This window comes from Bradyrhizobium sp. IAR9, from assembly GCF_013408065.1.
Classification (GTDB): Bacteria; Pseudomonadota; Alphaproteobacteria; order Rhizobiales; family Xanthobacteraceae; genus Bradyrhizobium.
In genome coordinates, this window is sequence record NZ_JACBZW010000002.1 from 56,780 (window position 1) to 109,299 (window position 52,520).

Annotated in this window: 65 protein-coding genes and 1 riboswitch (2 of these 66 running past the window's edge); of the genes, 38 read left to right on the forward strand and 27 right to left on the reverse strand. The window is 65.1% G+C overall.

The window, feature by feature from the left end:
• From GGD67_RS05760 to GGD67_RS05770, 3 genes are all read right to left on the reverse strand, one after another.
• Window positions 1-423 carry the 5' portion of an elongation factor G gene (locus tag GGD67_RS05760; protein ID WP_179731550.1) on the reverse strand. The gene continues 1,626 nt to the left of window position 1, outside the view, so only the first 423 of its 2,049 coding nucleotides appear in the window; its start codon is at window positions 421-423; the stop codon falls past the left edge of the window.
• Window positions 424-632: 209 nt separating this feature from the next.
• On the reverse strand, window positions 633-1,112 hold the full coding sequence (locus tag GGD67_RS05765; protein ID WP_179731552.1) for a DUF992 domain-containing protein: 480 nt from the start codon (window positions 1,110-1,112) through the stop codon (window positions 633-635).
• Window positions 1,113-1,420: 308 nt separating this feature from the next.
• Window positions 1,421-2,623 (reverse strand): pyridoxal phosphate-dependent aminotransferase, encoded by a 1,203-nt coding sequence (locus GGD67_RS05770; RefSeq protein ID WP_026201996.1) that lies wholly within the window; start codon window positions 2,621-2,623, stop codon window positions 1,421-1,423.
• Window positions 2,624-3,230: 607 nt separating this feature from the next.
• Between GGD67_RS05770 and GGD67_RS05775 the strand changes: the two genes are divergently transcribed.
• From GGD67_RS05775 to GGD67_RS05800, 6 genes are all read left to right on the forward strand, one after another.
• Window positions 3,231-3,881, forward strand: a complete 651-nt coding sequence (locus GGD67_RS05775) for a glutathione S-transferase family protein (RefSeq protein ID WP_018318298.1) — start codon at window positions 3,231-3,233, stop codon at window positions 3,879-3,881.
• 156 nt (window positions 3,882-4,037) lie between these two features.
• Window positions 4,038-4,214, forward strand: a complete 177-nt coding sequence (locus tag GGD67_RS05780) for a hypothetical protein (protein ID WP_018318299.1) — start codon at window positions 4,038-4,040, stop codon at window positions 4,212-4,214.
• Between the two features lie 73 nt (window positions 4,215-4,287).
• Entirely contained in the window at window positions 4,288-4,443 is a 156-nt protein-coding gene (locus GGD67_RS05785) for a hypothetical protein (RefSeq protein WP_092255007.1), read from the forward strand.
• Between the two features lie 129 nt (window positions 4,444-4,572).
• The gene (locus GGD67_RS05790; protein ID WP_179731554.1) at window positions 4,573-5,379 is read left to right on the forward strand and encodes a PAS-domain containing protein; all 807 of its coding nucleotides are present in this window, start codon (window positions 4,573-4,575) and stop codon (window positions 5,377-5,379) included.
• Window positions 5,380-5,450: 71 nt separating this feature from the next.
• Window positions 5,451-5,906, forward strand: coding sequence for a GNAT family N-acetyltransferase (locus GGD67_RS05795; protein WP_179731556.1), 456 nt, complete (start codon window positions 5,451-5,453; stop codon window positions 5,904-5,906).
• Between the two features lie 252 nt (window positions 5,907-6,158).
• Window positions 6,159-7,100, forward strand: a complete 942-nt coding sequence (locus tag GGD67_RS05800; RefSeq protein ID WP_179731558.1) for an aldo/keto reductase — start codon at window positions 6,159-6,161, stop codon at window positions 7,098-7,100.
• 74 nt (window positions 7,101-7,174) lie between these two features.
• On the opposite strand, the gene GGD67_RS05805 is transcribed toward GGD67_RS05800, so the two are convergent.
• From GGD67_RS05805 to GGD67_RS05815, 3 genes are all read right to left on the reverse strand, one after another.
• Window positions 7,175-7,498: an antibiotic biosynthesis monooxygenase family protein gene (locus GGD67_RS05805; protein ID WP_018318304.1), complete on the reverse strand. Its 324-nt coding sequence runs from the start codon at window positions 7,496-7,498 to the stop codon at window positions 7,175-7,177.
• A gap of 85 nt (window positions 7,499-7,583) precedes the next feature.
• The gene (locus tag GGD67_RS05810) at window positions 7,584-8,798 is read right to left on the reverse strand and encodes a DUF1501 domain-containing protein (RefSeq protein ID WP_179731560.1); all 1,215 of its coding nucleotides are present in this window, start codon (window positions 8,796-8,798) and stop codon (window positions 7,584-7,586) included.
• 2 nt (window positions 8,799-8,800) lie between these two features.
• Window positions 8,801-10,357, reverse strand: coding sequence for a DUF1800 family protein (locus GGD67_RS05815; RefSeq protein ID WP_018318306.1), 1,557 nt, complete (start codon window positions 10,355-10,357; stop codon window positions 8,801-8,803).
• A gap of 114 nt (window positions 10,358-10,471) precedes the next feature.
• On the opposite strand from GGD67_RS05815, the gene GGD67_RS05820 reads away from it, so the two are divergent.
• Window positions 10,472-10,675 (forward strand): cysteine-rich CWC family protein, encoded by a 204-nt coding sequence (locus GGD67_RS05820; protein ID WP_018318307.1) that lies wholly within the window; start codon window positions 10,472-10,474, stop codon window positions 10,673-10,675.
• Window positions 10,676-10,846: 171 nt separating this feature from the next.
• Here the strand turns inward: GGD67_RS05820 and GGD67_RS05825 are convergent, their stop codons facing one another.
• The 3 genes from GGD67_RS05825 to GGD67_RS05835 form a co-directional block, all read right to left on the reverse strand.
• Window positions 10,847-11,545, reverse strand: coding sequence for a glutathione S-transferase family protein (locus tag GGD67_RS05825; protein ID WP_179731562.1), 699 nt, complete (start codon window positions 11,543-11,545; stop codon window positions 10,847-10,849).
• A gap of 117 nt (window positions 11,546-11,662) precedes the next feature.
• Window positions 11,663-11,893 carry a hypothetical protein gene (locus GGD67_RS05830; protein WP_179731564.1) on the reverse strand — a complete coding sequence of 77 codons (231 nt, stop codon included), beginning with the start codon at window positions 11,891-11,893 and terminating at the stop codon, window positions 11,663-11,665.
• Complete coding sequence (locus GGD67_RS05835; protein ID WP_179731566.1) at window positions 11,890-12,669, reverse strand: sulfite exporter TauE/SafE family protein; 780 nt, start codon at window positions 12,667-12,669, stop codon at window positions 11,890-11,892. Before GGD67_RS05835 ends, GGD67_RS05830 begins: the two co-directional genes overlap by 4 nt.
• 315 nt (window positions 12,670-12,984) lie before the next feature.
• On the opposite strand from GGD67_RS05835, the gene GGD67_RS05840 reads away from it, so the two are divergent.
• The 4 genes from GGD67_RS05840 (at window position 12,985) to uvrB (ending at window position 17,577) form a co-directional block, all read left to right on the forward strand.
• Window positions 12,985-13,902 carry a LysR substrate-binding domain-containing protein gene (locus GGD67_RS05840; protein WP_177237057.1) on the forward strand — a complete coding sequence of 306 codons (918 nt, stop codon included), beginning with the start codon at window positions 12,985-12,987 and terminating at the stop codon, window positions 13,900-13,902.
• 102 nt (window positions 13,903-14,004) lie between these two features.
• Complete coding sequence (locus tag GGD67_RS05845) at window positions 14,005-14,229, forward strand: hypothetical protein (protein WP_018318312.1); 225 nt, start codon at window positions 14,005-14,007, stop codon at window positions 14,227-14,229.
• 58 nt (window positions 14,230-14,287) lie between these two features.
• Window positions 14,288-14,509, forward strand: coding sequence for a hypothetical protein (locus GGD67_RS05850; RefSeq protein WP_018318313.1), 222 nt, complete (start codon window positions 14,288-14,290; stop codon window positions 14,507-14,509).
• Between the two features lie 92 nt (window positions 14,510-14,601).
• Window positions 14,602-17,577, forward strand: a complete 2,976-nt coding sequence (gene uvrB / locus GGD67_RS05855; protein ID WP_179731568.1) for an excinuclease ABC subunit UvrB — start codon at window positions 14,602-14,604, stop codon at window positions 17,575-17,577.
• A gap of 108 nt (window positions 17,578-17,685) precedes the next feature.
• On the opposite strand, the gene GGD67_RS05860 is transcribed toward uvrB, so the two are convergent.
• Both GGD67_RS05860 and GGD67_RS05865 read right to left on the reverse strand, forming a co-directional pair.
• Window positions 17,686-18,072 carry a hypothetical protein gene (locus GGD67_RS05860; protein ID WP_179731570.1) on the reverse strand — a complete coding sequence of 129 codons (387 nt, stop codon included), beginning with the start codon at window positions 18,070-18,072 and terminating at the stop codon, window positions 17,686-17,688.
• 244 nt (window positions 18,073-18,316) lie between these two features.
• Window positions 18,317-18,550 carry a hypothetical protein gene (locus GGD67_RS05865; RefSeq protein ID WP_020508682.1) on the reverse strand — a complete coding sequence of 78 codons (234 nt, stop codon included), beginning with the start codon at window positions 18,548-18,550 and terminating at the stop codon, window positions 18,317-18,319.
• A gap of 300 nt (window positions 18,551-18,850) precedes the next feature.
• On the opposite strand from GGD67_RS05865, the gene GGD67_RS05870 reads away from it, so the two are divergent.
• From GGD67_RS05870 to GGD67_RS05890, 5 genes are all read left to right on the forward strand, one after another.
• Entirely contained in the window at window positions 18,851-19,297 is a 447-nt protein-coding gene (locus GGD67_RS05870) for a nuclear transport factor 2 family protein (protein WP_026202000.1), read from the forward strand.
• Between the two features lie 225 nt (window positions 19,298-19,522).
• Window positions 19,523-19,963: a nuclear transport factor 2 family protein gene (locus GGD67_RS05875; protein ID WP_018318318.1), complete on the forward strand. Its 441-nt coding sequence runs from the start codon at window positions 19,523-19,525 to the stop codon at window positions 19,961-19,963.
• Between the two features lie 271 nt (window positions 19,964-20,234).
• The gene (locus GGD67_RS05880) at window positions 20,235-21,152 is read left to right on the forward strand and encodes a hypothetical protein (RefSeq protein ID WP_179731572.1); all 918 of its coding nucleotides are present in this window, start codon (window positions 20,235-20,237) and stop codon (window positions 21,150-21,152) included.
• Window positions 21,153-21,457: 305 nt separating this feature from the next.
• Entirely contained in the window at window positions 21,458-21,880 is a 423-nt protein-coding gene (locus GGD67_RS05885; protein WP_092255060.1) for a hypothetical protein, read from the forward strand.
• Between the two features lie 343 nt (window positions 21,881-22,223).
• A complete protein-coding gene (locus tag GGD67_RS05890) occupies window positions 22,224-22,361 on the forward strand; it encodes a hypothetical protein (RefSeq protein WP_164936752.1) in 138 nt (45 codons plus the stop codon).
• A gap of 39 nt (window positions 22,362-22,400) precedes the next feature.
• Here GGD67_RS05890 and GGD67_RS05895 read toward each other — a convergent pair whose 3' ends face one another.
• From GGD67_RS05895 to GGD67_RS05905, 3 genes are all read right to left on the reverse strand, one after another.
• Window positions 22,401-22,547: a hypothetical protein gene (locus GGD67_RS05895; RefSeq protein WP_018318322.1), complete on the reverse strand. Its 147-nt coding sequence runs from the start codon at window positions 22,545-22,547 to the stop codon at window positions 22,401-22,403.
• Between the two features lie 197 nt (window positions 22,548-22,744).
• Entirely contained in the window at window positions 22,745-23,224 is a 480-nt protein-coding gene (locus GGD67_RS05900; protein ID WP_179731574.1) for a MaoC family dehydratase, read from the reverse strand.
• On the reverse strand, window positions 23,224-23,676 hold the full coding sequence (locus GGD67_RS05905) for a MaoC family dehydratase (RefSeq protein ID WP_162407025.1): 453 nt from the start codon (window positions 23,674-23,676) through the stop codon (window positions 23,224-23,226). Before GGD67_RS05905 ends, GGD67_RS05900 begins: the two co-directional genes overlap by 1 nt.
• A 167-nt stretch (window positions 23,677-23,843) precedes the next feature.
• Between GGD67_RS05905 and GGD67_RS05910 the strand changes: the two genes are divergently transcribed.
• Window positions 23,844-24,140, forward strand: coding sequence for a DUF4282 domain-containing protein (locus GGD67_RS05910; RefSeq protein WP_018318325.1), 297 nt, complete (start codon window positions 23,844-23,846; stop codon window positions 24,138-24,140).
• 126 nt (window positions 24,141-24,266) lie between these two features.
• Here GGD67_RS05910 and ychF read toward each other — a convergent pair whose 3' ends face one another.
• From ychF to GGD67_RS05930, 4 genes are all read right to left on the reverse strand, one after another.
• Entirely contained in the window at window positions 24,267-25,364 is a 1,098-nt protein-coding gene (ychF, locus tag GGD67_RS05915; RefSeq protein WP_018318326.1) for a redox-regulated ATPase YchF, read from the reverse strand.
• Window positions 25,365-25,369: 5 nt separating this feature from the next.
• Window positions 25,370-25,975, reverse strand: a complete 606-nt coding sequence (gene pth, locus GGD67_RS05920) for an aminoacyl-tRNA hydrolase (RefSeq protein WP_179731575.1) — start codon at window positions 25,973-25,975, stop codon at window positions 25,370-25,372.
• 58 nt (window positions 25,976-26,033) lie between these two features.
• Entirely contained in the window at window positions 26,034-26,744 is a 711-nt protein-coding gene (locus tag GGD67_RS05925) for a 50S ribosomal protein L25/general stress protein Ctc (protein ID WP_018318328.1), read from the reverse strand.
• Between the two features lie 316 nt (window positions 26,745-27,060).
• Window positions 27,061-27,312 carry an accessory factor UbiK family protein gene (locus tag GGD67_RS05930; RefSeq protein ID WP_157328420.1) on the reverse strand — a complete coding sequence of 84 codons (252 nt, stop codon included), beginning with the start codon at window positions 27,310-27,312 and terminating at the stop codon, window positions 27,061-27,063.
• Window positions 27,313-27,478: 166 nt separating this feature from the next.
• On the opposite strand from GGD67_RS05930, the gene GGD67_RS05935 reads away from it, so the two are divergent.
• The 6 genes from GGD67_RS05935 to GGD67_RS05960 all read left to right on the forward strand — a co-directional run bounded on the left by GGD67_RS05935 (window position 27,479) and on the right by GGD67_RS05960 (window position 32,846).
• Entirely contained in the window at window positions 27,479-28,216 is a 738-nt protein-coding gene (locus tag GGD67_RS05935; RefSeq protein ID WP_092255905.1) for a dienelactone hydrolase family protein, read from the forward strand.
• An 8-nt stretch (window positions 28,217-28,224) separates the two neighbouring features.
• Window positions 28,225-29,070, forward strand: a complete 846-nt coding sequence (gene lgt, locus GGD67_RS05940; protein WP_179731577.1) for a prolipoprotein diacylglyceryl transferase — start codon at window positions 28,225-28,227, stop codon at window positions 29,068-29,070.
• Window positions 29,071-29,090: 20 nt separating this feature from the next.
• Window positions 29,091-30,209, forward strand: a complete 1,119-nt coding sequence (locus tag GGD67_RS05945; protein WP_179731579.1) for an SAM-dependent methyltransferase — start codon at window positions 29,091-29,093, stop codon at window positions 30,207-30,209.
• Window positions 30,206-30,973 (forward strand): peptidoglycan editing factor PgeF, encoded by a 768-nt coding sequence (gene pgeF, locus GGD67_RS05950; RefSeq protein WP_179731581.1) that lies wholly within the window; start codon window positions 30,206-30,208, stop codon window positions 30,971-30,973. Before GGD67_RS05945 ends, pgeF begins: the two co-directional genes overlap by 4 nt.
• A 113-nt stretch (window positions 30,974-31,086) precedes the next feature.
• Window positions 31,087-31,701 (forward strand): hypothetical protein, encoded by a 615-nt coding sequence (locus GGD67_RS05955; protein ID WP_179731583.1) that lies wholly within the window; start codon window positions 31,087-31,089, stop codon window positions 31,699-31,701.
• A gap of 191 nt (window positions 31,702-31,892) precedes the next feature.
• Window positions 31,893-32,846: a ribose-phosphate pyrophosphokinase gene (locus GGD67_RS05960; protein ID WP_026202002.1), complete on the forward strand. Its 954-nt coding sequence runs from the start codon at window positions 31,893-31,895 to the stop codon at window positions 32,844-32,846.
• A gap of 118 nt (window positions 32,847-32,964) precedes the next feature.
• Here the strand turns inward: GGD67_RS05960 and GGD67_RS05965 are convergent, their stop codons facing one another.
• Window positions 32,965-33,525: a 6,7-dimethyl-8-ribityllumazine synthase gene (locus tag GGD67_RS05965; RefSeq protein WP_179731585.1), complete on the reverse strand. Its 561-nt coding sequence runs from the start codon at window positions 33,523-33,525 to the stop codon at window positions 32,965-32,967.
• 75 nt (window positions 33,526-33,600) lie between these two features.
• Window positions 33,601-33,762, reverse strand: a riboswitch (FMN riboswitch).
• 434 nt (window positions 33,763-34,196) lie between these two features.
• On the opposite strand from GGD67_RS05965, the gene GGD67_RS05970 reads away from it, so the two are divergent.
• Window positions 34,197-34,697: a YbjN domain-containing protein gene (locus tag GGD67_RS05970; RefSeq protein ID WP_179731586.1), complete on the forward strand. Its 501-nt coding sequence runs from the start codon at window positions 34,197-34,199 to the stop codon at window positions 34,695-34,697.
• A gap of 212 nt (window positions 34,698-34,909) precedes the next feature.
• Window positions 34,910-35,737 (forward strand): pyrroline-5-carboxylate reductase, encoded by an 828-nt coding sequence (gene proC / locus GGD67_RS05975; RefSeq protein WP_312009979.1) that lies wholly within the window; start codon window positions 34,910-34,912, stop codon window positions 35,735-35,737.
• A 96-nt stretch (window positions 35,738-35,833) separates the two neighbouring features.
• Here the strand turns inward: proC and GGD67_RS05980 are convergent, their stop codons facing one another.
• The 5 genes from GGD67_RS05980 to GGD67_RS06000 all read right to left on the reverse strand — a co-directional run bounded on the left by GGD67_RS05980 (window position 35,834) and on the right by GGD67_RS06000 (window position 40,011).
• The gene (locus tag GGD67_RS05980; RefSeq protein ID WP_095424817.1) at window positions 35,834-36,238 is read right to left on the reverse strand and encodes a thioesterase family protein; all 405 of its coding nucleotides are present in this window, start codon (window positions 36,236-36,238) and stop codon (window positions 35,834-35,836) included.
• Between the two features lie 91 nt (window positions 36,239-36,329).
• Window positions 36,330-36,596: a tautomerase family protein gene (locus GGD67_RS05985; protein ID WP_179731590.1), complete on the reverse strand. Its 267-nt coding sequence runs from the start codon at window positions 36,594-36,596 to the stop codon at window positions 36,330-36,332.
• Window positions 36,597-36,651: 55 nt separating this feature from the next.
• The gene (gene hisS / locus GGD67_RS05990; protein ID WP_179731592.1) at window positions 36,652-38,172 is read right to left on the reverse strand and encodes a histidine--tRNA ligase; all 1,521 of its coding nucleotides are present in this window, start codon (window positions 38,170-38,172) and stop codon (window positions 36,652-36,654) included.
• Window positions 38,173-38,263: 91 nt separating this feature from the next.
• On the reverse strand, window positions 38,264-38,788 hold the full coding sequence (locus GGD67_RS05995) for a YegJ family protein (protein ID WP_179731594.1): 525 nt from the start codon (window positions 38,786-38,788) through the stop codon (window positions 38,264-38,266).
• 140 nt (window positions 38,789-38,928) lie between these two features.
• On the reverse strand, window positions 38,929-40,011 hold the full coding sequence (locus tag GGD67_RS06000) for a branched-chain amino acid aminotransferase (RefSeq protein ID WP_179731596.1): 1,083 nt from the start codon (window positions 40,009-40,011) through the stop codon (window positions 38,929-38,931).
• Between the two features lie 336 nt (window positions 40,012-40,347).
• Between GGD67_RS06000 and GGD67_RS06005 the strand changes: the two genes are divergently transcribed.
• From GGD67_RS06005 to GGD67_RS06015, 3 genes are read left to right on the forward strand one after another with little or no spacing between them, the layout of a single operon-like run.
• Entirely contained in the window at window positions 40,348-40,890 is a 543-nt protein-coding gene (locus GGD67_RS06005; RefSeq protein ID WP_018318344.1) for a MarR family winged helix-turn-helix transcriptional regulator, read from the forward strand.
• Complete coding sequence (locus tag GGD67_RS06010) at window positions 40,887-41,618, forward strand: response regulator (RefSeq protein ID WP_018318345.1); 732 nt, start codon at window positions 40,887-40,889, stop codon at window positions 41,616-41,618. The genes GGD67_RS06005 and GGD67_RS06010 overlap by 4 nt, the downstream gene beginning before the upstream one ends.
• An 18-nt stretch (window positions 41,619-41,636) precedes the next feature.
• Window positions 41,637-43,025, forward strand: a complete 1,389-nt coding sequence (locus tag GGD67_RS06015; RefSeq protein ID WP_018318346.1) for an ATP-binding protein — start codon at window positions 41,637-41,639, stop codon at window positions 43,023-43,025.
• 11 nt (window positions 43,026-43,036) lie between these two features.
• On the opposite strand, the gene GGD67_RS06020 is transcribed toward GGD67_RS06015, so the two are convergent.
• Together GGD67_RS06020 and GGD67_RS06025 are read right to left on the reverse strand one after the other, a co-directional pair.
• Window positions 43,037-43,567: a DUF3617 family protein gene (locus tag GGD67_RS06020; RefSeq protein WP_179731598.1), complete on the reverse strand. Its 531-nt coding sequence runs from the start codon at window positions 43,565-43,567 to the stop codon at window positions 43,037-43,039.
• A gap of 44 nt (window positions 43,568-43,611) precedes the next feature.
• On the reverse strand, window positions 43,612-43,911 hold the full coding sequence (locus GGD67_RS06025) for a hypothetical protein (protein ID WP_038947472.1): 300 nt from the start codon (window positions 43,909-43,911) through the stop codon (window positions 43,612-43,614).
• A gap of 185 nt (window positions 43,912-44,096) precedes the next feature.
• On the opposite strand from GGD67_RS06025, the gene GGD67_RS06030 reads away from it, so the two are divergent.
• The 4 genes from GGD67_RS06030 to GGD67_RS06045 all read left to right on the forward strand — a co-directional run bounded on the left by GGD67_RS06030 (window position 44,097) and on the right by GGD67_RS06045 (window position 46,887).
• Window positions 44,097-44,558 (forward strand): hypothetical protein, encoded by a 462-nt coding sequence (locus GGD67_RS06030; RefSeq protein WP_179731600.1) that lies wholly within the window; start codon window positions 44,097-44,099, stop codon window positions 44,556-44,558.
• Between the two features lie 120 nt (window positions 44,559-44,678).
• Window positions 44,679-45,371, forward strand: coding sequence for a ribonuclease T2 family protein (locus GGD67_RS06035; RefSeq protein WP_018318349.1), 693 nt, complete (start codon window positions 44,679-44,681; stop codon window positions 45,369-45,371).
• A gap of 174 nt (window positions 45,372-45,545) precedes the next feature.
• Entirely contained in the window at window positions 45,546-46,406 is an 861-nt protein-coding gene (locus tag GGD67_RS06040; protein ID WP_018318351.1) for a 23S rRNA (adenine(2030)-N(6))-methyltransferase RlmJ, read from the forward strand.
• 265 nt (window positions 46,407-46,671) lie between these two features.
• Window positions 46,672-46,887, forward strand: coding sequence for a cold-shock protein (locus tag GGD67_RS06045; RefSeq protein WP_008544396.1), 216 nt, complete (start codon window positions 46,672-46,674; stop codon window positions 46,885-46,887).
• A gap of 111 nt (window positions 46,888-46,998) precedes the next feature.
• On the opposite strand, the gene GGD67_RS06050 is transcribed toward GGD67_RS06045, so the two are convergent.
• On the reverse strand, window positions 46,999-47,622 hold the full coding sequence (locus GGD67_RS06050) for an outer membrane protein (protein ID WP_020508683.1): 624 nt from the start codon (window positions 47,620-47,622) through the stop codon (window positions 46,999-47,001).
• A 250-nt stretch (window positions 47,623-47,872) separates the two neighbouring features.
• On the opposite strand from GGD67_RS06050, the gene uvrC reads away from it, so the two are divergent.
• The 6 genes from uvrC to GGD67_RS06080 form a co-directional block, all read left to right on the forward strand.
• A complete protein-coding gene (gene uvrC, locus GGD67_RS06055; RefSeq protein WP_179731602.1) occupies window positions 47,873-49,927 on the forward strand; it encodes an excinuclease ABC subunit UvrC in 2,055 nt (684 codons plus the stop codon).
• Between the two features lie 97 nt (window positions 49,928-50,024).
• Window positions 50,025-50,642: a CDP-diacylglycerol--glycerol-3-phosphate 3-phosphatidyltransferase gene (gene pgsA, locus GGD67_RS06060; RefSeq protein ID WP_018318354.1), complete on the forward strand. Its 618-nt coding sequence runs from the start codon at window positions 50,025-50,027 to the stop codon at window positions 50,640-50,642.
• Window positions 50,639-50,890 (forward strand): molybdopterin converting factor subunit 1, encoded by a 252-nt coding sequence (gene moaD / locus GGD67_RS06065; RefSeq protein WP_018318355.1) that lies wholly within the window; start codon window positions 50,639-50,641, stop codon window positions 50,888-50,890. Before pgsA ends, moaD begins: the two co-directional genes overlap by 4 nt.
• A gap of 3 nt (window positions 50,891-50,893) precedes the next feature.
• Window positions 50,894-51,376, forward strand: coding sequence for a molybdenum cofactor biosynthesis protein MoaE (locus GGD67_RS06070; RefSeq protein WP_179731604.1), 483 nt, complete (start codon window positions 50,894-50,896; stop codon window positions 51,374-51,376).
• Complete coding sequence (gene prmB, locus GGD67_RS06075) at window positions 51,376-52,335, forward strand: 50S ribosomal protein L3 N(5)-glutamine methyltransferase (RefSeq protein ID WP_018318357.1); 960 nt, start codon at window positions 51,376-51,378, stop codon at window positions 52,333-52,335. The genes GGD67_RS06070 and prmB overlap by 1 nt, the downstream gene beginning before the upstream one ends.
• Before the next feature lie 92 nt (window positions 52,336-52,427).
• Window positions 52,428-52,520: the beginning of a phage holin family protein gene (locus GGD67_RS06080; protein ID WP_179731606.1), read on the forward strand. The gene runs 495 nt beyond the window's last position; 93 of the gene's 588 nt are visible here — the first part of the coding sequence; its start codon is at window positions 52,428-52,430; its stop codon lies beyond the right edge, outside the window.

A 52,520-nucleotide genomic window follows, 5' to 3' on the forward strand; every position in this document is an offset into this window, starting at 1 on the left:
CGCGCGGTCGATCTTGTTGAGGAACAGGAAACGCGGGATCTTCAGCTCCTCCAGCTCGCGCAGGATGATCTGAAGCTGCGGCAGCTTCTTCTCGTCGGCCTCGCAGACCACGATCGCGGCATCGACCGCGGGCAGCGCGGCGCGCATGTCGTGGGCAAACTCGACGGAACCGGGACAATCCAGGAAGGTGTAGCTGTCGCCCATGAAACTCGTGGTGGCGGCAGTGAGCCCGACGGTCATCTTGTGATGACGGGCCTCGGGCGCAGCGTCGCCGACGGAAGTTCCGGCGTCGACACTGCCGGCACGCGGGATTGCGCCCGTTCGCGCCAGTATTGCTTCGAGAAGTGTGGTTTTACCGCTTTGGAAAGGGCCCACCAGCGCGATGCACCGTGGACCTCGGGGACTTCTGACGTCTTGTCCCATTCGCCGCCTCCTTGGTGTGGAGCTCGGCCCATGATTGGGTCGGCAACCGCAGATGCTCTGCCCGTCCCCGAGATTTGGCAAGCATCAAACGTCGCTGCGGTGCGTCGTCGGCTGGATTAGGTCTTAACGCGGCGAGTACGGCTGTCGGCCGCGTGTTCCACCTCTCCCCGGCGGGGAGAGGTAAAAGCAGCAAACACCGTCGTCGGGCGTCAACGGCCCGGACGAAGTTCCAGGCTCTCGAGGCCGGCGGCAATGTTGAGGCCGACCTGTCCCTGCACGCTGAGCGGTTGGAGCGCGATCGAATTGTTGGAGCCGCCGACCAGCACGTTGCCGCCCAAGCCGACACCGACCGAGGCGCTGCCCTGCGCACCTGCATAATTGCCGGAGAGGTCGCCGGGGCCGAGCCGGTCGACGGGTGCGAACACGCCCCACGCCAAAGCCGTCTCCTGGGTGATGCCGATGTCGAGACCGACTTTGCGGATGGTTGCGACGTAACGATCGTCGGGCAGACCGTCGGCGCGCAGCACGCAGCCGAGATGGGTCACCGATCCCACGATGAAGCCGACGCTGGCGCCGCCGCGGCATTCGAGCACGCCCACCCGCGCCATCCGCTGCTGTGCACTGCCGCCCACGCTAAAGGCAACGAGACTGGCGGCGGCGAGCCCGGCGAAGATGAACGAACGGCGCATGAAATATCTCCGGCGATGAAGGGATGCGAGCAGAGAGAGCGCCACCCGCGTTGCGCGTCTATGCCACAAGAGTGCTGGAGGTGCCAGATCGGGCGCGGCGATAAGCGTGCAAACAATCCCGCCAATGGCGGACCTTTTCGCAGATATCGTAGGGTGGGCAAAGCGAAGCGTGCCCACGCATTTCTTGCGATCGAGAGAGATGGTGGGCACGGCGCAAGTGCGCCTTTGCCCACCCTACGATTCCAGACTCGCGGAGAGAACTCCCAACCCACAAGCGCGAGAAGAGAACACCGCTTGCCGCAACAATCTCAGCGCAAATTACCGCAGAAGCGCTGGATGCGCTTGCAGGCGTCTTCGAGATCCGAGGTCTTGGTCGCGTAGGAGATGCGGAAGGCCGGGCCAAGGCCGAAGGCTGAACCCTGCACCACCGCGACGCCTTCGGTCTCAAGGAGCTCGGTGACGAAGGTCTCGTCATTGTCGATCACCTTGCCGGATGGCGCGGTCTTGCCGATCGTGCCGGCGCAGGACGGATAGACGTAGAAGGCGCCTTCGGGACGCGGGCATTCGATCCCCTTGGCCTGGTTGAGCATGGAGACGACGAGGTCGCGCCGCTCCTTGAACACCTTGTTGTTGGCGGGGATGAAGTCCTGCGGACCGTTCAGAGCTTCCACCGCGGCCCATTGCGCAATCGAGGACGGGTTCGAGGTCGACTGCGACTGGATCGTCGACATCGCCTTGATCAGCTGCGCGGGGCCACCGGCATAGCCGATGCGCCAGCCGGTCATGCAATAGGCCTTCGACACGCCGTTCACGGTGAGCGTGCGATCGTAAAGTTTCGGCTCGACCTGCGCGACCGTGGTGAACTGGAAGTCGTCATAGACGAGATGCTCGTACATATCGTCGGTCATCACCCACACATGGGGATGCTTCACCAGCACGTCCGTGAGGGCCTTCAGTTCCGAACGCGTGTAGGCGGCTCCCGTCGGGTTCGACGGCGAGCACAGGATCACCCATTTGGTCTTCGGCGTGATCGCGCGCTCGAGCGCCTCGGCCTGGAGCTTGAAGCCGGTCGCAGCGGTGCAGACCACCGGCACCGGCTCGCCGCCGGCGAGCGCCACCATCTCAGGGTAGCTGACCCAGTACGGCGCGGGAATGATCACCTCGTCGCCCGGATTGATGGTCGCCATCAGCGCGTTGTACAGCACCTGCTTGCCGCCGGTACCGACGATGATCTGGTTCGGCTTGTAGGCAACGCCGTTCTCGCGCTGGAATTTGGCGATGATCGCGTCCTTCAGCTCGGGAATGCCGTCGACCGCGGTGTACTTGGTCTTGCCGGCCTCGATGGCGCGGATCGCAGCCAGCTTGATGTTGGCGGGCGTGTCGAAGTCGGGCTCGCCGGCACCGAGACCGATGACGTTGCGGCCCGCCGCTTTCAGCGCGCGTGCTTTATCCGTGACCGCGATGGTCGCGGACGGCTTCACACGGTCGAGCGCAGCGGCAAGGAAGGACATCGTCATCTCCTGACAAGCGTCGAAAAGCCCTAGGCCTCACGACTCTGATTGTGGGAATGAGATACCCTAAAACGTGTGCCGCTGCGCCGCAAGAAACTTCGGCCCGATCTCGGAAAAACTTACGGATTTGGAGCGGTTCAAGCCGCGATTTCCAGCAATTTTCCGCAACTTTACCGCGCGAATCGCTCATATCCCGGAAGGCTTGTCCTCGGAGCAATTTTTGCGTGTTGCGTGCTGAAGCGCCGTCATGGCCGGGCATAGCCGTCCGAACGACGGCGTCGCTTCTGCTCGCCTGTTTCCCGGCCATCCACGCCTCGCCCGCGGCACGAAGAACGTCGATGCCCGGCGCACTGGATTGATGACGGCGCTCTCCCCAATCGCTCACCCTGCGCACAATCGCGCGAGCCAAGCGCGCGCATGCTGACGCAAGCGTGATCTGATTTGCATCGTCGCGCGGAAATGATCTTCCGCAGCGCTGCAGTGCGGTAGGGATTTCGAGTTTTTCTATTGGCCGGCCCTTGCGGCGGATTCGCATCGGCATCATTGTTTAGCCGCCTCGCGTGGCGACGAGCGCAGTGCCTCCCCGTCTTCCGGAATCATTCTCAGAATGTACAAGCTCTATTCGATGCAACGCTCGGGCAACAGCTACAAGGTCCGCCTTGCGCTGGCGCTGCTCAACGTGCCCTACGAAGCGATCGAGGTGGACATTCTGCGCGGCGAGAGCCGCACGCCGGACTTTCTGACCAAGAACCCGTCGGGACAGGTGCCGCTGCTCGAGGTCGGCGACGACCGCTTTCTCGCCGAGTCCAACGCCATCCTCTGGTACGTCGCAGTCGGCACCCCGCTCGCGCCCGAGAACCGCATCGACCGCGCCGAGGCGCTGCAATGGATGTTCTTCGAGCAGCACGCGCTGGAGCCGAACATCGGCGCCGCCTATTTCTGGCTGTCGCTGGTCAAGGGCGGGCGCGACCTCCAGACCCATTCGCTGGAGGACTGGATGGAGCGCGGCTATGGCGCGCTCCAGGTGATGGAGAACCACCTCAAGACCAACGCCTATTTCGCCGCGCGCCAGCTCACGGTCGCCGACATCGCGTTGTACGGCTACACCCACCTCGCCGACCGCTGCGACTTCGACCTCCAGGCCTTCCCGGCGATCCGCGACTGGCTGAAGCGGGTGGAAGCTGCGCCGGGCTTCGTGTCGATGGACTGGCGGCCGGCCGACGTCGACGACCCCGCCAGCATTGCAGCCGGTGCCTGAGCGCGCCCCTGCCCTCCGGCGAATAGCGGGTACAAAGGTGACGTTCGCCGCAATCCCGCCATTTTCCGCGCGATAGCCGCCGCAATATTGCCGGTTGAAACTGGGAAATTGTGGAAAGTCGCGGGTGATTCGCTCGCGCGTTGAAGGATTTAGACCATGATACGGGCGTCCGGCACGGCAGGCTTTCAGGGCCATCCCGCTACCGTAGCGTCTTCCCGGCTGACCAACGCGGTCGCGGCCTCGCTCGCCGTCGCCGCGCTCTCGCTGTGCCTGATCGTCACCCTGACGGTGCTGTCGACCAAGGCGACCATGGCGATGGGCCTGCCGGTCTGATTCCCGTTTCATCCTGGTCCAGCCTTCAAGGCGCCGTGTGCCCCGCGCCTTCAGGCATCGCGACGGGACGTCGATGAAATCACCTGTGGTAGTCGTTGCAATCACACTGACTGCGGCCATTTTGGTCGCGGCGTCGCTGTTGATTGTCGTCACGCGCAAGGGCCCGGGGATTTCGACGCTGAATGCGCCGGCGCTGCAACAGCCTCTTAAGCACGCCCACTTGGTCTAAAATCATCCGAAAACCTGAAGCTTGCACGCAAGCGGACCTTAAACACACCGCAGGAAAACGTATCGCGGTGGCGCAACGATCAGCCAGTGTTGCGACGTTACCTCGGTTCGGGAGGAGCGAGACGGGTCCATGCGGTTCGGATGGCGTGCGATCTCCGGTCCGGCGCTGACGGCAGCAGCCCTGCTGCTGACGATACACTTCGATCGCTTCATCCCCTCGCCCGCGCCGCTGCTCGTGGGCATCGTGGCGCTCGCCGGCGCACTGTCGGGTCTCGCCTCCGCCATCGCCAGCGCGGCCGTCGCGGTGATCGGTGCGACGCTGCTCCTCCTCGGCCGCCACGGCGTTTCCGGCGCCACCAGTGCCGATCTGATCCCGCTCGGCCTCATGGCGATCACGGCTGCCGCCACCGCCGGCATCACCGGCCTGATGCGCGAGCGGCTGCTCGGTACGGTCGCGGCCGAACGGCAGAGCCACGCCACGGCCGCGCGGCTGTCGGCCGCGCTCGATCAGGTCGATATCGGCATCGTGCTGCTCGATGCCGAGACGCGGGCCGAGTTCATCAACCGCGCCTTCCGCGACTATTTTGCGGTGCCGGACGAGATCGCCGACGGCAAGCCGCCCTTCATCGCGCTGATGTATCACAGCCGCGACACCGGCGCGTTCGAATTGCCCGAGGACGAGCTCGGCACCTTCATCGCCCAGCGCATGGAGATGGTGCGGATCGGCGATGCCACGCCGATCAACATCGCCTTGCGCAACGGCGAGGTGCTGCGCTTCGTCTGCAACGCCCTGCCCGATGGCGGACGTATGCTGAGCTACACGCCGGTGACGGATCTCGTGCGCCACACCGACGCGCCGTCGCGCGCCGACTACTACCGCTCGCTGCGCGATCCCACGGGCCGCAGGCTGATCCGGCATCTGCGCGCCGCGGAGTGATGCGACTGGCGATTGATCGGCACGCCCGTCATCACGTATGAAGAACGTCCCATCGGTCGCAGGAATTCCCCATGTCGCTCACCATTCGCGCCGTCACCAGGCAGGACTACGATCAATGGCTGCCGCTGTGGGACGGCTATAACGCCTTCTACGGCCGCTCCGGCCCGACCGCGCTGGCGGGCGAGATCACTGCGATGACGTGGCAGCGTTTCTTCGATGCCTATGAGCCGGTGCATGGATTGGTCGCCGAGAGCGACGGCAGGCTGCTCGGCATGACGAACTACCTGTTTCATCGCAGCACCACCGCGATCGAGCCGTCCTGCTATCTGCAGGACCTGTTCACGCTGGAAGCCGCGCGCGGCAAGGGCGTCGCCTCGGCGCTGATCCACGGCGTGTATGAGCGGGCGAAATTGGCGGGATCGCTGCGCGTCTATTGGCAGACGCACGAGACCAATCTCACGGCACAGCGCCTGTACGACAAGGTCGCGGAGCGTTCCGGTTTCATCGTCTATCGCAAGCTGTTCTGATCCCCATCCGCACCCTGTGGATAACTCCCGCTGTCACCCCCGCGTAACATAGCGGGACTACGCTGTGCCTGCGTCTGATCTGGCCCCCCGTCACCGATCAAGCGCCCCAAGCGGTCCCCGTCAGTCGCCGCGTCTGACAGGGGCCGCATTTTTTTGTCCGCCTTGTCAGCATGGCAGCAGCGCGGCGCGCGCCTTGCTGCTGCGGCGCACGATGGTCACAATGCGTGGCTGCTCTCTCTGACAGGATCTCCCATGGAAATTCGCAATCTCGGCGCCTCCGGCCTTCGCGTGTCCGCGGTCGGGCTCGGCTGCAACAATTTCGGCCAGCGCACGGATCTGGAGACCTCGCGCAAGGTGATCCATCGCGCGCTCGATCTCGGCATCACGCTGTTCGACACCGCCGACATCTATTCGAACATGGGCGGCTCGGAGACCGTGCTCGGTGCTGTGCTGGGCGACCGCCGCAAGGACATCGTGCTGGCGACGAAATATTCCAAGCCGATGGCGGAGGACGGAACCAAGCAGGACGCCTCGCGCCGCTACATCATGGACGCCGTCGAAGCGAGCCTGAAGCGGCTGAAGACCGATTACATCGATCTCTACCAGCAGCACGACTATGACCCGCTGACGCCGATCGAGGAGAGCCTGCGCGCGCTCGACGATCTCGTCCGCCAGGGCAAGGTCCGCTACATCGGCAATTCGAACTTTCCGGCCTGGCGCGTCGCGGAAGCCGAGTACGTCGCGCGCGCGATGAACCTCAGCCGCTTCGTGTCGTGCCAGGACGAATACTCGCTCGTCGTGCGCGACATCGAAAAGGACCTGCTGCCGGCAGCAACGGAATACAAGCTCGGCCTGTTGCCGTTCTTCCCGCTCGCAAGCGGCCTCCTGACCGGCAAATACCGGAAGGGCGAGGCCGCGCCTGATGATACCCGCTTCGGCAAGGTGGAGCGGCTACGCGACCGCTACGTCACACCGCGCAACGAGGATATCGTCGAGAAGCTCCAGGCCTTCGCCAAGGCCCGCGGCCACAGCATGCTCGAGCTCGCCTTCTCCTGGCTCGCCGCCCGCCCGCAGGTGTCCAGCGTGATCGCCGGCGCCACCCGCGTCGAGCAGATCGAGCAGAACGTCAAGGCGATCGCCTGGCAGCTCAGCGCGGAGGAGATGGCGGAGATCGACAGGATTACGCTGGGCTAGAGCATGATCCGGAAAAGTGTGCAGCGGTTTTCCGGAAAGATCATGCTCAGACAAACAAAGGCCGGCGCGGCGCGCTACTTCGCGCCGCGTCCCACGGTCTGCATCACCTCAAAGCCCTCGAACTGGGGATGGCCGAGATAGAGCGGCTTGTTGTCGCCTGCCTTGTGGTGCGCAGCGCGAAACGCTTCGGACTTGGTCCAGGCCTCGAACGCGGCATGGTTCGCCCACACGGTGTGCGAGGCATAGAGCGTGTGGTCCTCGAGCTCGGGTCCGCGCAGCAGATGGAATTCGACGAAGCCCGGCACCTTGTCCAGATGCGTATCGCGGCCGAGCCAGACCTGCTCGAAAGCGGCCTCGGAGCCCTTGGCGACACGGAAGCGGTTCATGGCGATGTACATGGGGATGGTTCTCCTGATGCTGCACCATTATCTCGTCATTCCGGGATGCGCCGCAAGGCGCAGGCCCGGAATGACGCGCGTGGGGTTAGGCGACCAATCCCTTCATCGGCCGTACTCCCGCACTATCCGGGAACACCGTCTCGGCCAGCACGCGATCGGACAGGCCGAACTGGCCCTGCAGCACGCCCTTGATCACGGAGCGCAGATCGGTGGTCGGCTTGAGATCGCGAGCTTCATACAAGTTCGCGAGCTTGAGGCCCGGCCAGTCGGAGATCACGCGTCCGCCTTTCACGGCGCCGCCGGCGAGCAGCGCGATCGTGCCGGTGCCGTGATCGGTGCCATCGGTGCCATTGATGCGCGCGGTGCGGCCGAACTCCGTGGCGACGACGACGACGGTGTCGCGCCAGCGCTCCCCCAAACCGCTTTGGAATTCGGCGAGCGCGCCATCGAGCCCGCCGAGCAGGAAGGCGAGACGCCCCACGGGGCCGCCTTCATTGGCATGGGTGTCCCAGCCATCGAAGGCGAGCGCGGCGATGCGCGGGCCATCGTCCGCGGCCATCAGCTTGGCCGCGCCGCGCGCGACCTGGCGCATCTGCGCCACCGCATTGCCGGGTTTCGGTTTCATGTCGTCTCCGCTCGCGGCCTTGTCGAGCTGAAGGCCTTGCGACAAGGCCATCGCCAGCACGGGATCGCGATGACGGTAGAGATCGACGAGGCGCATGGCGGTGTCGTCATCGGCCTGCGGCAGCGCCACCGGCGCCCAGCCGACGGTCGGCGCGTTGCCGCGCAGCACCAGCGGCGTGGTAGGCCCGACCGCAAGAGCGCTCGATACACGCTCGCCGCGCGGCAGCGCTTCCAGCGCGCGATTGAGCCAGCCGGACTGCACGCGGCCCGGCCCCGCATAACCGCTCTCGAGCACGTCCTGGCCGTCGAAATGCGAGCGGTCGCGATAAGGCGTCGCCACGGCATGGATCACCGCGGCATGCTGGTCGCGATACATGCGCGTAAATTCCGGCATCGCCGGATGCAGCGCGAAGAAGGAATTCAGCATGATCGCGGGATGCGCGCCGTCAGAAGTGAGCGCGATCGAGCCGTGCAAGCCGGCATAATCGGGATCGCCGATCGGCGCGACGGTCGCAAGACCGTCGAGCGCGCCGCGCAGGATCACCACGATCAGCCGGGGATCGCGCCCATCGGCCGCGCGCGCGAATTTCGGCAAATAAGCCCAGGCCGCGAACGAGGCGCCGCCGAGCAGGAGACTGCGGCGCGAGGTGAGGAGCCGGTTCTCGGTGCAGTCCATCGTCACCTCCTCTGCATTTCCGGCGACATCAAGAGCAGCGCCAGCGCCTGCTGGCGCGACTCCGCGCGCTCGATGGTCCGCCGCGTTTCGATGGAGGCCGCATCCGCCGCTGCGAATTCCAGCAGATCCAGCGGATCGATGTTAGGCCCGAGCCGTGCGCCCATCTGCGCGGCGATATCGAGCCTGAGCTTCATGCCCTCGGGCGCGGCCCATGCGGCGCTGGTATCGGGGAAACCATTGGGGCCGGCCGGCGACCACAGCGGCTGTCCCAGCAGGTTGAGATTGTTCAGATAGGCGCCTGGATCCTCCGGCACGCGCGCGAGCAGCCGGCCGCTCGCGACCAGGAAATCATAGGGCGAGCGCATCTTGGTCAGCGGCGCCTTCCACGCCTCGTCGGAATCGACCAGCGCCGCAGCAAGCGCCTTGAGGTCGCCGTCGGACTTGACGAAGATTTCGCGCAGCCGCGCCACCAATCCCGGCGGCGGATCGTCGGCGACGAAATGGCGGACGAACTTGGTGGCGATGAAATTCGCGGTCGACGGATGGCGCGCGATGTCGGCGAGCGCGGCTTCGCCTTGCGCAAGGCCCGTCGCCTCGTAGCTCTTGCCGAGCAACATCTGCGCGCCGGGCTGGTGCGCATTCGTGTTGAACACGAAGGAGCCGGGTGTGCCGAGCTGCCCCTGTCGTCCGGCGAAGGTCCAGCCGGTAATGATCCGCGCGAGCGAGGTGACGTCCTCCTGCGTGTAGCCGCCACCGACGCCGAGCGTGTGCAGCTCCATGATCTCGCGCGCGAGATTTTCGTTCAGGCCGCGCTTGCGGTTCTGGCCTGCGCGCGAATCCGGGCCGAGCGATTGCTGGTTGTCGAGGAAGAACAGCATCGCCGGATGCTGCTCGACCGCTTTCAGCATGTCGGCGAAGCGCCCGAGCACATGCGGCCTGATCGCCTCGCGCTCGAACGCGCCGGCCCAGATCCGCGCCAGCTCGCCCTTGGTCGCGGAAATGCAGAAATGGTTGGACCAGAACGCGACGAGACGCTCGGTGAAGCCGCAGGTGGCCAGCGTCGCGCGCTGCAGGCGCGCCAGCGCTTCGCTGCGGAAGGTCTTCTGGATGACGTTGAGCGGCTGCGGGGCCGGCTTGGCCGCCGGCGGTGCAGCCGCATTGGGCTGCATCGCGTCCGGCTTTGCCGCATTGTCCGCCGGCTTGGCTTCCGTCATCTGGCCGGCGACTTCCGTTGCTGCCGCATTCAGCGAGAGATTGCGGCGGAGCCCGGGCTTCGGTTCACTCGGCGCAGGCGGCTGCGTCTCGGCGGGCGCGGCGGCCTTCGCCGCTTCGCGCGCCTGCCTGACCTGATCCTGATAGGCGAAGACGGCCTGCCCGAGTTGCTGGGTCGACTGCAGACCGGGCGCCTCCAGCAGCACCCCGCTCGCACGGACCAGCTCTGCCTTCACGAAACCGCGAGGATCGGAGGCTGCGTTGATGAGATCGCCCGAGGCGCCGCCGCGGGCGCCGAAGCCAAAACGGTTGAGCGCGACGAGCGCGGCTTGCGAATCGCGGGCCATCGATTTGTCCTTCGCGTGTCGGGAGCCGCTTTCGGAGTCCGCGCGCGACGCCTAATATACCGCAGCGACCGATGAACCCGACATGAAAATCACGGCGAAGCTTCGACGTAAATCATGACAAATCCGAAAGAATCCGCATCGCCGGAACCGCGCCGCCTCGCCTGCGCGCGCTGCGGCACCGAGTTCGGCTGCGACCTCTCGGGCACCTGCTGGTGCGCGGAGGAAACCGCGAAGCTGCCGATGCCGGTCGAAGGGGAAGACTGCCTATGCCGGGAGTGCTTGCGCAAGGCGGCGGAGGCGGCGAGCGCTACCCGTTAAGCGCGGGAGAGCCGCCACACCCTCAATGTCGTCCCCGCGAACGCGGGGATCCATACCCCCAGGGAAAAGTTTGGTGAAGACTCGTCGTGCGGTACTTCGACCATCCGCGCTCGATAGATCACGCGGTATGGATCCCCGCGTTCGCGGGGACGACATCGGAGAGAGTGTGCCTTACACCTCATGCCCCGGCGATTTCCGCGCCATGCCGTCGAACGCATCGAGCAGCTTTTCGCGCCAGGCATAAATGGGATCATCCGTCTCGAGCAGCTTGAACGGGCTCACCACGCGCGCCCACTGGAAACCGCCGAACACGATGTAGTCGGCGTAGTTCGGCGCCTCGCCGCCGAGATAGGGCTGCTTCTTCAACGTCTGGCGCATCACCTCGAGCGACTTGCGGAAGGCGACCACGCCGGTGTCGCGACTCGCCATGACCGCTTCCAGGCTCTTGCCGCCGAAGCGCGCCTCGCGCGACTTGCGGAAATAGGCGGCATCGATCTCGGCGAGATTTTTCGGGATGTCGGCAACGATCAGCGGAAAGATGCCGCCGACCACGGCGATGTCGCCGAAGGCGTTGATCATGCGCGCCATGGCGCGGCCGCCCTCGCCGCCGAACAGCGACGGACGGTCCGGGAAATTGTCCTCGAGATAGGTCGCGATCGTCCAGGAGTCGACGACCGGTCTGTCATCGTGCAGCAGCACCGGAACCTTCTCCGACCCGTGCGGCGCAAGCGCGCCCTTCTCGGTGAAGCGCCAGGGCAGCGATTCCGCCGCGAGACCCTTGTGCGCCAGCGCCATCCGCGTGCGCCAGCAATATGGGCTGAAGGGACGCGAGGCGTCGGTGCCGACGAGTTCGTAGAGTTTGAGTGACAAAGGCGCCTCCACTGGCTCCGTCATTGCGAGGAGCTCTTGCGACAAAGCAATCCAGCCTGCCGCGCGGCGACATTCTGGATTGCTTCGCTTGCGCTCGCAATGACGATGTGGCGAGAGTTAGCGCCCGTTGGTTCGCAGCAATTTCTCGCCGCCCTCCGTGACCGCGATCACCAGCCCGAGACCGGGCAGCGTCTCGCGCGCGACGTAGCCGCGCTCGGTGGCATCTTCCCAGATGGTGAGGCGCGGGCACGAGGTCTTCCAGGTCGCGATCACTTCGGCATAGGCGCGCGGCTCGCGCGCGACCCATTCGACGAAGTCCAGCACCAGGGGATCGGCAGTCTCGTTCATTGCAAACCTCCCTTGTCGAAGGCGGCCAGTACTGGCGTGCGAACCATGAGCCAGCCGCCATAGGCGATGTAGTAGCAGGCAATCGTGGTGATCAGCTTGTTCGACCAGGCCACGAATTGCTGGTCCGTCATGGCTTCGAGGATGCGCCGCGCCAGCGTGGTGCCGAGCATCGAGGCAAGGATGGCGACGCCGGCGAGCACGGGATCGAGGCTCGCGGCCTGGTCGATGATGCCGCCGAAATAGATCAGCTTGGTGAAATGGCTGACGAGCTGGCACATCGCCTTGGTCGCGACCTTCTCGCGCCGGCCGAAATCGCCGCCGAGGAAGAAGGTGTCGAGCAGCGGCCCCGACACGCCGGTCATCAGCATCAAGCCCATGCAGATCGTGCCATAGACGGTGCCCTGCCAGAGGCGGTCCGGATCCGGCTTGATGTTGGCGGGCAACAGCCGCGCCATGAACGGTGTAACGCCGAGCAGCAGCAGCGCCATCGGCTTATCAGGCACGTAGCGAGTGAGCGACCAGGCCGCCAGCGCGACAGCAGCGCCGACCATATAGTTCGCGACCGGCCGCCAGCGGATATGCGCGCGCCACAGGAAGGCGCGCCAGCCGTTCGAGGCCATTTGCGTGATCGCATGCAGCACCATCGCGGTCGGCAGCGGCATCAGCGCCAGCAGCACGCCAATCAGGATCAGCCCGCCCGCCATGCCGAACAGCCCCGACAGGAACGCGGTGGCGACCATCAGCAATCCGAGGGCAGCGATCATGATGGGCGTCACGTGGGGAATCTCCGGTGGTGGCTCATCGTAAGGGACGCAGACTGCTTCACTCCCCCGCCCCGCTTGCGGGGAGAGGGTGGGGTGAGGGGAGCCTCCGCGGGGACGGCGAGAGTGTGACTCGTGGAGAGCCTCCTTCATCCGGAATCCAAGCGTTGCTTGGATTCCGGCCTCTCCCCGCGCGCGGGGAGAGGCGAAGAAGCCGCGGCGCTCTCGACAAATCACTCCGAAACTACGCTGCAAAATCTGCCTCGCTTGCTCCTTCCGCGCAAACTGAGTTATCTTGGCCTGGCATCAGCTTTCCTGAGGGTTGGGCCTTTGCGGCGTCTGCTGTTTCTCAACGGCATCAAGGCATTCGAGGCGGCGGCGCGGACCGGCAGCTTTGCTGCGGCCGGGCTCGAGCTGAGCGTGTCGGCGGCCGCGGTCAGCCGCATGGTGCATCTCCTGGAAGAGCGGCTCGGCGTCGCGCTGTTCGAGCGCAAGGCCAATCGCCTGGTGCTGACGCAGCCCGGCCGCGCCTATCAGGGCGGCCTGACGCCGATCTTCGATGCACTGGCCAGCCTCACCGCGCAGGTGACGGCGCCGGCAAGCGTCCGCGTGCTCACGATCGGCGTCGGCCACACCTTTGCGATGCGCTGGCTGATCCCGCGCCTGTCGGAGTTTCGCAGCGAAGAGCCCGACATCGAGGTGCGCTTTACCACCGGCGGCGCGTCGGTACCGTTCGGCGAGGATTGGAGCTGCGGCATCAAGCTCGGCACCGGCGACTGGCCTGGCCTGGTCGCCGAGCCCCTGTTCGCCGGCGATCTCACGCCCGTCTGCGTGCCCCGTCTTGCGAGCGGCCTGAAGCGGCCGGCCGACCTGAAGGGACCGAGCCTGATCCGCGTCGAACATTCGCCGGAGGACTGGCCGATCTGGCTGAAAGCCGCGAACCTTACCCGCATCAATCCGCGCGGGCCGGAGTTCCAGTTCTACGGTCAGGCACTGCAGGCCGCCGCCGACGGGCTCGGCATCGCCATGGGTATCCGCCCCTATATCGACGACGATCTTGCCGCCGGCCGGCTGGTCGCCCCGTTCGACCTCTCGGTGCCCAAGGGCATGCGCTGGTACCTGCTCTATCGCAGCTTTCAAACCGAGCACCGCGACTTTGCCGCGTTCCGCCGCTGGATCATGCGCGCGGCCTCGGAACCCGCCGCCCGCCCGGTCAAGCGGACGGGCCGTGTCGCCGCGCGGAACTGACGCCGGAGGCAAAAAAGCCTGCCGCTTGTGAACGACTTCACATTCCGGAATCCGCAAACGTGGTCCCCTGACCCTCCGAAAAGAAACGTGGGACCGACAAGAATGACGACCCTTTACGACGGCTTTGACATTGAATCCTTCGAGGCTGGCAAAGGCCTCTGGCACGCCCGCATCCGCCGCGCCGATCTCAGTCCCGTCGCCATCGACGGCGTGCTGTTTCCGGCTATGGAAGTCGGTTTCGCCTGGCCCGATCAGAACGCCGCGATCGCCGACGCCAAGCACCACATCGACCGCTTCCGCCGCCGGGCCGACAGCGACGACGAATAAGCGAGCCGGACGGCAAGCGAACCAGGGGCAGCGCAGCGTCAAAGGGGGGAACCGGGTCATGTCAGTCATCGAAATCGAAGACACGCCGCGGCCGAGAATCTACGCCCGCAATGTGCTGTCCAACTGCCCGGAATGCCACGGCGATCTTTCGGTGCTCCGCGTGATCGGCGGCCGCGCGGGGTGCGAGTACTGGACCATGCGCTGCACCGATTGCGGCGGCATCCATCTCGACGTTCTCAAGCCATATCAGGCGGGTGACGACGACGGGCCGGCGGCGTGAGGCCGACCCTGCTGCCAACCTGCTGTCAGCAGGCTGCATGAGGACGGTCATTCGCCCTTTATCGGGAGGCGGACTCATCCCATATTCGCCTCATGGCGAAGAAACCTGCATCCTCCGAAAAATCCGGCAAATCCCCCAAGACCAAGGCCCCTAACTCGAAGGCACATCGGCCTGATGTGCAGCCGATCGGGCCGGCGCTGGCCGAGCTGCTCAATCCCGCGATCAATCGCGGCGACGCCGGACTTGGCTCGGGCACCGGGCTGCAGCCGCCGCCGGACAATTCGCGCGACCGCCGCTCCGGCGGCGAGGCTGCGGCGCATCGCGCGCGGGCCTCGACGCCGAAGGAGTTTCCGCAGGACAGTGCGCGGCCGATGCCGCTGCGGCCCAACCCGCAGCCCCCGGGCGCCCGGCAATCCACCGAGGTTGGCGGACTGGAAGAAGCGCCGCAGGCCAATTACGGAACCGCGGCCACGATCCCGACGCTCGATCCGGAACTGGCGCGGCAGCTCGGCCTGCCCACCGAGGAGGACGATGCCGAGGCGCTGGCACGTCCGCCGCGCAGCAAGATGGAGGCGCTCGGCGTCAAGGCGACCGCGGATGCGCTGGAGGCGCTGATCCGCGAGGGCCGGCCGGAGTTCCGCAAGAACGACGGCTCCACCAAGGTGTGGACGCCGCACCGGCCGCCTCGGCCGGAAAAGTCCGAAGGCGGCGTGCGCTTCGAGATCAAATCGGAATATCAGCCCAAGGGCGACCAGCCGACCGCGATCGCCGAGCTGGTCGAAGGCGTCCAGCGCAACGACCGCACCCAAGTGCTGCTCGGCGTCACCGGCTCGGGCAAGACCTACACGATGGCGCAGGTCATCGAGAAGACGCAGCGCCCCGCGCTGATCCTGGCGCCGAACAAGACGCTCGCCGCCCAGCTCTATGGCGAGTTCAAGAATTTCTTCCCCGACAACGCCGTCGAGTATTTCGTCTCGTATTACGACTATTACCAGCCGGAAGCCTACGTTCCGCGCACCGACACCTATATCGAGAAGGACTCCTCGATCAACGAGCAGATCGACCGCATGCGCCACTCGGCGACGCGCGCGCTGCTCGAGCGGGACGACGTCATCATCGTCGCCTCGGTGTCGTGCATTTACGGTATCGGCTCGGTCGAGACCTACACCGCGATGACCTTCGCACTGAAGAAGGGCGAGCGCATCGACCAGCGCCAGCTCATCGCCGACCTCGTCGCGCTCCAGTACAAGCGCACCCAGGCCGATTTCACCCGCGGCACGTTTCGCGTGCGCGGCGACGTCATCGACATTTTCCCGGCGCACTATGAAGACCGTGCCTGGCGCGTGAATTTGTTCGGCGACACCATCGAGAACATCGAGGAGTTCGATCCGCTCACCGGCCACAAGCAGGACGAGCTCGAGTTCATCAAGATGTACGCCAACTCCCACTATGTGACGCCGCGCCCGACGCTGGTGCAGGCGATCAAGTCGATCAAATCGGAGTTGAAGCAACGGCTCGACCAGTTGCACGACCAGGGGCGCCTCTTGGAAGCGCAGCGGCTGGAGCAGCGCACCACCTTCGACCTCGAGATGATGGAGGCGACGGGCAGCTGCGCCGGCATCGAGAACTATTCGCGCTATCTCACGGGACGCCGCCCCGGCGAGCCGCCGCCGACGCTGTTCGAATACGTCCCCGACAACGCGCTGATCTTCGCCGACGAAAGCCACGTCACCATCCCGCAGATCGGCGCCATGTTCCGCGGCGACTTCCGCCGCAAGGCGACGCTGGCCGAATACGGCTTCCGCTTGCCCTCCTGCATGGACAACCGGCCCTTGCGCTTCGAGGAATGGGACATGATGCGGCCGCAGACGGTTGCGGTGTCGGCAACGCCGAGCGGCTGGGAGCTGAACGAGAGCGGCGGCGTGTTCGTCGAGCAGGTCATCCGTCCCACTGGCCTGATCGATCCTCCCGTTGATATTCGCCCCGCCCGCACCCAGGTCGACGATCTCGTCGGCGAGGTCCGCGCCACCGCGCAGGCCGGCTACCGCTCGCTGATCACGGTGCTGACCAAACGCATGGCCGAGGACCTCACCGAATATCTGCACGAGCAGGGCATTCGCGTCCGCTACATGCACTCGGATATCGACACCATCGAGCGCATCGAGATCATCCGCGACCTCCGCCTCGGTGCCTTCGACGCGCTGGTCGGCATCAACCTCTTGCGCGAAGGCCTCGACATTCCCGAATGCGCGCTGGTCGCGATCCTCGACGCCGACAAGGAAGGCTTCTTGCGCAGCGAGACCTCGCTGATCCAGACCATCGGCCGCGCCGCGCGCAACGTCGACGGCAAGGTGATCCTCTACGCCGACCAGATGACGGGGTCGATGGAGCGCGCCATCGCCGAGACCAACCGCCGCCGCGAAAAGCAGGTCGAGTACAACACCGCCAACGGCATCACGCCGGAGAGCGTGAAGAAGCAGATCGGCGACATCCTCAACTCCGTCTACGAGCGCGACCACGTGCTGATCGAGGTCGGCGGCCACGACATGACCGACGACGTCATCTCGATTGGCCACAATTTCGAAGCCGTGCTCGGCGATCTGGAAACGCGGATGCGCGAGGCCGCAGCCGATCTGAACTTCGAGGAAGCCGCGCGCCTGCGCGACGAGGTCAAGCGCCTGCGCGCCACCGAGCTCGCCGTGGTCGACGATCCCACCGCCAAGCAGCGCACGGTCGCGGGCAAGGCCGGCGCCTATGCCGGCAGCAAGAAGTACGGCGACGCCGCCAACCTGCCTGTCAGCGCCATGAAGAAGAAGACCGTGGGCTCCGCGCTGAAAGCCAGCGGCGGCGGAGGCGGCTCGAAGGTCCATAAGCCGCATCTCGACGAGATGCACGGCCCGGAATCGCTGCCCTACCGCGAGAACCAGACCCTGCCGTCAAAGCCGTTCGGAAGTACGAGCCGGATCATCCAGCCGACGGATTCAAGGCAGTCGGGTCCGGAGTTCGGGCCGGCACCGAAGTCGACGGGGGGACAGCCGGGAAGACGAGGTGGGTGGAAGAAGAGGTAGGGACGCTCTCGCTTCTCATTGCCGTTCGTGGTTATGGATTCTCAGATGCGCAATTGCGCATCATAGCTCGCCGCTCTGCGGCCCCCGGAATGACGCCGGAGACCGCCCTCACCCCACACTCGCCGTCACCACCGCCATCACCGACAGCAGCAGCACGATGGTCACGAGCTGGAGCGAGGCGACCGGCTGGGTGCGCCAGGCCGTGATCTTGTCGGACAGCGACAGATGGGCCTCGAAGAACTTTGGCTCGTAGATGGTCTTGAACAGGTGCGGGAAGCTCGGGCCGAGGGTCACGGCGAGCATGGCGTGGGCGAGCGAGGCGATGGCGACGAAGCCGGCGACGCCGGGGTCGCCGACGAGATCGTGGTTGCCAACGAGCTTGAGCAGGAAGGCGGCGGCGGCGAAGGTCGGGAAGCTCTGCAGGATCGTGGTCAGCGCGAGGCCTTCGAGCGCGTTGTGCAGGCGGGACTTTCTGACGGTGGCGAGGGCGGCCATGGCACGTCTCCCTGATGACATGGGATGACGTTAGCTGCCATGCCGGAGCGGTGATGTGAGATGCGTCACGCGGCCTTCTTCACCTCGCCCCGCTTGCGGGGAGAGGTCGATCGCGAAGCGATCGGGTGAGGGGGACTCTCCGCGGGTCGAGCTGCCACCGTCCCCGGAGAGACTCCCCCTCACCCCAACCCTCTCCCCGCAAGCGGGGCAAGGGAGCAGACCGCCGATGCGGTTGGATTGTCGTTTACAACTTCCCCTGCCCGTTCACCTGACCCTGCTGCTGCCGCTGCTTCTCCTGTTCCTTGGCGTGGTGCCTGCCGTAGAGGCAGCCGGCGGCGGCGCCCAGCACGCCGTGATGGCCGGCATAGTGGCCGGCAACGCCGCCGACGACGGCGCCCTTGATGCAGCCCTTGGCGTTGGCGGCGGAGGTCGCGCCGCACATGAGCAGCACGGCAGCGATGGCGAAGAGTGATTTCATGGATCGTGTCTCCGGAGGCATTGTCGGCGTCCCAACGAGCGCGAGCACATCGCGGTTCCATGCGGCTGCGCCGCGGTGACCTTGCGCATTGCGCCATCTGCGTTGCGTGTCATGCAGCTGAATGCAGCAAGAATTCGTGCAGCCTTGCCGCAATTCTACTCGCAATTGGCACGCCATGAACCTGGCATTGCGCTCGAGCGTCATATCGTCTGCAACATCCCTGTGATTTTGCGGATTGCCGGTGCAGGAGACCGCGCGTTAGCGTTGCAGGGCGCCACACGGCCAATGAGGACGGGCGGAATGACTGTCGAGAAGCTCAATCGCCAGCGCGTGCTGCATCTGCTCGACGCCTTCGCGCGCGGCGACATCGAGGCCGCGCTGGCGTGCTGCACCGATGACGTCGACTTCCTCACCCATGCGCCGATCGACGTGCTGCCGCACATGGTGCCGCGCCACGGCAAGGCCGAGCTGCGCGAGCTGTGGCAGACGGTCTGGTCGCGCTATTCGGAGATCCGCTACAAGGCACCGCACATCCTGGCCGAGGGCGAGGCGGTCGCGACCTACATGCAGGCCTATTTCAGGAAGCGCAGCAACGACCGCATCGTGCAGTTCGACATGGCCGTGTTCTACACCTTCCGCGGCGGGCTGGTGGCGGAGATCCGCGAGATCATCGATTCCTACGATCTGGTGCAGCAGGTGCTGGAGCGCGAGATCGGGCCGCTGATCACGGGTGCACGGGTGGACTGAGCCTGCTCCCTCCCCTGGAACCGAGCCGCCAGGACCCGGAAGATTACGGGGTTTTATTGCAGATCTCACATATCGCCATCAATTGTGCATTGCGAAAACGTGAATTGCGTTTTGGCCGAAATCGGGTATTTTATTCGTATACAAATGAGTTGAGCCCCACCGCCTGACTGCGCTGGGGTCGTTTTCCGTTTTTCTTTCGCAAAGCCAGCTTCAGGACTGCCCAAAATGACAGAGCACAGCCTCTGGCGTTTCTCGCGCGCGTTGCACCGCGCGATCAACGACCGGCATTTCGAGGACATCGAGGCCCTGATCGACGAGGATGTCGAATGGGCGCTCTACGGCCCGATCGACATGTTTCCGTTCCTCGGCGCGCGCCAGGGCAAGGACGCCGTGCTCGACGTCATCCGCCAGCTCGCCGACAATTTCCAGGTCCGCCGCTTCGACCGCGAGAGCATCATGCTGGGCGTCGATTCCGCCGCCTCGATGATGCGCTATTCGCTGACGGCACTGGACTCCAACAAGCCGATCAGCTTGCGGGTCGCGCAGTTCGCCCAGTTCAGGGCGGGCAAGCTCACCAGCATGCGCGTCCTGATTGACACCTTCGACCTGGTCGAGCAGGCACTCGGCCGCGCCATTCATCTGCCGAAGATGACCAGCGTCGGCTGAGGGGGACGCCAACGGGCCCCGCTGTTCGGGACCGACGACAATGCCTGACGCGACGTCCTGGCCGCCAGCCCCGCCGGATGCCGTCGCATTGAGAGCTCGTCGTCGGGCGCGCGCCTTTCGCGCGGCCCGTTGGTTCGCGTCCCCACGCGAGTTGCCACAATTTCGCAACGATAAATCCGCATTGATGCAAGCAGACCGAATGGCGCATGGTCATCACCAAGGACCGCCTTATATTGGCGGACAACATGCGCTGGGGCTTGCGGGCAGGACGATGGAATTCTCGACAGGTTTCGGCTGGACCAGGCTGCCGGTGCTGGCGGCCGCGTTCATCTTGGGCTCAGTGCTGACGGTTTCGGCGCAGATCATTCCGCCCTTCTCCCCACCCGCGGCCGGGCCAGACGAGGCCGAGACCGAGACGGCAGAGACCCCCGACGTCAACGACCCCGACGTGCTCAAAGGCATCGACGTCGACAAGCTCGACTGGAGCCAGCTCGCGGTCGATGCCGGCACCGGCATTGACCCGATCGCCGCCAAGAAGCGCGCCAAGGCCGCCGCCAAGGACGGCCTGGACTGGTCGTCGAACGCCAATGCGAACGGCTCCTCGGCGGTGACGGTGAAGCAATCCGTGTTCTCGTTCTGGGATACGCGGATCGGCGCCGACATGACGGTGACGAGCGAGCCGCGGACGATGTCCGAGCTGCTGGCGCAAAAGGCCACCAATGGCGGCAACCTGCCGCAATCCTCCGGCAGCGCCTGGGCGACGGCAACCGCGCCCGGCGCCGGAGTGATCTGGGACAAGACCGCGGTGGAAGCCCGCGTCGATCCCGGCTCGGAACAGAGCAAGCTCGGGGCCTCGCTGACCAAATCGGTGCCACTGTCCGGCGACACCTCACTGACGCTGCAGAACGGCTACAGCGTCAACCAGCAGGGCACGAGTGCGGTCCCCGGCATCGGCGGCCACATCACCCGCAATTACGAGACCGACCAGTCGGCCAAGGTGACCCTCACCGACACCGGCACCAGCATCACCGCCGGCCAGTCGCTGTCGACCACCGACGACAAATGGCTGCGCAAGGTCGGCGCCGAGCAAAAGCTGTTCGACAATGTCACCGTCTCCGGCTCGGTCGGCGAGACCTCGCAAGGCGCGATCAACAAGAGCCTGACGGCGGGTTTCAAGAAGAGCTGGTAGCCCGAGCCTCCACTCTTTCTCCTCGTCCTGAGGGCGCTCCGAAGGAGCGCGTCTCGAAGGATCGAGGCCCTGCATGGTTCGAGACGCGCTTCGCGCTCCTCACCATGAGGAGCTGGAACGGTGGCCGCCGCAGCGACGTTCACACTCTCCTAACCATACGCCACGGCAAAACCCCCGAATGGTCCGCCCTTGCCGCATCTCGGCCCATTTGCGGCCCAATTCCGGCGCCCTGATGCGGGCTGCCTCACAGACGTCGTCGTGCGGGGGACACTCGCGCTGCGCTCAACGCGAACAGGGGAATAACGATGAACGCCATGCGTCCGGAAAAAACCGAAGCCGCCGAGACCGAGACGGTCGACACCAACCTCGCTGCCGTCACGGAAGTCGAAGCCGGCATCCGCGACTTCGTCCGCAACGACATTGCCTATCTGCGCCGTCCGGCGGCGGCGACCACCGACGCGCCCCCGCTCGATCCGAGCGCGGACGCCACCGTCACCAACGTCAACTCGCTGATCCAGCGCGTCGCCGGCACCTCGCTCGCCGAGATCGAGAATCTGATCTCGGAGCTCGAGAGCCTGCGTGACCTGCTGCATGCCGAGGGCCAGCGCGTCCAGCGCGAGATCTCCGGCTACGCCCAGCTCAGCCAGGCCGCGATGAAGTCGACTCGGATGATCGCCGACAACGTCGCGCAGTGGAAGCGCGCCGCCGACGGCCTGCGCAACAGCTGATCGTTCGTCCCGAGCATCACCAAACCGCCGCGTCCCGAAGGGGGCGCGGCGGTTTTGATTCGGGATGTCGCCCCGACGTAGCGGGTCCGAAAGCGGGTGATCCAGTATTCCAGAGACGCCAGTGATTGAACCGAGACGCCGCGGCGTACTGGATGCCCCGGTCAACCTGGTCAAGCCGGGGCATGACGGCGGTGGGTGTGGCTGCGAAAAAGGCCGCGTAAGACCGTGGACGCACGTTCACACCGTCACCGTAGACATGCGGCGCGCTATTGAACCCGCCGCGCCTTCCCGACGACCAATGCCAAGCGCCCGCTTCTTTTGCGGCCGGGCCGGGGGACATCTCATGGAAAGCATTCGGCCCGACAACACGGACCCGATATCGCTGCGGCCCGCGCCCAATCAGCTCGGCACGATCATGCTGCGCTTCGTCGGATTGCTGGTGGTTGCGATCGCGGTGCTGGCGTTCGTCTATAGCCGCTGAGGCGGGGCCGTTTTCCGGCCCCGAAAGCTTAACAGATTCTTACCGGCTCGCGTCGACAGCCGAGGCTTCCAGGGTGTAGGCGCCATCGGCATAGCCCTTCACCACCATGCCAGCGACCAGCATCACGGCCAGCGTCGCGGTAGCGAAGATAAATCCAACAAACTTGAGTGCGCCGCGATCAGCCATGGTCCTCGTCCCCTGTCTCTGCCCAATTCGTTTCAATTAGACAGCGACAGGTTCATAATTAGTTAGCAACTCACTGGTTCCACCAAACTGCTTCGCGGTAACCATGTTGCGCAGGCTTATGGCAGCCGCTCGGAATCGCGTCCATAGCGCGCGGGCAACACTTGCGCACTCATTTGCCCGTTCATCTTGGAACAGATCTAACCGCTCTTCCGCATCGGCACGAAGGCGCTGGCGGTGATGGAATAGACGTCCTCGCCGCGCTGGTTGGTGCCGGTGGTGCGGGCGGTCAGGATGCCCCAGCCGGGGCGCGAGGCCGAGGTGCGCTTGTCGGTGACGACGTTGACGTAAGCGACGGTATCGCCGGCAAGCACCGGCCTGATCCAGCGCAGGTCGCGAAAGCCCGGCGAAGGCCCCCACACCGCAACCTCCTCGCCGCGCGCTACGGCCTCGCGCGCCAGACGCTGGCCGTCAGCGACAAGCAGGCTCATGCAGGCCGAGCCGACATGCCAGCCCGAGGCGGCAAGCCCGCCGAACAGCGAGTTCTTGCCCTCCTCCTCGTCGAGATGAAAACGCTGCGGATCGAACTTCGCGGCGAAATTCTTGATGGCCTCGGCCGTGAACCTATAGGTGCCGATCTCGCGGCGCTGGCCGATCTCGATGTCGTCGAAGAACCGCATCAGACCGCCCCCTCGCGCCGCTTGATCAGGATCGGCGAGGTCATCTCGCCCAGCGCCTCACCCTTGGCGTTGCGCACGGTGCATTTGAATTTGACGATGCCGAGTTCGGGCCGGCTCTTGGAGGGGCGCGCCTCCAACACGTCGACGTCGAGCATGAGATCGTCGCCGGGCCGGAGCGGCGAGAGCCAGCGCACCTCGTCGACGCCGGGAGACCCCAGCGACGCGGCGCGGGTAATGAAGCCGTCGGCCATCATCCGCATCATCAGCGAGCAGAGGTGCCAGCCCGAGCCGGACAGGCCGCGCAGCATGCTCTTGGCTGCGGCCTCCTCGTCCAGATGCATCGGCTGCGGATCGAACTCGGCCGCGAAGGCCAGAATCTCGTCGCGGGTGACGTGTCGCGGGCCGAATGTTCCGAACCGGCCGGGCGGGAAATCTTCGAAGGTCAGGGTCATCTTGGGATTGGCTAGCGGAAATGACAGATTGTGGCCGCACTTTGCGGCAATCTCAACCCGCCGGCCCGCATGGCTCGTGCTACATACGGGGTGGCGGCGTTGGTCTTGAGTCGGATCAACCGAGGGCCAAGATCCATTTACCAAGGCCCGATGCCCTGGGGAGAGCAATGTTTTCATTCAGCGATCTGTTTCAGTGGGACCGCTTCATCACGCCGACGATCATCAAGACCTTCTACTGGCTGGTGATCGCGCTGATCTGCCTGTTCGGCCTCTCCGGCATCTTCTCCGGCCTGGCTGCGATGGCGATCAGTCCGTTCGGCGGCTTCCTGGTGCTGCTGTCGTCGATCGCGAGCGTCGTCGTCGGAATCGTGTTCTCGCGCATCGCCGCGGAGCTGATCCTGATCGTCTTCCGCATCAACGAGCATCTCGGCGCCATCCGCGACCAGGGCAGCGGGATGCGGTGAGCGTCACGCACAGGTGCCGTAGGGTGGGCAAAGGCGCAAAGCGCCGTGCCCACGATCATTCCGCGAGATGAGAGAGATGGTGGGCACGCTTCGCCTTGCCCACCCTACGGCACCGATGTTGGTGTTTTACGTATTAAACCTGAAATGCATCACGTCGCCGTCGGCGACGACATATTCCTTGCCTTCGAGGCGGAGCTTGCCGGCATCGCGGGCGCCGGCTTCGCCGCCGAGCCCGACGTAGTCCTCATACGCAATCGTCTCGGCGCGGATGAAACCCTTCTCGAAATCGGTATGGATCACGCCCGCCGCGCCCGGCGCCTTGGTGCCGCGATAGATGGTCCAGGCGCGCGCTTCCTTCGGACCCACCGTGAAATAGGTGATGAGGTCGAGCAGCGTGTAGCCGGCGCGGATCAGGCGATCGAGGCCGGCCTCTTCGAGACCCAGCGTCTCCAGGAAGTCGGCGCGTTCCTCGCGCGAAATGGTCGCGATCTCGGATTCGATCTTGGCGGAGATGACGACGGCGACCGCGCCTTCCTTGGCGGCCTGCTCCTGCACCGCCTGGGAGAACGAATTGCCCGTTGCGGCCGAGCCTTCCTCGACGTTGCAGACATAGAGCACGGGCTTGGACGACAGCAGGCCGAGCATGCCGAAGGCGCGTTCCTCCTCCGCCTTGCGCTCGACGAGGCGCGCGGGCTTGCCTTCACGCAGCAGCACCAGGGTGCGGTTGACGAGGTCGAGCTGCTCCTTGGCGTCCTTGTCGTTGCCCTTGGCCTTCTTGGTGAGGTTGTCGACGCGCTTCTCGAGGCTGTCGAGATCGGCGAGCATCAGCTCGGTCTCGATGGTCTCGATGTCGGCAAGCGGGGCGATCTTGCCCTCGACATGGGTGATGTCGGAATCTTCAAAGCAGCGCACGACATGCGCGATCGCGTCGACCTCGCGGATGTTGGCGAGGAACTGGTTGCCGAGGCCTTCACCCTTGGAGGCGCCGCGGACGAGGCCAGCGATGTCGACGAAGGTCAGCCGGGTCGGGATGATCTGGCCGGACTTGGCGATCGCCGCGAGCTTGTCGAGCCTGGGATCGGGCACGGCGACCTCGCCGACATTCGGCTCGATGGTGCAGAACGGATAGTTCGCGGCCTGCGCCGCGGCCGTCTCGGTCAGCGCATTGAACAAGGTCGACTTGCCGACATTGGGCAATCCGACGATTCCGCATTTAAATCCCACGAGCGTTATTCCTTGCCGTTCTCGTCCTTGGTCAAAAATCCCTTCGCCTGCATGGCGAGATGCACCCTGTTGGCGAAGGTCGCATCCGTGCCCTTGGCGACCAGGCCTGCGTGCTCGGCCACCGCCTCGCACAGCGCCGACACCCAGTCGTTGTCGGCCTTGGCGAAGTCCGACAGCACATGGCCGTGCACCAGTTCCTTGACGCCGGGATGACCGATGCCGAGCCGGACCCGGCGATAGTCGTTGCCGATATGCGCCGAGATCGAGCGCAGGCCGTTATGGCCGGCGATGCCGCCGCCGATCTTCACCCGCACCTTGCCCGGCGGCAGCTCGAGCTCATCGTGAAACACGGTGACGTCGCCCATGGCGATCTTGAAGAAGCTTGCGGCTTCCTGCACGGCGCGGCCGGAATCGTTCATGTAGGTCGTGGGCTTGAGCAGGATCACGCGCTCGGTGCCGAGCGTGCCTTCCGAGGTCTCGCCCTGAAAACGACGGCGCCATGGTGCGAAACCATGACGCCCCGCGATCTCGTCGACGGCCATGAAGCCGATATTGTGCCGGTTACGTGCGTATTTTGCGCCGGGATTGCCGAGCCCAACAAAGAGTCGCATGACGCGGCGCGCCCCTCGCTCGGCGCGCGATCAGAGACCGCGCGCCAGCTTTGAGAGATTACTTCTTCTTGTCGCCGCCGGCGGGAGCCTTGGCAGCCGCGGCAGGAGCAGCAGCGGCCGGAGCCGCAGCGCCAGCCGCCGGAGCAGCCGCAGCAGCGCCAGGAGCTGCAGCCGCAGCGGCGGCCTTCTGCTCTTCGGCGTAGCCGGACGGCGGCACGATGGTGACGAGGGTTGCATCCTCGCGGGTCAGCGCCTTCACGCCGTTCGGCAGCTTGACGTCGGACAGATGCAAGGAGTGACCGATTTCGAGCGAGCCGACATCGGCCTCGATGTACTGCGGAATGCTCTCGACGCCGCATTCGAGCTCGATCGCGTGGGCGACGATGTTGACGGTGCCGCCGCGCTTCACGCCCGGGGACGTTTCCGCCTTCACGACATGCAGCGGCACGCTGATGCGGATGGTGGCGCCTTCGCCGAGCCGCATGAAGTCGACATGGATCGGGAAGTCCTTGACCGGATCGAGGTGGTAGTCGCGCGGAATCACGCGGTGCTTCTTGCCCTCGAGATCGATGTCGACCAGCGTGGTCAGGAACCGGCCGGCGAGGATGCGCTGGCGCAGTTCGCGATCTTCGATCGAGATCGTGACGGGGGGCTGGTTGTTGCCATAGATCACTCCGGGCACTCGCCCGGCGCGACGCTCAGCCCGGGCGGCCCCCTTGCCGCTCTTCGGACGTGCGGTCGCCTTCAATTCCTTGACGGTCGTCGCCATGTCGTTAAGTCCTTGTTTTTGCAAAAGTTAATGGGCCGCAGCGCGGCCCATGGCATCGTTCGCAGCAAGCCTCCAGGGGTGCGGGGGCCACGAACTGGCGGGCTTTTACCCGGAAGATGCGGAAATGACAAGGAGAATGGGCGGCACCCTCACCTGGAGGGGGAGGGTCGGCTCACATCGAGCGCAGCGAAATGTGAGACGGGGGTGGGGTGATCTCTCCCCCACGGGCACTTTCGACGCGGAGAGACCGTCACCCCGCCCCGCTCGCGCTACGCGCGATCGACCCTCCCCCTCCAGGGGAAGGTAAGAAGGGCGCCTACCCGCCGAGCTTGGCCTCCAGCGCTGCAACCCGCGCCTTCAGCGCCTCGTTCTCCTCGCGGGCCAGGCGGGCCATGTCCTTGACCGCCTCGAACTCCTCGCGCTTGACCAGGTCCATGTCGCGCAGGAATTTTTCGGCCTGGGTGCGCATCACGGTGTCGAACTCGCGCTTGACGCCCTGGGCGGCACCGGCGGCATCGTTCATCAGGCGGCCGATCTCGTCGAAAAACCGGTTGTTGGTCTGGGTCATTTCGGCCTCCTGGCAGCTCCGATAAACTTTGCGCGAACGCTCCAAAACACAATGGCAATCCGATTGGGCCGGTTCAAGGCCCGATCGGAGGTATCCTTGTCATGCCCCGGTTTCCTTGCAATCGTATTCAACGTCCCTGCATAAGAAGAATCACAAGGCGCATGAGATGATCGACCAGCAGATCGCGATCCCCACCAGGGACGGCCACACCGCAACCTTCATCAGCCATCCCGAACGCGGCGGGCCGTTTCCGGTCATCCTGTTCTACATGGATGCGCCCGCGATCCGCGAAGAGCTGCGCGACATGGCGCGCCGGCTCGCGACCTCAGGCTATTACGTGATGCTGCCGAACCTCTATTACCGCTCCGGCGTGATGGAGCTCGGCGCGCTGCCGGCCGACCCGAACGCGCCGGAGCGCAAGCGCATGTTCCAGCTGATGGGCTCGCTCACCATCCCCATGATCATGGACGACACCAGAGCGCTGCTCGCCTATGCCGAGGGCCAGGCGGCCGCGAACACCAAGCTGGTCGGCACCGTCGGCTATTGCATGAGCGGCCGCTACGCCATCAACGCCGCCACGCATTTCCCCGACAGCGTCAAGGCGGCCGCCTCGATCTATGGCGTGCAGCTGGCAACGGATCAAGACGACAGCCCGCATCTGGCCGCGGCTAAGACCAAGGCCGAGCTCTACTTCGCCTGCGCCGAGACCGACGTCTACGCGCCGCCGGAGATTATCGAGAAGGTCAAAGAAGGCATGAAAGCTGCGAAAGCCGAGGTCGAGATCTATCCCGGCACGCATCACGGCTTCGCCTTCCCCAAGCGCCCGGTCTATGACCGCGACGCCGCCGAGCGGCATTGGGAGCGCCTCTTGGCGCTCTATCGCCGCAATCTCGTCCAGAAATAGAAGGCGAGATGCAGCTTCTTCTCATCGACTTCCCCGCCTTCAAGCCGATCGCGCTCGAGATCGGCCCGTTCGCGATCCGCTGGTATGCGCTGGCCTATATCTGCGGCATCGTGTTCGGCTGGCTCTATGCGCGCTCGCTGCTGAAGAAGGAGCGCCTGTGGGGCGGCCCTGCGCCGATGTCGCTGCTGCAGATCGACGACTTCATCCTCTGGGTTACGCTCGGCATCATTCTCGGCGGCCGCACCGGCTACGTGCTGTTCTACAATCTGCCTTTCTTCATCGATCATCCCGCCGCGATCTTCCGATTGTGGGAGGGCGGCATGTCCTTCCATGGCGGCTTTCTGGGCTGCGTCGTCGCAGTGATGTTGTTCGCCTTTCGCCATGGCATCTCGATCCTGTCGCTCGGCGACATCACCACCGCGGTCGCGCCGGTCGGACTGCTGCTCGGGCGCATCGCCAACTTCATCAACGGCGAATTGTGGGGCCGCGCCACCGATCCGAGCCTGCCCTGGGCGATGATCTTCCCCAACGATCCGACGCAACTGCCGCGTCATCCGAGCCAGCTCTACGAGGCCGGCATGGAAGGCATCCTGCTGTTCACGGTGCTCGCGGTGATGATCCGGCTCGGCGCGCTGAAACGGCCGGGCATGATCCTCGGCGCCTTCATCCTGATCTACGGTCTGGCGCGGATTGCCGGCGAGCACTTCCGCGAACCGGACGCGCAGCTCGGTTTCCTCTGGGGCGGATTAACCATGGGCATGCTGCTGTCGATCCCGATGCTTATCGTCGGCGGCATACTTATTGTATTGGCAGTCAGGCGCGGTGCGCCGAAGCCCGCAGGGGCCGTTCGTTAATTCATTTCGAGAAGATAGCCGTGACCGAACAGCCGCTACTCAACGAGATCAAGGCGCTGATCAAATCCTCCGGTCCCATGCCGGTCTGGCGGTACATGGAACTGTGCCTGATGCATCCGCGCCATGGCTATTACGTCTCGCGCGATCCGCTCGGGCGTGAGGGCGACTTCACAACCTCACCCGAAGTCAGCCAGATGTTCGGCGAGCTCTTGGGACTATGGACCGCCTCGGTGTGGAAGCAAATGGGCTCGCCGCAATTCCTGCGGCTGATTGAGCTCGGCCCCGGCCGCGGCACCATGATGGCGGACGCGCTACGCGCCCTTCGCGTGCTGCCGCCGCTCTACCAGGCGCTTCATGTCCACATGGTCGAGGTCAATCCCGTCTTGCGCGAGCGGCAGAATGCGACGCTGTCAGGCGTGCGCAACATTGCCTGGCACGACAGCATCGACGACGTGCCTGAGGGACCGAGCATCATCCTCGCCAACGAATATTTCGACGTGCTGCCGGTCCACCAGATGGTCCGCCACGAGAACGGCTGGCACGAGCGCGTGATCGAGATCGATCCCAACGGCAAGCTTCAATTCGGCGCGGCGTCCGAGCCGACGCCGCGCTTCGACGTGCTCCTGCCGCCGCTCGTGCGCGCCGCACCCGTCGGCGCCGTGTTCGAATGGCGCCCCGACGGCGAGATCATGAAGCTCGCCACGCGCGTGCGCGACCAGGACGGCGCGGCCCTGATCATCGATTATGGCCATTTGCGCAGCGACGCCGGCGACACCTTCCAGGCGATTGCGCGCCACACCTTCGCCGATCCCTTGAAGGCGCCGGGCCAAGCCGACGTCACCGCTCATGTCGACTTCCAGGCGCTGGCGCGCGCGGCCGAGGACGTCGGCGCGCGCGTGCACGGGCCGGTGACGCAAGGCGACTTCCTCAAGCGGATCGGCATCGACACAAGGGCCGCCGCCTTGATGCAGAAGGCAACGCCGGAGGTCGCCACCGACATTTCGATCGCCCTCAAGCGGCTGACGGACACCGGGCGCAGCGGCATGGGCTCGATGTTCAAGGTGCTTGGCATCTCCGAGCCGCGGCTGACAGGCATTGCCGGCCTCACCGATCTCGAACAGGCCGGAGAAGCCTCATGACGCTCGCTTCGTCGCTGCTGTCAGCCGTGCCCGGCCTGCGCCACTCGTTCTTCACCCGCGAAGGCGGCGTCTCCAGTGGCATCTACTCGGCGCTGAACGGCGGCCTCGGCTCCAACGACGATCAGACCCTTGTCGCGGAGAACCGCCGCCGCATGGCCGAGCATGTCGGCGTCGCGCCGGAACGCTTCCTCAGCCTGCACCAGATCCATTCGCCCGACGTGCTGGTCGCCGAGACGCCGTGGCCGAACGGGCCGCGGCCGAAGGGCGATGCGCTGGTGACGAACACGCCCGGCATCGCGCTCGGCGTCTCCACCGCCGATTGCGGGCCGGTGCTGTTCGTCGATCCCAACGCGCGCGTGATTGGCGGCGCGCATGCGGGGTGGAAGGGCGCGCTGACGGGCGTGCTGGAGGCGACGATCGCGGCGATGGAAAAACTCGGCGCGACGCGCAGCGGCATCATCGCCGCGATCGGCCCCTTGATCCGGCAGGACAGCTACGAGGTCGGCAACGAGTTCGTCGCGCGCTTCATCGAGGCCGATGCGGACAACGCGATCTTCTTCATACCCTCGGTACGCGAGGGACACGCGATGTTCGATCTCGCCGGTTTCATTCGCAAGCGGCTGGACGCCGCCGGCATCCTGATGATCGACGATCTCGGCGTCGACACCTACGCCGACGAGCGCTTCTTCAGCTATCGCCGCTCGGTGCATCGCAAGGAGCCGGATTACGGCCGCCACGTTCACGCAATCGCGCTCGAAGCGTGAACACAGCGGCAACCCCGTCTCATTCCGGGGCGATGTCCCGTTGCGATGACAGTGGTCTATGTCGCCTCCGCCCTAGACCTTAATCGATTTTAACGATATCGCTGCCCTCCATAATGAGGGACGCGTCATTCATCCTGGGCCGCGCGGGTTCGCGCGTGCTGGCGGTCGTGCTGCTCGCGGCAGCGACTGCGCTTGGCGGCTGCGCCGGCGGCGGTGGGGCCGCCAACTCCTATGCAATGGCGCCGAGCGCCGGCTCCGGGGCAACGGTCGCCTTCGAATCGATCGACGGGCCGCCGCCGCAGGTGTTCGACCGCATGGTCGGCGTGCTCGACAGCGAATCCAAGCTGCGCAGCCTGTCCGTCATCTCCCGCGAGGGGACCGCCGCCTACCGCGTGCGCAGCTATCTCTCCGCCCAGGTGGTGCGCGGCAAGACGGTGATCGCCTGGGTCTGGGACGTCTACGACGCCAACCAGCAGCGGGCGCTGCGCCTCTCCGGCGAGGAACCGACCTCCGTCAAAGGCGGCCGCGATCCGTGGGCAGCAGCCGACGACCTCGTGCTGCGGAAGATCGCCCAGGCCGGATTCAGCGGACTTTCCAACATGATCAACGGAACGCCGGATACCCCGGGCACGGCTCCTGGCTTGCGGGGCCCGGCGGTGGCGAGCGTGATCCCGCAGGCCCCGGTGGCGGAGATGCCTGCCACGGCACTCGGCTATGCCGAACGATAACCCCCGCTAAACCACGGCCTCGAGTTGCGGCCAAGCCGTTGGCCCGACTCAGGATTTCGAAGGGAAAACGTAGCATCCCGGGTTGCCATTGCAGCCCCCGGCCTGATATTTCCTCGCCCGTTGTAACCGTGCTTCCAGTGGGATCTGAGATGTTGAACGTCGTATCCAGCAAAGCGCGGGAGGAAGCGTCTATGTCGGCCAAAAACGGCTCCATCAAGCTCGTCGCCGGCAACTCCAATCCGGCACTCGCGCAGGCGATTGCGCAGGGCCTGGACCTGCCGCTGACCAAGGCGGTGGTGCGGCGCTTCGCCGACATGGAGATCTTCGTCGAGATCCAGGAGAACGTCCGCGGCTCGGATGCCTTCATCATCCAGTCGACCTCGTTCCCGGCGAACGACCATCTGATGGAATTGCTGATCATCACCGACGCGCTGCGCCGCTCCTCGGCGCGCCGCATCACGGCGGTGCTGCCCTATTTCGGCTACGCCCGGCAGGACCGCAAGTCGGGCTCGCGCACGCCGATCTCGGCCAAGCTGGTCGCCAATTTGATCACGCAGGCCGGTGTCGATCGCGTCATGACGCTCGATCTGCACGCCGGCCAGATCCAGGGCTTCTTCGACATCCCGACCGACAATCTCTATGCCGCGCCACTGATGGTGCGCGACATCAAGGAGAGGTTCGACCTCTCCAAGACGATGGTGATCTCGCCCGACGTCGGCGGCGTGGCCCGCGCGCGCGGCCTTGCCAAGCGCATCAATACCCCGCTCGCGATCGTCGACAAGCGCCGCGAGAGGGCGGGCGAATCCGAGGTCATGAACGTGATCGGCGACGTCGCCGGCTACACCTGCATCCTGATCGACGACATCGTGGACTCCGGCGGCACGCTGGTGAACGCGGCCGACGCGCTGATCGCCAAGGGCGCCAAGGACGTCTACGCCTACATCACCCACGGCGTGCTCTCCGGCGGCGCGGCCGCCCGCATCGCGGGCTCGAGGCTGAAGGAGCTCGTGATCACCGACTCGATCCTGCCGACCGACGCGGTGACCAAGGCGCCGAACATCCGCACGCTGCCGATCGCCAGCCTGATCTCCGACGCGATCGCACGCACCGCCGCGGAAGAATCCGTGTCGAGCCTGTTCGACTAGTTTTTCCGATCCGAAAGTCTCGTAGGGTGGGCAAAGGCGCAAGGCGCCGGGCCCACCTTTTCTTTTGTGATGAAGGTGGTGGGCACGCTTTCGCTTTGCCCACCCTACGGCAGTCCGCCTATCCCACGATCCCCGCCGCGACCTGGCCGCGCAGGCGCTCCAGGCCGAGCAACGTCTCCGCACAGGCAGCCGCGACCTCGACGCCCTTGATCGCAAAATGCTTGCGGAAGAAGTCGTAGTGCACCTCGGTCTCGTGGAATTGCTGCGGCGTCAGCACCGCCGAGAACACGGGCACTTCGGTACGCAGCTGCACGTCCATCAAGGCCTTGATCACGGTGTCGGCGACGAACTCGTGGCGATAGATGCCGCCATCGACGACGAGGCCGGCCGCGACGATGGCGGTGTAGCGCCGCGTCTTGGCGAGGACCTGCGCGTGCAGCGGGATCTCGAACGAGCCCGGCACCTCGAACACGTCGACATGGGTGAGATGGCGCGCCTCGGCTTCCTTGATGAAGGCGATGCGGGCCTCCTCGACCACGTCGCGGTGCCAGCAGGCCTGCACGAAGGCCACCCGCTGCGGCTTGGCAAAGCGCGGGTGGTCGGGCGCCGGGTCTTGCGGAACCCGCGGTTGGGTGGCTTCGGAAGTTTCGGTGTTGGGGTCTTGCAGCATCTGATTCATGGCTTTCCTTCTTAAGGACCAGAATCAGGGCACACGGAACGACAAACAGCCGCATCTTGCGATGCGTCTGCCTCCGACCGTTCTCTTTCATCCGGACTCTAACCGTCGGCTTCGGAGTTGCACCGAATCTGCTGACCCTTCCCCTCGGCAAGAAAGACCTAAGGGAAGGCGCTCGCGGGCTTAGGCCTTTCGGCCCTTACCGCCGGTGGGGACTTTCACCCCGCCCTGAGAACATCGGCCGTCCGGGATGAACGGCCTGGCTGGAAATATGCCGCCAGCCGGCGGCCGCAGCAAGCGTGTTCCGTATGGGCGGATCGCATGGTCCCATGTCATTCCCGCGGGAGCGGCCCTCGCGGGACGGAATTAACGAATGGCGCCCTCCCCCCGCGAATCCGATTCCGGTTTGTTCTCATCCATCCGGATCGAGGACTTCCCTCCGTTAAGAATTGTGGCGGAGATGAGCTGTGGACGAACGAGTCCTGGCTTGTGGACGGACTCGGGACCCCGTTGCGCAGATTCCGCAAATCACATCACTTGATCCGCGACAGGCCCGCGCTGATCCGAGGGATCGCAAGACTCCGAGGGGACGCCGTAGCGACGTTTAGGGAGCGCGCGCCGGGCCCAACCGCGTGCGTATCAAAGACAACAAGAAGGCAAGAGGTCGAGACGGCATGTCCCTGCTCGAAGGCACTATCGATTCCAAAAGCCATCCGCTCGCGGTGGTCGAGGATATCGCTGCCAGCAACAACTGGCCGTTCGAACGCTCCGGCGAAGACGAACTCACGATTGTCTCCAAGGGACAATGGACCGATTACCAGCTCTCCTTCACCTGGATGGGCGAGATCGAGGCGCTGCATCTGGCCTGCGCGTTCGACATGAAGATTCCGGTTGCGCGCCGCGGTGAGGTGCAGCGGCTCGTCGCCGCGGTCAACGAGCAGCTGTGGGTCGGTCATTTCGATCTCTGGACCAACACCGGCATGGTCATGCACCGCCAGGCCCTGGTGCTGCCGGGCGGGCTCACCGCCTCGACCGCGCAATGCGAGGCCATGCTCGCCGGCGCCATCCATGCCTGCGAGCGCTATTTCCCGGCGTTCCAGTTCGTGGTGTGGGCTGGCAAGAGCACGACCGAAGCGATGGACGCGGCGATGTTCGATACGGTGGGAGAGGCGTAGGACCCTTAAGGAAGCCAACACTCCCTCCTCCTGTCGTCCCGGACAAGCGAAGCGCCGCTCCGGGAGCCATACCGCGTGATGCCTCTTGTGGCACGCGGCTTGTTGCCAACACCTTCATCCACTAGAACCGCCTGTGGTGGCGCGACGAGCGCAAGCGCTCGCGCGGGGTCCCCGCGTTCGCAGGGACGACACCTTTTCCTTGGGTGATCACAGTGGCTAACAACAACACTCTTCAAAACATCACCGGCACCATCCTCCTCGCCGGCGCCGGCAAGATGGGCGGCGCAATGCTGACCGGATGGCTGGCGGGCGGACTCGATCCGCGTCGCGTCGCGGTGGTCGATCCGCACATCTCGCCCGAGATCACCGCCCTTGCCGCCAAGGGCGTTGCGCTCAATCCCGAAGTAGCGACGGCCGGCCAGGTCGAGACGCTGGTCGTCGCGGTGAAGCCGCAGATGTTCCGCGAGGCCGGCGCGAAGCTGAAATCGTTCGTCTCGGACAAGACGTCGGTGGTCTCAATCATGGCGGGAACCACGATCGCATCGCTCCAGGAGGTCTGCGGCGGCGCCGTGGTGCGCGCGATGCCGAACACGCCGGCCGCGATCGGCCGCGGCATCACCGTTGCGGTCGCAGCCAAGAACGTCAGCGCCGCGCAGCGCGCGGTGGCCGATGCGCTGCTGCGTGCCACCGGCTCGGTCGAATGGGTCGATGACGAGAGCCTGATGGACGCGGTCACGGCCGTCTCCGGCTCCGGCCCGGCCTATGTGTTTCTGCTCGCCGAAGAGCTCGCCCGCGCTGGCGTCGAAGCCGGACTGCCTGAGGCGCTGGCAATTAAGCTCGCACGCGAGACCGTCGCCGGCTCCGGCGAATTGCTGCACCAGTCGGAGCTGCCGTCGAGCACGCTGCGCCAGAACGTCACCTCGCCCGGCGGCACCACGGCCGCCGCGCTCGGTGTGCTGATGGGCGAGCCGGGTCTGCGCGACCTGATGATCCGCGCGATCGCGGCGGCGACGAAGCGGTCGAAGGAATTGGCGAAGTAAGCAGGTGCCGTAGGGTGGGCAAAGGCGCAGGGCGCCGTGCCCACGATCTTTCAATCGTCTCTCCGGAAGCCGTGGGCACGCTTCGCTTTGCCCACCCTACGGCGTCGTGCCCGCGGCGAGCCGCCTGTTGAACATCTCGACATTGACGAGCCCGCGCGCGTGGCGGCCTTCGCCGAGCTTGCGGGTGCCCTCGAAGGCCGCGACCTCGAAGCGGATGACGCGGCGTTCAACGGCGACGACCTTCGCGGTGGTCCGCACCGTCGCGCCGACGAGGGCGGCCGCGAGATGGCGGATGTCGACCTCGGTGCCGACAGTGACCCAGCCGGGCTGAAGCGCAGCGCGGATCGCATCGCCCGCCGTCATCTCCATTTCCAGGATCATCATCGGCGTCGCGTAGACAAACGGCATGCCCGGCACGAAGTGCCCGACCGTGCGCTCCGCCGGGACCACCAGCGTGCGCTCGGCATTCATGCCGACCTTGATGAAATCGCGTGCGTCCATGGGGGCCTCACACACGGTGTCGTCCCGGACAAGCGCGCCTTATGTGCGCGCCGATCCGGGACGACACCGGTGATTGACGCTACAGCACTGGCTACTTCTTCGCCGCCGCCGCGCGCTCCACGAACGTCTTGCCGCCCTTCATCTTGTGGCGGAGCGGGGCTTCGTTGATCTGGATGACGACGGCATCGGCATCGACGCCGAGATTCTTCACCAACGCCTGGGTGATGTCGCGCATCATGCCGGCCTTTTGCTCGTCGGTGCGGCCTTCGGCCATGCTGACAGTGATCTCAGGCATCGTCTTCTCCCTGTTGCTGTCGTCATGGCTGGGCTTGTCCCGGCCATCCACGTGCTCATCCATCAAACAAGACGTGGATGCCCGGGACAAGCCCGGGCATGACGGCTTGGCGGAATGGCTATCCCCACTTTACGTCATGGCGGGCCAGGACCTCGCGCACCTTGGCGACGAGATCGGCTTCGCTGCACGAGAACTGCGCCGGGCGACTCTCGCGCCATTCCTGGTTGGAGGCGATCGCAGCGGCGGCCTTGGCGCCTTCAATCAGATCCTTGATCTGCAGCTCGCCGCGCGCCTTTTCATCCGAGCCCTGGATGATCACGCACGGTGAATTGCGGCGGTCGGCATATTTGAGCTGATTGCCCATGTTCTTGGGATTGCCGAGATAGAGCTCGGCGCGGATGCCGGCGGTGCGCAAGCTTGCCACCATCTTCTGATAGTCGGCGACGCGGTCGCGGTCGAACACGGTGACGACGACGGGCCCGAATTCAGGCCGCGTGTCGAGCTTGCCGAGCAGCGTCAGCGCGGCCTGGAGCCGCGACACGCCGATCGAGAAACCGGTGGCCGGCACCGGCTCGCCGCGGAAACGTGAGACCAGGCCATCGTAACGCCCGCCCCCGCCAACCGAGCCGAAGCGCACAGGACGGCCCTTCTCGTCCTTGGTGTCGAGCAGCAGTTCGACCTCGTAGACGGGGCCGGTGTAATATTCGAGACCGCGCACCACGGAGGGATCGATCTTGATGCGGTCGGCACCGTAGCCCGACGCAATCACCAGCTTGGCAATCTCCTCCAGCTCGCTCACGCCGGCCTGACCGACTGCGCTCTTGGCGAGGTAGGTCTCCGCCGCGGCAATGGCGTCTTTCCAATCGTCGCGCGGTTTGGTGATGGCGAGAACGACGTCAGCTTCGGCGTCGCTCAGATTGGCGCCCTCGGTGAAGTCGCCCTTGCCTTCCTCGCCGCCGTCCCATCGTCCGGGACCGAGCAGCTTGCGCACTTCGTCGGCGGAAAACTTGTCGAGCTTGTCGATGGCGCGCAGCACGGTCAGCCTACGGCCTGCGTTCTCGTCGCCACCGAGCCCGATGGCTTCCAGCACGCCATCGAGCACTTTGCGGTTGTTGACCTTCACGACATAGGAGCCGCGCGCGATGCCGAGCGCCTCCATCGTGTCCGCAGCCATCATGCAGATCTCGGCATCCGCCGCCGGTGTCGCCGAGCCGACCGTGTCGGCGTCGAACTGCATGAACTGCCGGAAGCGGCCCGGGCCGGGCTTTTCGTTGCGGAAGACGTAGCCGACCCGGTAGCTGCGGTAGGGCAAGACCAGAGCGTCGGTGCCGTAGCGCTCGCCGACATAGCGGGCGAGCGGCGCCGTCAAATCGTAGCGCAGGCTGATCCACTGCTCGTCGTCGTCCTGGAACGAGAACACGCCCTCGTTCGGACGATCCTGGTCGGGCAGGAACTTGCCGAGCGCGTCGGTGTATTCCATCGCCGGCGTCTCCACGGGCTCGAACCCGTAGAGCTCGTAGACGGCGCGGATCTTCTCCACCATCTCGCGCGTCGCCCGGATCGCTGACGGATCGCGATCCTCGAGCCCGCGCGGCAGGCGCGCCTTCAGTTTCTGGGGTTTTTTGGGTTTCTCGGCCATGCGCGGCGTTTACCAGCCGGGGCGCGAGGCGGCAACCGGCCTGTGTTCTGCACCTCGCCCCGCTTGCGGGGAGAGGGGAAGAGACCTTCCTTTACGGCTGCTCCATCCGTGCCCTCAGGGCATCCGCGTCCGCCTTCGGCAGCGACTTCAGCGTCGGCTTGATGGTTTCGCCGCCGACGATCTTGCCGTTGCGCATGAACATCCAGTCCGAAATGTCGGCCTCGGTGAACTTGACCTCGTCGCCGGCCCGCTTGCCGGGCAGGTCACGCGGTTCGTTGGCGAACAGACCGGAATAGGTCCCGTCTGGCCGCTTCTTCACCTCGCCGATCCAGATGTGCTCACCGCCCTTGCGGGTCGAGAAGCGCACCTTCAGGGCGTGCCCGGCCTCCGACGGCTTTGGCGATTGATAGGAGGCCCAGAAGGTCGACAAGGTGCCGCGGGCGCGCGCGATCGCGGCATTCATCTCGGGATCGCTGGTGCGCACATCGACGATCGGCGAGCGGTCTTGCGCGACCACCTCATGCATCGGCCCGATGGTCAGGATGCCGAAAACGGAGACGCCGGTGATTGCGGCGAGAACGACCCATTTCATGGGTTGGGAGAGTTTCGTTGCCATGGTCGCGATGTCCTGATGTCCAGATGTGTCCAGACTTTGTCGCATGTCGGCAACGGCACGTTCAGTGCACGAAAAACCACAAACGATGCGCGTTTCCCCTCTCCTCACGAAAGGAGAAACGCGCATCGCATCGCCGCATCTCAAAACACCTTGCGGATCCAGTTATGGGGATCGTTGGTGCGGCCGTACTGGATGTCGACGAGCTGCTTGCGCAGGCCCATGGCGACGGGGCCGGCGGCGCCCCCCGAGATCTCGAAATCGCCGCTGACCGAGCGCACCTTGCCGATCGGCGAGATCACGGCCGCGGTACCGCAGGCAAACGCTTCCTTCAGCTTGCCGCTGACCGCATCCTTGCGCCACTGGTCGAGCGAATACGGCTCCTCGCGCACGGTTTTGCCGGCATCCTTGGCCAGCGCGATGATGGAATCGCGGGTGATGCCGGGCAGGATGGTGCCGAGCGGCGGCGTCGAGAGCGAGCCGTCGTCGAACACGAAGAACACGTTCATGCCGCCGAGCTCCTCGATATAGCGGCGCTCGACCGCGTCGAGGAAGACCACCTGATCGCAGCCATGCTGGATCGCTTCGGCCTGGGCACGCAGGCTCGCGGCATAATTGCCGCCGCACTTGACCGCGCCGGTGCCGCCGACGGCAGCGCGCGTGTAATTCTCCGAGACCCAGATCGACACCGGCGCGGGCCCGCCCTTGAAGTAGGAGCCGACCGGCGAAGCGATCACGGCAAAGATATATTCGGACGACGGCTTGACGCCGAGGAAGGTCTCGCTCGCGATCATGAAGGGCCGCAGGTAAAGGCTGCCCTCGCCGCCCGGCATCCAGGCGCGGTCGATGCGCACGACCTGCTCGACCGCCTCGATGAAGACGTCCTCGGGCAGCTGCGCCATCGCCATGCGGTCGGCCGAGTCCTTGAAGCGCCGCGCATTGGCGTCGGGACGGAACAGGTTCACGCCGCCGTCGTCACGCTTGTAGGCCTTGAGGCCCTCGAAAATTTCCTGGGCGTAGTGCAGCACCGCGCCGGCCGGATCGAGCTGGAAGTTGGCGCGTGCCTCGATCTTCGCCTCGTACCAGCCGCCCTTGGCCTGATTGTAGCGCACGATCGCCATGTGATCGGTGAAGACCCGTCCGAAGCCGGGGTCCACCAGCTTGGCCACGCGGTCCTTCTCGGACGTCGGATTGGATGCGGGCTGGATGTCGAATTTCATGCTCATGTCCTTGCCTCCCGCTGCCGGTGGCGACGCCGTTCTGGCGCCGGCCTGCCCCTTTCGGGTCCGGCTGGCTTGATTGGTTTTAGGCCGGACCACCGCCAGCCTTGTTACGGCCGGTTTCCGTGGCCAGCATATCGCCGAGGACATGCTTTTGCGGAAGGCGGAAGTCCAGTATGTTTTGCCGAAACGCCGCTCGACAATCGCACGGTAGATCTGATCCGGCCGTCGTCGCCTGTCCGGCTCTCTCCAGCCGCCCTGCTTCGATGCCACCCGCGCGAAACGATCTAAAATTTCGTGCTGGTCAATCGTTTTGTAACATTGAACCCAAGATACGTCAATATGCCTGACATAAATTTCGCGACTTCCTCTCACGACGCCGCCGAGCCCAAGCCGGCCGCACACGACGGAGGCAATTTGCGCTGGGATATCATCGAGCTACTGTTCTTCGCCTATCGCGACTTCGTCGGCGACCCCGACCAGGAGCTGGAGGCTTTCGGCTTCGGCCGAGCCCATCACCGGGTCATGCACTTCGTCTACCGCTATCCCGGCCTCAAGGTCGCCGATCTGCTCGACGTCCTGCGCATCACCAAGCAGTCGCTCGGCCGCGTGCTCAAGCAGCTGCTGGACGAGGGCTACATCGTGCAGAAGACCGGCGACAATGACCGCCGCCAGCGCCTGCTCTACGCGACGCCCAAGGGCGAGGCGCTGGTGCAGAAGCTTGCCGGTCTGCAGACCACGCGGATCACCAAGGCGCTCGCCGAAATGGGTCCGCAGGATGCCGAGACGGTCAAGCGCTTCCTGCGCGCGATGATCGATCGCGACGATCCGGACAAGGTGCTCGAGACGATCTTCGCTTCCGTCAACCACGACGCCAAGGAGTGACCGTGACGCTCGCTGCCACTCTCGCCCGCCCGCCGGCACGCCCGGCCGATGACGCGCCGCATCTGCTGCTGGTCGACGACGACCGCCGCATCCGCGATCTGCTCTCGCGCTTCCTCGCCGCCGAGGGCTACCGCGTCACCACCGCCGCCAGTGCCGGCGATGCGCGCTCGAAACTGCAGGGCCTGCATTTCGACCTCTTGATCCTCGACGTCATGATGCCCGGCGAGACCGGCTTCGATCTCGCCCGCTTCATCCGGACATCCTCCTCGGTGCCGATCGTGATGCTGACGGCACGACACGAGGCGGAAGCGCGCATCGAGGGCCTGCAGATCGGCGCCGACGACTACGTGGCGAAACCGTTCGAGCCGCGCGAGCTGGCGCTGCGCATCAACAACATCCTCAAGCGCGCCGCTCCGCCGCCGCAAGCCACGGCGGTGGAGAAGATCGCGTTCGGTCCCTACGTCTATCATCTCGATCGCGGCGAGCTGCGCCAGGGCGAGGAGGTCATCCACCTCACCGACCGCGAGCGCGAGATGCTGCGCATTCTCTCGGAGACGCCGGGCGAGACCGTGCCGCGCAGTGCGTTGACCGGCAACGGCAGCGTCAACGAGCGCGCCGTCGACGTGCAGATCAACCGCCTCAGGCGCAAGATCGAGACCGACCCCGCCAATCCGCTGTTCCTCCAGGCGGTGCGCGGCATCGGCTACCGGCTGGTAGCCTCGCCATAAATCAGTGAAGCGCGACCGATGAGCACGATCGATACCGGCCTGACGCTGCTCCGAAGCGCCGCCGGCCGCGTCTCCGCCGCCAATGGCTGGATGGGCAACGCGTTCAAGGGCTGGATGCCGACTGGCCTCTACGCCCGCGCGCTCCTCATCATGATCGTGCCGATGGTGGTGCTGCAATCGGTCGTCGCCTTCGTGTTCATGGAGCGGCACTGGAACACGGTGACGCGCCGACTGTCGGCCGCCGTGGTGCAGGACATCGCCGCGCTGATCGACGTCTACAAGGGTTATCCGCAAGATAAGGATCGCGACCAGATCCGCCGCATCGCGCAGCAGCGCCTCGGCCTCGTCGTCGACTTCCTGCCCGCCGGCGACATGCCGCCGCCGGGACCAAAGCCGTTCTTCTCGCTGCTCGACCAGACGCTGTCGGTGCAGCTCGGCCGCCAGATCGGCCGCTCGTTCTGGATCGACACGGTCGGCCGCTCCAATCTGGTCGAGATCCGCATCCAGCTCGACGACGCCGTGATGCGCGTGTTCGCGCAGCGCAGCGCCGCCTATGCCTCCAACTCGGAGATCTTCCTGTTCTGGATGGTCGGCACGTCCTCGATCCTGCTGATCGTGGCCGTGCTGTTCCTGCGCAACCAGATCAAGCCGATCCTGCGCCTCGCTGACGCTGCCGAAAGCTTCGGCAAGGGCCGCGAGGCGCCGAACTTCCGCCCAAGGGGCGCGCGCGAGGTGCGGCGCGCAGCGGTCGCCTTCCTCGAGATGAAATCGCGCATCGAGCGCACCATGGAGCAGCGCACCGCGATGCTCGCCGGCGTCAGCCACGATCTGCGCACCATCCTGACCCGCTTCAAGCTCGAGCTGGCGCTGATCGGCGACAGCCCTGAGCTCGAGGGCATGCGCAAGGACGTCGACGAGATGTCGATGATGCTGGAGGATTACCTCGCCTTCGCCCGCGGCGATTCCGGTGAGCAGTCGCAGCCGACCGACATGGCGCAGGCGCTCGAGGAGCTGCGCAGCGATGCCGAGCGCCACGGTCATACCGCGACCGTCGCCTTCCACGGCCTGCCCGTGGTGACGGTGAAGCCGGCCTCGTTCAAGCGCTGCCTTGCCAATCTCGTCACCAACGCGGCGCGCTACGGCAAGGCCATCGCCATCACCGGCCAGCGCGATCACCGTTATTTGACCGTGACGATCGACGACGACGGACCCGGCATTCCCGCGCATTTGCGCGAAGAGGTGTTCAAGCCGTTCCTGCGGCTCGACAACGCCCGCAACCAGGATGAAGGCGGCACCGGCCTCGGCCTCGCCATCGCCCGCGACATCGCCCGCTCGCATGGCGGCGACATCACGCTTGGCGACAGCCCGATGGGGGGACTAAGGGCGAGCGTCAGGATACCGGTGTAGCCGCCGTAGCCCTACTTCGGCAGCAGCGCCTTCAGCTTGTCCATGTCGCGCACGTTCATCTTGAAGCCGCCGGGCATCACGATGTCGCCGGGCTTCTGGTCCGGCTTGCAGGACCCGAGCCATTTGGCTTGCAGCGTCATGGTGGTATCGCGCCCCGCAGCGCCGGCGACACCGCCTTGCGCGTGCGAGGAGGTCTTCACCGTATAGGCCGAGTTGAAATCGCCGGTGATCTCGGCATGCGAGGTCGTGCTGACGCCGGCGACGCTGCATTCGGAATCGCTGACATAGCCGGTCGCGGTCTTCTTGATCTCCTGCTTGGCGCAGATCTGCTTGGCCATCGGGGAGACGTTGTTGCTCATCTCCTTGTCGACGGTCTCGTCGGTGCAGTGCTGCATGGTCATCTCGGGCACGGGCGAGCCTGATGTGACCAGCTTCATCTCCCAAAGACCGGCCTTGCGGACCGGCAGGTCGTCGGCGCACGCCACGCCTGCAGACAACGCAAGGCAAAGGGTCGAGCCGAGCAAAGCGAGTTTGCGCGTCATGTGAGAGGCTCCCGGCTGAGAAATTGCAGGCTTGCGACAGCGCCTCAATAGAGCGTGCGGATCGGCTGGTCGGCGGCGCCATAAGGCACCCAGCGGCAGGAGAACGAGATGTAACCGCCCTCATAGGCCTGCACCGCCAGGAATTTCACGACCTTGCCGTAGCGCGCGCAGTGATCGACCGCGGCCTGCCGGGCATCGACCTGGGTGGCCATCGAATAGGCGATGATGCCGCCGGTGTCATTGCCCTTGAACGGCGGCACATAGTCAGCGCGCGCCGACTGGCTCGCCATCATACCCGAGACAACCAGGCTGGCGAGAAGACCCGCGGCCGCAATGATTCGCATTCCCGTCACTCCAATTGGCTGGCGGGCAGTTTACGGTGCCGGGAGGGAAGTGGAAAGAACCCAAGCTCTGCCAACCACGAAGTTGTGGTCAACTCCTGGCGAAGTGTTGCCGCGCTGCACTTGACCTCCCCCGGCCTTCGCGGCACCGTCCAACCTTCGCAAGACTTTAGCTGTCCGGATTGACCATGCGCGCCCCCTTCCTGAAATTGCTCCGCTATGCCGCCGTGCTCGGCCTCATGTTCGGAGCGATGTCGCTCGGTGAGGCCAGGGCCGCCAATCCGCTGGAGCTGAACTTCTGGCTGAGCGGCCCGCGCTATGACGGCGCCGTCGCCGATTGCGACCGGGCGCTGCCGACCATCGCCACCCAGTTCTGGGAAAAGGAAAGCACGTTCTGGAATTCCTCGTTGAGGATCACCGGCTTCGCCGCCGTTCGCGAGACCGCATTCCGGCCCTGGCAGTCCGACAATATTCCCCGCCGCTATTGCACCGGCGAGGCCATGCTCAATGACGGCAAGGTGCGCAAGGTGCACTTCTCGATCATCGAGGATGGCGGCTTCGCCGGCTATGGCAACGGCGTCGAATGGTGCGTGGTCGGGCTCGACCGCAACTGGGCCTACAATCCGGCCTGCCGCGCCGCCAAGCCCTGATTGGGAAGCCCTGATTCGAGATGATCGAAGGCGCCGAACGGCGGTCGCCCCGAATTTTGTTCTTGAAATGTTCCTATCGCCTGCTAGGCTTCTCGCACAGTCTAGTTGAGGAGCGTCGCCATGTTTCATTCCAGATTGCATTCGTTTTCCCGTCTCGTGATCTCCCTGACCCTTGCCGCCGGACTGGCCTTGTTGGCCGGGAGCGCGAACGCCCAGGACAAGCGGCAGAACGCGCCCGGCGAATTCGACTTCTATGTGCTGTCGCTGTCGTGGTCGCCCTCGTTCTGCGAGGAGGCCGCCGAGCGTGGCGGCCGATCGCAGATCCAGTGCAGCGGTCGGCCCTACGCCTTCGTGGTGCATGGGCTGTGGCCGCAATATGAGACCGGCTTCCCGGAATATTGCCAGCGGCCCGCACCGCGACTGAACCGCAGCATCGTCTCCTCGATGCTCGATCTGATGCCGGCGCCGGGCCTGATCTTCAACGAATGGGACAAGCACGGCACCTGCTCGGGCCTTGAGGGCCGCAACTATTTCGAGACGATCCGCAAGGCGCGCGCTGCGATCAAGATCCCGGCCGAATATCTCGATTTGTCTCAGGCCAAGACCGTGGCACCGGCGGAGGTCGAGGAAGCCTTCATCAAGGCCAATCCGGGGCTGAGCAATGCCGCCGTCTCGGTCACCTGCAACCGGACGCGGCTGTCCGAGGTCCGTATCTGCCTCAGCAAGGACCTGCAATTCCGCGCTTGCGACGAGATCGAACGCCGCACCTGCCGCCGCGATCAGGTGACGATGCCGCCGATCAGGGGCGGATAGGATTTGTTCGCCGTCATTCCGGGGCGCGCGGAGCGCGAACGATGATGCGCATTTGCGCATCTGAAATTCCATCCAGCAGCATGCGCCGTGGCGAAATGGATTCCGGGCTCGGTGCCATGCACCGCCCGGAATGACAGCAGTTACTTTCGGCGCGTGATGTCGTAACTCTTCGCCATGAATTACCGCCACGCCTTTCACGCCGGCAACTTCGCCGATGTCATCAAGCACATCGTGCTGGCGCGCATCATCACCTATCTGCAGGACAAGCCGGGGGCGTTCCGCGTCATCGACACCCATGCCGGCGCCGGCCTCTACGATCTCGACAGCGACGAGGCGCGCCGGGGCGGCGAATGGCTGACCGGAATCGCGCGGCTGATGCAGGCGCGCCTCTCGAACGAGACCCTCGCGCTGGTACAACCCTATCTCGATATCGTCCGCGCCTTCAATCCCAAGGGTGAGCTCAAGGCCTATCCAGGCTCGCCGTTGATTGCGCGCGGCCTGCTCCGGCCGCAAGATCGGATCATCGCATGCGAGCTGGAGCCGAAGGCGCGGAAAGCGCTGATCGACGTGCTGCGCCGCGACGAACAGGCCCGCGTGGTCGACCTCGACGGCTGGATGGCGCTGCCGGCTTTCGTGCCGCCGAAGGAGCGGCGCGGACTCGTGCTGATCGATCCGCCCTTCGAGGCCAAGGACGAGTTCGAGCGGCTGGGCGAAGCCTTCTCCACCGCCTTCGCGAAATGGCCAACCGGCATCTATGTCATTTGGTATCCCGCCAAGAATCGGCGCGCCACCGACACACTGGTTCAAACGGTGGCGCGGCTCGCATCTGCAGCAAAACCGCCGGGAAATTGTCTGCGCCTCGAGTTCAGCGTCGCGCCTCAGCTCGACGGCGGAGCTCTCGCCTCCACCGGGCTCCTGATCGTCAATCCGCCCTACACGCTGCAGGGCGAGCTCAAGACGATCCTGCCCGAGCTGGAAATGCCGCTCGGCCAAGGTGGTGCTGCCAGATTCCGATTGGAGGTGCCCAAGCCTTAAAGCCAGCCCGTAACACTCCGGCATTCTTGGGAAAAATATGCAGGAGCGGTAGTCAATCTGCAGAGAACCGTATTATGCTGTTTCCGTGACTGGCTTTACGTTCCGCTTCCGCGAATGGTTGCGGCGGAGTGAAGGCCTAAGAAAGATCCGGCCGGACCGCCAGCGGTCCGCCCAAGGATGGCCAGCTCCCGGGCTCCGTAGTGCCCCGTCATGTCGTGACGTGAGTCTGCGTTGCGGCGGAGGAGCAATGAGGGGGAGTTTCCCGATGGCCATGACGGGAACGGTTAAGTTTTTCAACGGCGAACGCGGCTACGGTTTCATCAAGCCTGACGACGGCGGCCGCGACGTCTTCGTACATATTACTGCTGTGGAGCGGGCCGGACTGAAGGACCTTGCGGAAGGACAGCGTATTACTTTCGAAGTCGAACCCGACAAGAAGGGGAAGGGACCGAAGGCGGTCAATCTGGTCATCCTGTCCTAGCGGGCCTGACGCACAACATTCGGCGCAATACTTGGCGCAAAAATACTTGGCAAAAAAATCCCGGCCGCGAGCGGCCGGGAGGTTATGGTCCGGTATTTTTTTCTTCAGCTATCAGAAGCGATAGTTCACGCCTGCGCGCACAACGCTGGCGCTATAGCCGTTTGACACCCCTGTAATTGCGAACTGTGTCGTCGACAGATCGATGTAGAGATATTCCAGCTTGGCGCTCCAGTTCGGGGCCAGACCGACTTCCGCACCGGCGCCGATGGTCCAGCCGGCGGTGGTGTGCGATTCCGTCCAGCCGAAGGTCTGCGCACGCAGCTCGCCGAAGGCGAGGCCGGCGGTGCCATAGAACAGCACGTTGCTGAAGGCATAGCCGGCGCGGCCGCGCAGGGTGCCGAACCACGGATTGGAGAACTTCCACGGCGCGAAGGTGTCGTCGGCACCGGCGGCCTGGATGTCGCCCTCGACGCCGAACACAAACGGGCCATTCTGGAAGTTGTAGCCGGCCTGCACGCCGCCGACGAAGCCCGACGGCTTCGAGGGGTTGTTGTCCACCGAGCCCCATTCATAGCCGATGTTGCCGCCGAGATACGGGCCTGCCCAGCTATACGCGTTGAGCGGCTGGTTGACGGTATAGGGCGCGCGCTGACCGTAAGTCATGTCGGCGGCCTCCGCCGAAGCTGTCCAGCCGGCGGCAACCAACGCGGCTGCGCCCACAACGAGCCTCTTCATCACTTAACTCCAACGCAACTGCCGTCACCGGTGCGGCGCCCGCGCCGCCGCGCGAGGCAAAACGCATGGTTACGGAACCACCACTTTTTCGCGTAAGATTTATCGAGAGTTTTAAGTTAAAGGGCTGTTAAGCCGGGTTACCGCGCTGTTAACAGGCTTAAGCAAGCGTTACCGGGAACTGCGCCGCCATCCTGTGCGTGCCGCACGGCCGGAACTTCAAATCGGCACCCCCAGCGCCTAAATTCGCTCCATGGTTCACGATTCCACCGACAATCCGGACGACCGCGCGCGCAAACCCGTGCGTGGCGCCGTGCCGGACGTCCCAGCCGAAACGCCTCCGGACCTCGATCCCGCCACCAGCGGCGGCGATGACGAGGACGATGCGCGGCTGCCCGATATCCTGGAAGAGAGCGGCGCCGTCGGCGAAGGCCCGCTGGCGACCGGCCATGAGGCGATCGAGCACGCGGTCCGGCTCGCACCGACCTCGCCCGGCGTCTATCGCATGCTCAATGCGAATGCCGACGTGCTCTATGTCGGCAAGGCCAAGAACGTCAAAAAGCGCCTCTCCAACTATGCGCGCCAGAATGCACCGCAGCCGGCCCGCATCCTGCGCATGATCGCGGCCACGGTGACCGTGGAGATCGTCTCGACCAACACCGAGACCGAGGCGCTGCTGCTGGAAGCCAACCTCATCAAGCAGCTGCGGCCGCGCTTCAACGTGCAGCTGCGCGACGACAAATCGTTTCCCTACATCCTGATCACCGGCGACCATTGGGCGCCGCAGATTCTGAAACATCGCGGCGCGCAGAGCCGGCCGGGGCGCTATTTCGGGCCCTTCGCCTCCGCCGGCGCGGTCAACCGCACCATCACGGCGCTGCAGCGCGCCTTCCTGATCCGCTCCTGCACCGATTCCTTCTTCGAGAGCCGCACCCGGCCCTGCCTGCTCTACCAGATCCGCCGCTGCGCCGGCCCCTGCACCCGAGAGATCGACTTCGGCGGCTATACCACCCTGGTGCGCGAGGCGAGCGACTTCCTGTCCGGCAAGAGCCATGCGGTGAAGCAGGAGCTTGCCGGCGAGATGGAGAAGGCGTCCGGTGAGCTCGAGTTCGAGCGCGCCGCGCTCTACCGCGACCGCCTCGCCGCGCTGTCGGCGATCCAGTCGCAGCAGGGCATCAATCCGCGCACGGTGGAGGAGGCCGACGTGTTCGCCATCCATCAGGAGGGCGGCTTCTCCTGCGTCGAGGTGTTCTTCTTCCGCACCGGCCAGAACTGGGGCAACCGGGCCTATTTTCCGCGCGCGGAGAAGACGTACACCCCGGAAGAGGTGCTCGGCTCCTTCCTCGCCCAGTTCTACGACGACAAGCCGCCGCCGAGGAACATCCTGCTCTCGCACGAGATCGAGGAAAGCGAGCTGCTCGCCAATGCGCTGTCGATCAAGGCTGGCCACAAGGTCGAGGTCACCGCGCCCAAGCGCGGCGAGAAAAAGGAACTCGTCGCCCACGCGTTGACCAATGCGCGCGAAGCCCTCGGCCGCAAGCTCGCGGACACCGCCACGCAAAGCCGCCTGCTCGATGCCATCGCCACGACGCTGAGCCTGCCCCATTCGCCCAAGCGCATCGAGGTCTACGACAACAGCCACATCCAGGGCACCAATGCGGTCGGCGCCATGATCGTCGCCGGCCCCGACGGTTTCGTGAAGAACCAGTACCGCAAGTTCAACATCAAGTCGGAAGGGATCACGCCGGGCGACGACTTCGCCATGATGCGCGAGGTGCTGGAGCGGCGCTTCAAGCGCCTGATCAACCCGCCCGAGGAGGGTGCGACCAAAGCCAAGGACGACGACTTCCCGCAATGGCCTGATCTCGTCATCATCGACGGCGGCCGCGGCCAGCTCAACGCCGTTCGCGAGATCTTCGCCAATCTCGGCCTGACCCAGGTGTCGCTGATGTCGGTCGCCAAGGGGCCGGACCGGGATGCCGGACGCGAGACCCTGTTCATGCCCGAGCGCGAGGCGATCAAGCTGGAGCCGCGCGACCCCGTGCTTTATTTCATCCAGCGGCTGCGCGACGAGGCCCACCGCTTCGTCATCGGCTCCCACCGCAAGCTGCGCAAGAAGGACATCCGCGAGGCCGGTTTGCAGGAGATTCCGGGCATCGGCCCGTCACGCAAACGTGCCTTGCTGCATCATTTCGGAACCCTGAAGGAGATCGAACGGGCCTCGATCGCCGATCTCGGCAAGGTTCCGGGGGTCAGTGCCGAGAGTGCGCGCAGGATTTTCGAGTATTTCCATCCCCAGCCGGGATGAATTAAAGGGGGACCGCAGTCATATGATCGTCGTGTCCGCACCTCATTTGGGGTGCGGGACGGTTGACGTTCAGGCAGCAGCGGTATTGGTAGGACGGATGAACATCGCCACCACACGAGGGACGACCAGCCGCGCGATGTCCCTCCCCAACATCCTGACCTATGGCCGGATCGCCGCGATCCCGGTCGTCGTCGGATGCATCTATGCGCAGTCGATTCTGGATCAGCCGCTCTGGCTGCGCTGGGTGGCGGTCGCCCTCTTCATCGCGGCCGCGGTCACCGATTACCTCGACGGCTATTACGCGCGGATCTGGAATCAGCAATCGGCGTTCGGCCGGATGCTCGACCCGATCGCCGACAAGCTATTGGTCGCCTCGTGCCTGCTGATGTTGGCCGCCGACGGCATCATCCATGGCTGGTCGCTGTGGGCCGCCATCGTGATCCTGTGCCGCGAGATCCTGGTCTCGGGCCTGCGCGAATACCTCGCCGCACTCCGGGTCAGCGTGCCCGTGACCAAGCTTGCGAAGTGGAAGACCACGGTCCAGCTCGTCGCGATCGGCTTCCTGCTCGCGGGACCTGCCGGCGACGAGGTGGTGCCCGTCGTCTCGATGATTGGCCTCGCCCTGCTGTGGGCCTCGGCGATCGTGACCATCTATACCGGCTACGATTATTTCCGCGCCGGCATCCATCACCTCATCAAGGAGGACGAGGGATGAAGGTGAAGTATTTCGCCTGGGTGCGCGAGCGCGTCGGCAAGGCGGAGGAGACCATCGAGCCGCCGGCGACCGTGCGCACCGTCGAGGAGTTGATCGCCTGGCTGTCCGGCCAGAGCGAGGCCTATGCCTACGCGTTCGAGAAGCCGAAGGTGATCCGCACCGCGATCGACCACGCCCATGTCAAATCGGATGCCGCGATCGCGGGCGCCCGCGAGATCGCGTTTTTCCCGCCGATGACCGGCGGTTAGGCCATGTCTTCCCCAGCCGCCAGCTGCCCTGTCACCATCCGTATTCAGGAAGACGATTTCGACATCGCGCGCGAGATCGCCGTCCTGACCAAGAGCCGGACCGACATCGGCGCGGTCGTGAGCTTCTCCGGCATCTGCCGCGCGGACGATGACAGCGCCAAGGTCGCCGCGCTCACGCTCGAGCACTATCCTGGCATGGCCGAGGAAGAGATCAGGCGCCATGCCGACGAAGCCATTTCCCGCTGGCCGCTGAACGGCGTCACCGTGATCCATCGCGTCGGCCGCTTCATGCCGGGCCAGAACATCGTGCTGGTGCTGACCGCCTCGCAGCACCGCCAGGCCGCATTCCATGCCGCCGAGTTCCTGATGGATTACCTCAAGACCAGCGCCCCGTTCTGGAAGAAGGAAGAGAGCGCCACCGGCACCGGCTGGGTCGAGGCCCACGCCCGTGACGACGAGGCCGCCGCACGCTGGACCAAATCCTGATGGCAAGAGCATCCAAAAAGACCGCGCGCAGCCGCGCCGCACCGAAGCTCGCGACGGTCGGACGCGGCGAGCTCCTCACGCTGCTCGACTACGTCCGCTACGCGGTGAGCCGCTTCGTTGAAGCAAAACTCGCCTTTGCTCATGGCACGACCGATCCGGTCGCCGAAGCCGCCTTCCTGGTCTGCGAGGCGCTGCATCTGCATCCCGAACAGCTCGAAAGCTTTGCCAACGCGCGCGTCACGGCCGCCGAGGGCAAGACCGTGCTCGATCTGATCCACCAGCGCGTGACCACGCGCAAACCGGCCGCCTATCTCGTCAACAAGATCTACATGCGTGGCCTGCCCTTCTATGTCGACGAGCGCGTCATCGTTCCGCGCTCCTTCATCGGCGAACTGCTGGATTCGCATTTTGGCGGCGACGGCGAGGCCGGATCGCTGATCGACGACCCTACGGGCGTCGAGCGCGTGCTCGATCTCTGCACGGGATCGGGATGCCTCGCCATCCTCGCCGCGCAGCATTTCCCGAACGCCGCCGTCGATGCCGTCGATATCTCGAAGGGAGCGTTCGAGGTCGCCACGCGAAATGTCGGCGAATACGGGCTCGAGGACCGGATCAGCCTGTATCGCGGCGATCTGTTCGCCCCGCTCGGCGATGCGCGTTACGACCTGATCATCACCAACCCGCCCTATGTCGACGCAGAAGGCATGGCCGCACTGCCGCCTGAGTGCCGGGCCGAACCCAAGCTCGCCTTCGACGGTGGCGCCGACGGCCTCGACGTGGTCCGCCGCATCCTGGCTGAGGCGCCCGATCACCTCACCCCGGACGGCGGACTGATCTGCGAGATTGGCCGCGGCCGCGAATTGGTCGACGAGGCCTTTCCGGAACTGCCGCTGCTCTGGCTCGACACCGAGGACTCCGAGGGCGAGGTGTTCTGGATCGCGGCCGCCGATCTCGCCTGATTCACCACGACGGACGGAGCTCCGTCGGAACAAGTCAAATTCCGCCACGTTCATCCCCCGAACGAATTTTCTCGCTCTCGGAGGATGTCCGCATGCTCGCGCCATCGGGCGAATTGCTGCGCGCCGGCATGGCGCTGAAGCTCAACCACGTCAAACGCGCCGCTCAATCCTATCTGCGTGACCAG

What these genes read in the sequence shown, in the direction of transcription:
- GGD67_RS05895 (WP_018318322.1), bottom strand. Translation starts at nt 22,547, where the DNA reads ATGGCTGATCGCGGCGCACTCAAGTTTGTTGGATTTATCTTCGCTACC.
- GGD67_RS05765 (WP_179731552.1), bottom strand. Translation starts at nt 1,112, where the DNA reads ATGCGCCGTTCGTTCATCTTCGCCGGGCTCGCCGCCGCCAGTCTCGTT.
- GGD67_RS05985 (WP_179731590.1), bottom strand. Translation starts at nt 36,596, where the DNA reads ATGGATGAGCACGTGGATGGCCGGGACAAGCCCAGCCATGACGACAGC.
- pgsA (WP_018318354.1), top strand. Translation starts at nt 50,025, where the DNA reads ATGAACATCGCCACCACACGAGGGACGACCAGCCGCGCGATGTCCCTC.
- lgt (WP_179731577.1), top strand. Translation starts at nt 28,225, where the DNA reads ATGCAGCTTCTTCTCATCGACTTCCCCGCCTTCAAGCCGATCGCGCTC.
- GGD67_RS05820 (WP_018318307.1), top strand. Translation starts at nt 10,472, where the DNA reads ATGACAAATCCGAAAGAATCCGCATCGCCGGAACCGCGCCGCCTCGCC.
- GGD67_RS05885 (WP_092255060.1), top strand. Translation starts at nt 21,458, where the DNA reads ATGAACGCCATGCGTCCGGAAAAAACCGAAGCCGCCGAGACCGAGACG.
- GGD67_RS05900 (WP_179731574.1), bottom strand. Translation starts at nt 23,224, where the DNA reads ATGCGGTTCTTCGACGACATCGAGATCGGCCAGCGCCGCGAGATCGGC.
- GGD67_RS05800 (WP_179731558.1), top strand. Translation starts at nt 6,159, where the DNA reads ATGGAAATTCGCAATCTCGGCGCCTCCGGCCTTCGCGTGTCCGCGGTC.
- GGD67_RS05875 (WP_018318318.1), top strand. Translation starts at nt 19,523, where the DNA reads ATGACAGAGCACAGCCTCTGGCGTTTCTCGCGCGCGTTGCACCGCGCG.
- GGD67_RS05770 (WP_026201996.1), bottom strand. Translation starts at nt 2,623, where the DNA reads ATGTCCTTCCTTGCCGCTGCGCTCGACCGTGTGAAGCCGTCCGCGACC.
- GGD67_RS05910 (WP_018318325.1), top strand. Translation starts at nt 23,844, where the DNA reads ATGTTTTCATTCAGCGATCTGTTTCAGTGGGACCGCTTCATCACGCCG.
- GGD67_RS06050 (WP_020508683.1), bottom strand. Translation starts at nt 47,622, where the DNA reads ATGAAGAGGCTCGTTGTGGGCGCAGCCGCGTTGGTTGCCGCCGGCTGG.
- GGD67_RS05935 (WP_092255905.1), top strand. Translation starts at nt 27,479, where the DNA reads ATGATCGACCAGCAGATCGCGATCCCCACCAGGGACGGCCACACCGCA.
- GGD67_RS05775 (WP_018318298.1), top strand. Translation starts at nt 3,231, where the DNA reads ATGTACAAGCTCTATTCGATGCAACGCTCGGGCAACAGCTACAAGGTC.
- GGD67_RS05810 (WP_179731560.1), bottom strand. Translation starts at nt 8,798, where the DNA reads ATGGACTGCACCGAGAACCGGCTCCTCACCTCGCGCCGCAGTCTCCTG.
- GGD67_RS05865 (WP_020508682.1), bottom strand. Translation starts at nt 18,550, where the DNA reads ATGAAATCACTCTTCGCCATCGCTGCCGTGCTGCTCATGTGCGGCGCG.
- GGD67_RS05845 (WP_018318312.1), top strand. Translation starts at nt 14,005, where the DNA reads ATGACGACCCTTTACGACGGCTTTGACATTGAATCCTTCGAGGCTGGC.
- hisS (WP_179731592.1), bottom strand. Translation starts at nt 38,172, where the DNA reads ATGGCCGAGAAACCCAAAAAACCCCAGAAACTGAAGGCGCGCCTGCCG.
- moaD (WP_018318355.1), top strand. Translation starts at nt 50,639, where the DNA reads ATGAAGGTGAAGTATTTCGCCTGGGTGCGCGAGCGCGTCGGCAAGGCG.
- GGD67_RS05850 (WP_018318313.1), top strand. Translation starts at nt 14,288, where the DNA reads ATGTCAGTCATCGAAATCGAAGACACGCCGCGGCCGAGAATCTACGCC.
- uvrC (WP_179731602.1), top strand. Translation starts at nt 47,873, where the DNA reads ATGGTTCACGATTCCACCGACAATCCGGACGACCGCGCGCGCAAACCC.
- pth (WP_179731575.1), bottom strand. Translation starts at nt 25,975, where the DNA reads ATGCGACTCTTTGTTGGGCTCGGCAATCCCGGCGCAAAATACGCACGT.
- GGD67_RS05880 (WP_179731572.1), top strand. Translation starts at nt 20,235, where the DNA reads ATGGAATTCTCGACAGGTTTCGGCTGGACCAGGCTGCCGGTGCTGGCG.
- GGD67_RS06025 (WP_038947472.1), bottom strand. Translation starts at nt 43,911, where the DNA reads ATGCGAATCATTGCGGCCGCGGGTCTTCTCGCCAGCCTGGTTGTCTCG.
- GGD67_RS06020 (WP_179731598.1), bottom strand. Translation starts at nt 43,567, where the DNA reads ATGACGCGCAAACTCGCTTTGCTCGGCTCGACCCTTTGCCTTGCGTTG.
- GGD67_RS06035 (WP_018318349.1), top strand. Translation starts at nt 44,679, where the DNA reads ATGTTTCATTCCAGATTGCATTCGTTTTCCCGTCTCGTGATCTCCCTG.
- GGD67_RS05995 (WP_179731594.1), bottom strand. Translation starts at nt 38,788, where the DNA reads ATGGCAACGAAACTCTCCCAACCCATGAAATGGGTCGTTCTCGCCGCA.
- GGD67_RS05870 (WP_026202000.1), top strand. Translation starts at nt 18,851, where the DNA reads ATGACTGTCGAGAAGCTCAATCGCCAGCGCGTGCTGCATCTGCTCGAC.
- GGD67_RS06070 (WP_179731604.1), top strand. Translation starts at nt 50,894, where the DNA reads ATGTCTTCCCCAGCCGCCAGCTGCCCTGTCACCATCCGTATTCAGGAA.
- GGD67_RS06015 (WP_018318346.1), top strand. Translation starts at nt 41,637, where the DNA reads ATGAGCACGATCGATACCGGCCTGACGCTGCTCCGAAGCGCCGCCGGC.
- GGD67_RS05955 (WP_179731583.1), top strand. Translation starts at nt 31,087, where the DNA reads ATGAGGGACGCGTCATTCATCCTGGGCCGCGCGGGTTCGCGCGTGCTG.
- GGD67_RS05965 (WP_179731585.1), bottom strand. Translation starts at nt 33,525, where the DNA reads ATGAATCAGATGCTGCAAGACCCCAACACCGAAACTTCCGAAGCCACC.
- GGD67_RS06000 (WP_179731596.1), bottom strand. Translation starts at nt 40,011, where the DNA reads ATGAGCATGAAATTCGACATCCAGCCCGCATCCAATCCGACGTCCGAG.
- GGD67_RS05970 (WP_179731586.1), top strand. Translation starts at nt 34,197, where the DNA reads ATGTCCCTGCTCGAAGGCACTATCGATTCCAAAAGCCATCCGCTCGCG.
- GGD67_RS05960 (WP_026202002.1), top strand. Translation starts at nt 31,893, where the DNA reads ATGTCGGCCAAAAACGGCTCCATCAAGCTCGTCGCCGGCAACTCCAAT.
- GGD67_RS05925 (WP_018318328.1), bottom strand. Translation starts at nt 26,744, where the DNA reads ATGGCGACGACCGTCAAGGAATTGAAGGCGACCGCACGTCCGAAGAGC.
- GGD67_RS05890 (WP_164936752.1), top strand. Translation starts at nt 22,224, where the DNA reads ATGGAAAGCATTCGGCCCGACAACACGGACCCGATATCGCTGCGGCCC.
- GGD67_RS05830 (WP_179731564.1), bottom strand. Translation starts at nt 11,893, where the DNA reads ATGAACGAGACTGCCGATCCCCTGGTGCTGGACTTCGTCGAATGGGTC.
- GGD67_RS06005 (WP_018318344.1), top strand. Translation starts at nt 40,348, where the DNA reads ATGCCTGACATAAATTTCGCGACTTCCTCTCACGACGCCGCCGAGCCC.
- GGD67_RS05780 (WP_018318299.1), top strand. Translation starts at nt 4,038, where the DNA reads ATGATACGGGCGTCCGGCACGGCAGGCTTTCAGGGCCATCCCGCTACC.
- GGD67_RS05805 (WP_018318304.1), bottom strand. Translation starts at nt 7,498, where the DNA reads ATGTACATCGCCATGAACCGCTTCCGTGTCGCCAAGGGCTCCGAGGCC.
- GGD67_RS05980 (WP_095424817.1), bottom strand. Translation starts at nt 36,238, where the DNA reads ATGGACGCACGCGATTTCATCAAGGTCGGCATGAATGCCGAGCGCACG.
- prmB (WP_018318357.1), top strand. Translation starts at nt 51,376, where the DNA reads ATGGCAAGAGCATCCAAAAAGACCGCGCGCAGCCGCGCCGCACCGAAG.
- GGD67_RS06040 (WP_018318351.1), top strand. Translation starts at nt 45,546, where the DNA reads ATGAATTACCGCCACGCCTTTCACGCCGGCAACTTCGCCGATGTCATC.
- GGD67_RS05785 (WP_092255007.1), top strand. Translation starts at nt 4,288, where the DNA reads ATGAAATCACCTGTGGTAGTCGTTGCAATCACACTGACTGCGGCCATT.
- GGD67_RS05790 (WP_179731554.1), top strand. Translation starts at nt 4,573, where the DNA reads ATGCGGTTCGGATGGCGTGCGATCTCCGGTCCGGCGCTGACGGCAGCA.
- GGD67_RS05930 (WP_157328420.1), bottom strand. Translation starts at nt 27,312, where the DNA reads ATGACCCAGACCAACAACCGGTTTTTCGACGAGATCGGCCGCCTGATG.
- GGD67_RS05905 (WP_162407025.1), bottom strand. Translation starts at nt 23,676, where the DNA reads ATGACCCTGACCTTCGAAGATTTCCCGCCCGGCCGGTTCGGAACATTC.
- GGD67_RS05860 (WP_179731570.1), bottom strand. Translation starts at nt 18,072, where the DNA reads ATGGCCGCCCTCGCCACCGTCAGAAAGTCCCGCCTGCACAACGCGCTC.
- uvrB (WP_179731568.1), top strand. Translation starts at nt 14,602, where the DNA reads ATGGCGAAGAAACCTGCATCCTCCGAAAAATCCGGCAAATCCCCCAAG.
- GGD67_RS05815 (WP_018318306.1), bottom strand. Translation starts at nt 10,357, where the DNA reads ATGGCCCGCGATTCGCAAGCCGCGCTCGTCGCGCTCAACCGTTTTGGC.
- GGD67_RS05795 (WP_179731556.1), top strand. Translation starts at nt 5,451, where the DNA reads ATGTCGCTCACCATTCGCGCCGTCACCAGGCAGGACTACGATCAATGG.
- pgeF (WP_179731581.1), top strand. Translation starts at nt 30,206, where the DNA reads ATGACGCTCGCTTCGTCGCTGCTGTCAGCCGTGCCCGGCCTGCGCCAC.
- GGD67_RS06045 (WP_008544396.1), top strand. Translation starts at nt 46,672, where the DNA reads ATGGCCATGACGGGAACGGTTAAGTTTTTCAACGGCGAACGCGGCTAC.
- GGD67_RS06030 (WP_179731600.1), top strand. Translation starts at nt 44,097, where the DNA reads ATGCGCGCCCCCTTCCTGAAATTGCTCCGCTATGCCGCCGTGCTCGGC.